Raw genomic sequence first — 57,671 nt, 5'->3', positions numbered from 1 at the left:
CCAGGCGGCGAGCAGGCCGACAATCGCTCCAGCCAGCGCGCCGACGATCGCCAACGCCGCCGCCTCCAGCAGAAACAGGCGGCCAATATCTTTTGGGCGGGCGCCCAGCGCCATACGCACACCGATTTCGCGTCGCCGTCCGGCAACGTTCATCACCATAACGTTCATCACGCCCACGCCTCCCATCAGCAGCGACACGCCACCCAATCCGGCGAGCAGCCAGGTAAAGGTGCGCGACTGCCGCGCCATACCTTCCAGCAGTTGCTGCGAGAGTTGCACCGACACCTCGCGTCCCGGCGCCAATGCCATCATGTAATCACGCAGTGCCGCAGCCTCTTGCGGCAACGTTTCACTACGGCGGCTGCGCGCCACCACGCTGCTGATTTCAGGAGAGGAGAGAAGACGGTGCATGCCTTCGATAGGCAGGATGATAGCCTCGTCCACCGGCACCGGAAGCAGCGGGTTTTGCCCCTGCTCTTGTAAAATCCCTACTACCTCAAACAGATAACCGCCAAGCTGTATTCGGCTGCCAAGCGTCGCCGGCGTACCGGCTTCGCCCAGTTCGACCGCCGTTTTCGCGCCAAGCACGGCGTAGGTGCTCTGGCGATCGTAACGGGTCAGGAAGCGGCCATGTGCGACCCGCAACGCCAGCACCTGCGCCAGTTCGGCGCCGGCGCCGGCCACGATGGCATTAAATTGACGTCGGTGCAGGCGGGCAGTGGTCGAGGTGAGAATAAGCGGCGCGGCGTACCGGATTCCAGGCAAGGCGCGGGTTAGCGCGTCGATATCCAGCGTGGCGGGCACGCGGCGCTGGCTGGTCTGCGCCGCGTCGGCAAAGCCGGCGACCAGCATATCGCTGCCCATATCGCGAAAGGCGCGGAGGGCATCCGCCGCCGCGTTGTGGCCGATGTTCAGCAACGCTACCACCGCAGCGCACCCCACCGTGATGCCCAGCAACGCCAGCACCGCCCGTCGCCCTAACTGGCGCAGGCTATCCAACGGTTCGGTCAGCATGTAATGCAGAGAAGCGCCGTAGGGAGAACGGGCGACATCAGGCAAGGCCGCGTGCCGTTCTTCCGGCTGTTTCGCGGAATGTATCCCTTTGGCGTAGTCCTCGTCGCGCTTTAACACAAATACCGAGCCTTTATCGCATCAGGAAACGGTCTTTTCCGTCACCACGCGAGAGGCAGCAACCAGACGAGGAAACCGCCCGGCCCATTGTCTCTGCGCCGTCACGGATAAAATTTGAATGTTCACGCTATCCTCCCTGATTCGTGCTGTTAACTGACCCACACCTTTGTGGCAGAAACGGCGTGGGTCATTTCCCTGTCAATTAGTTATTGAGAGGGGATTTATAATTTCCGGTCCAGTTAAGGGCGTTACCGCTGGTATTGCTATTGAAGACAACCAGTTTGTAAGTACCGCCGGTGCTGCCCATCTGATAGGAGACATTGCGGCCTTCACTGACGCTACGCCAGCTTCCACCCACCTGCTGATACAGCTTGAGCGTCAACGACAGAGAAACGGAAGAGGAACCAAAATTCGGCGTTAAAGACGCCATCAGGTATGCCGAGCAGTTGTACGTTTTGGAATAGATCTGCACTTCGGTTTGAGGATTAACCGAGCCCGATACCGGAACGGTCACACGGGTCGGGCCGCAACTTGCCGCGTTCGCCTGAGAGGCGGCGCCCAGAGCCAGCGCACTAACAACTAACAATTTTTTTAATGATTTAAGGTGCATGGAAACCTCCCTTGGTTTCGTTTTACGCTGTCATAAAAAAGACAGCATCCTTTATAAAATAAGGCAATAAGTCAGAAACTTTGCCGCTAGTCAATATCGACTCATCCGACCAAACCTTTACAAATAAATTAGTAACCATATAAAAATATTTAACTATTGATGTATTCCTGAACGCGGCCATCGCTCACCTGAATACGACGCTGCATCTGCCGGGCGATGGATTCGTCATGCGTGACCATCACCAGCGTCACCCCTTGTTCCCGGTTCAGCGCCAGCAATAACGACAGAATATCGCCGGCGGTCTGGCTATCGAGATTGCCGGTGGGTTCATCGGCCAGCAACAGTGACGGCTCGCCGGTGAGGGCGCGGGCGATGGCGACGCGCTGTCGCTGGCCGCCGGACAGATCCGCCGGGCGGTAATGGAGGCGCTCGGCCAGCCCAACCCGTTCCAGTTGACGCCTGGCCGCCTGATGGGCATCACGGCGGGAATAACCGCGATAGAGCAGCGGCAGCGCCGCGTTATCCAGCACGCTAAGACGCGGCAGCAGATTAAAGCTCTGAAAAACGAACCCGATAGTCTGGTTGCGTATTCTGGCGCGTTCATCGGCCGAAGCCTGCGCCATGTCACAGCCGTTCAGCCACAGTCGCCCCGATGAAGGTTTATCGAGCAGCCCGATAATGTTCAACAGCGTGCTTTTTCCTGAGCCGGAAGCGCCAACGATGGCGCAACTCTGCCCTGCGTCAACCGACAGGGAAACATTATGCAGAACCGGGTGCGACGCTAACGCGGAGGGATAAGCGTGGCTAACCTGTTCCAGCTGTATCAGACCGGGGGCCGATGTTCCCGGTGGCGTGTCGAACCGGCCTTCCTGCATGACTCCATCCTTTGGTGATGCCCGTTATTACCGCCTGCCCGGCGCCGCCGGATACCGGGCAAGGCAACATCGCTTGCTCATTCGGGGCCAGATCATTCGCAATATTCAGACAGCGAATCATACACGAAACATAAAAAATGCATGACTAAACCATCATAATTGCCGGTAAAAAATGACGACACGGCACACGCCTCACTGACCGTCACATCGCTGGAGAATATGCCGCATGATTCCTGAATACGTTGTCTGTTATTCCCGCGACGGGGCGTGATGTCATCGCGGTAAGGCCATCAACCGGTATGCCGAGCAGGCAACAGCGATGGCATCAAGCCACCGGAAGCGCTCGATAGGGTCGTTCAAAGTGGGAGGGTTCCAGCTGCGGCGCGCAAGTGCGTACCACGCCGTCAGCTATTTCCAGACGCATACCGGAACGGGAAAACCTGAGGGTATCGCGGTTTGATCGCCGCCGACGCTGGAGCCGGAGCATATTACGTCCGGCTTTATGGCATCCTTGCCATCAGCGAAGACGCGCAATCTTCATTGTTGGTCGTCGTCATTCGGGTCGACCGACTGCCAGATTTCAATTTCCCAGTTTCCATTGCTGCCATCGCATAAATACCGTTCAAAGCATACGCCTCTGGCCGGCCTATACCCATTCTGGGCAATCAGGTCATATAGCTCGCCCCAGGCTTTGGCGAATTCACCGTTGCTGACAATGGTATGCAAGACCGCGAACAATCCCTCTGGAATCGTTTCCTCGCGGACACCCAGCGTATTCTCGCCTATCGCCGTTTCAGCCGGCAGCACCAGCGCCACATCCGCCCGCAGCTGATCTTGTTCCGTTTCTGATGGATCGTCCCAGTAAAACGCCAGCGTTTCCGTCCAGGGCAATTGCTGCTCCTGCGCCCACGCAATCAGTTTCTGAAATCCATCGGGCACCGATTGATGATAAGGCCCGATAACGCGCAGGCAATGCACCTTTTTAGGCTGTGCCACGTCAAAACGCAGTGTCATATTTCCCCCTCATTGCTCGATTAACATTACTGTATATAAACACAGCATCATTAATCACACAACAAAAGCAGGGCTATTTGATAAACGTTTTTGACATTACCGAACCGCGCCGAAAGATGATTTCTTCATAAATAGCGCGACGTGCGGTCATTACGGGGACGATAGCCCGGCGCGAACGCGGCTCACACTTTGCTCACCCGATACGTCTCAATCAGGTCGGCGTAATACGCCTGCTCCTGTTGAATTCGCTGCCGGATTTTATCGGGATTGTCGTACACCGGCTTCAGGTAATATTTTCGCAGCATTTCCAGATAGTCGTAGCTCACGATGGTGCGTTGCATCGCGTCCGCCAGCGGACGATAAACACTGTCCGGCATGCCGGCGGGTGCGAACCAGCCGTACCAGCCATTAATATTCATCGACGGAATCCCTTGCTCGCGGCAGGTCGGCACGTCATCCACCCCCGGCTGACGCAAACGGCTGGTAGAGGCGATCGCCCGCAGCTTGCCATTCTTATACAGATCGAGCGAGTTACCGGAAATCAGAAACGCCGCCGCCAGATGCCCGTTCAGCAGATCATCCACAATCATGGAAGTGCCATAGTAGGATTGCGGTTGCAGCGCCACGTTCTTTTCGCGCCCGAGCACCAGCTGCGCCATGTGGCCGGGAGAGCCAAACTGGGCAAAGCCGATATTGCTGAACTCCGGGTTGCTTTCCACCCAGCGCACATAATCGTCCAGGCTTTTTACCCTGGCGTCCACTATCGGCCCCAGCGTCAGCAGCAAGGTATACTCGCCGGTTATCGCCAGCGGCTTGAAATCGGTCAGAGGATTGTAGGGCAAGTGGTTGTAGATAGACGGGAAAATAATCAGCTGCGGCGATTGCGCCATCAACAGCACGCTGCCATCGCCGGGCGATTTTTTCGTCGACATCACCGCCCTGATGCTGTTTTCACCGGGTTCGTTATACAGCCGATAACGTCGTGCACGATATTGAGATTCCAGCAATACCGACACTTCGTTCGCCACCTTGCTGCCCAACCCGGTCTGAGCATAACCAAACATCACCACGCCCTCCTGCGGCGCGGCGGCCTGAGGTCCACGCGAATACAGCGCGGGGAATAGCAGCGAAGAGCAGCCCGCCAGGAATGTTCGCCGGGTCATAGCCATATGTTCGTCTCCCAATCGATTTGCGGATGTTCCATCAAGGCAGCCTCACCTCAGATCCGGCTGATGTGATAGCTGTCAACCAACTCGCGGTAGTACTCCTGCTCATCGCGAATACGCTCCCGAATCCTATCGGGCGACGACGACGCTACCGGCTTCAGAGAATAACGTTCCAGTACAGAGGCATAATGTTCATGCTGAATGCGCTGTTGTAACGCCTCGGCCAGCGGCGCGTAGACGCGGTCGGGCATTGAGGCCGGCGCAAACCAGCCGTACCAGCCGCTAATCGCCATTTCCGGCACGCCCTGTTCCTTGCAGGTCGGAATGTTTTCCCAGCCGGGATGACGTTCAGTGCTGGTAATGGCAACCGCGCGCAGGCGACCGCTTCGAAACGCGCTGGAGGCATTCCCCGAAATCACCAGCCCGGCGGAGAGGTAGCCATTCAGTAAATCCTCGATCATCATCGAAGAACCAAAGTAGGCCACCGGCTGGATCGCCACTTCTTTCTGGCGCGACAGAATCGCCTGCGCGATATGGCCGGTCGAGCCGAACTGGGTGAAACCGACATTACGGTATTCCGGGTTCCTCTCTACCCAACGCAGGTAGTCATCCAACGTTTTGACCCGAGGATCCACCAGCTTGCCGACGGTCAGGAACAAGGTGTATTCCCCCATGATCGCCAGCGGCTCGAAATCCGTGAGCGGGTCATACGGCAAACTGCGATAGATCACCGGCAGCAGATTCATCTGCGGCGACTGGGCCTGCAACAGCGTGCGGCCATCGGGGGCAGCGCGTTTAACCGTCGAAACGGCGCGCAGGCTGTTTCCGCTGGGGATATTGACCAGCTTGTAAAAGTTCTGCTGATAAGATTGCGCCAGCGACGCCGCAGTATCGACCGCCAGTGAGCTGCCGATCCCGGTTTTGCCGTACCCGAAGATCAATTCGCCGGATGGCGCGGTTTCCGCGGCTCCCGCTCCCAACCAGGGCGCGACCATACAGGCGGAGGCGCCTGCCAGAAATGCACGTCGAGTCAATGTCATGTCACCCTCCCGCGTTACTGGTTAACTTCGGTTACTGGTTAAGCTCTGAAATAATCAAACGCCACAAACGTTTTCCCGACTGACTGGCCAGGCTCTCCGGCGCCAGCCGCAACACCACTACGCCCTGCGACGCCTGCTGATTGCGCAGGCTGGCGTCGCTAAACAGAAACTGGATTCGGTGCATCGCCACCACCGGCACCGCATCCCCTTTATCATTTTTCAGCGACGCGATCGGCCCGCCATACAGGACGCTCAGGGATTTCGGCGTGATAAATTCGGAGCTGTTCGGATCCAACTGTTCAACCTTGACCGGCAGGGACGGCATCGACAGGTTATTCGGGATAAATTTGCCCGTCAGGTCGGGCGACAGGCGGGAAACAAAGGTTTCATCCACATAGCCGATGATGTCCTGCTTGTCGCCTTCCAGAATCCGACCGATGACCTGATCCGGCGAGAACCACTGCCCCGGCTGCAGATTGGCGATCAAATCCACCACCACGCCATCGACAGGCGAACGCCAGACCAGCTGCGCCAGTTGATTATCCAACCCGGCCAACGTTTCTTCCGCTTCCTGCAACTTCTGCCGCAGCGTCACGGTTTCCAGTTTTTCCGCCTCGGAACTGCTGATGCGGTTGAGCCGGAATTGCATCAGGTCATGCTCCATCATCGCCTGCTCGCGCTGAAAGGTGAGCTCCGGCGAGGAAAAACGCAGCAGCACCTGCCCCTGCCGCACCCGGTCGCCATTACCGATAGCGACCGTCTCCAGCCGCGCTTTATCCGGCGCGTGAATCAGGGTTTGCCCCTGGATATTCACCATGGCGGGGATATTGACGGTGCGGGGAAGAGGGCAAAAAAAGGCGATAATCGCCACGAACGGCAGCAATGTCAGCACCAGTTTACGTCTCCAGGTTATTTTCTCCCGGTGTCGAACCATATCTCTCCCCATCAGCAAAAGCGGCTGCAGCACATAGTGATAAAGGATGTAAGCGAATATCAGTATCCCGATGAGCGGAATGAAAAACCGATAAGCCAGGTAACCGATGCCCAGAATCAGAAACATTTGATACGCCAGCACCATCAGGCCATACAGCGCCATCAGCTTGGGGCGCAGGCCGCCGACCGGCTCCGGCTTGTCCAGCACCGGTCCCAGTACCCATCGGTGCCAGTAATAATTGAGCAGCGAGCGTGAGCGCGGCTGCAGGTTTTCCACCCCGGTCAGGTCGTTTAAAAAGTAGTAACCGTCAAAACGGGAAAACGGATTAAGGTTGATAGCCAGCGTCGTCACCCAACTGGTGGTCGCCAGCACAAAGCAGATGGAACGCAGCGTGCCCGGCGGCAGCAACGCCCATCCCGCGGTAGCCAGACCGGCGATCAGCGTTTCGGCCCCCACGCCGCCCAGCGCAATCCACATACGGCGACGAGGCTGGACAACCCGCGCCGCGTCGGTCAGATCGGTGTAAAACATCGGAAAGATAACAAACAGGGAAATGCCCATTTTCCCTACCCGACATCCCTGACGATACGCCACAAAGGCATGCCCCATTTCGTGAAACCACTTCAAAAACAGGATCGCCACACCAAACCCCAGCACGCCCTGCAGCGAATAGAAATCCCGAAAAGTGGCGAGGTAGCTGTCCCACTGTCTGGCCGTCAGATACAACCCGGCCAGCGTGACTACCAGCCAGAGCGTCAACAGCGCTCGGGTAAGCCAGCGAAGATGATGTCCGGCCACCAGGTTCAGCAGCGGCATCGGATCCCATAGCGGCAGTTGCCGGACGCTGGGTTTGCGCAGCAATAGCGCCTTGGGCTTTTCCTCCACCGATTCCGCGTAGTCCTGCGCCATCAGCAGATGCTGCTGGCGCAGAAACAGCGTCAGCGAACCGAACTGTTCAATATTGAAACGCAGCCCGCGTGAATCCAGCAGCGGTTTCAGTTGACCGATGGTGCGGCAGCCGGGCCGGGAAATCAGCATCACATCACTTTCCGGCAACTGGAAGAAACGATGCTGCCAGGGATCGTAAATGCGCCAGCTCATCTCTCCGTCGCTGCCGGGGCTGGATTCCAGTTGCAGTTCCTGACGTAAACGGGGCAGCGCCGTGCTGTCGTCAACCATATTCAGATCCCCAGAAACTGTCTGGCCGACGCAATCGGACGGCGCAACAGCTGAAACCACAGCGGCACGTCTTCCGTGTAGATGCGCGCGGTTCCCCGGGCGCCGATACGCGGGTAGACGTCGTCGCTATCCGCTTCGGCCAGCAGCGTATAACTGCTGACGCCCTCCGGCGTGATCTGCGGGGTATAACTGAACGTGGTCAGCGTGGCGTTATAGGATTTCAACGGCGAACTGTCGAGAAAGATGCGGATCCGGTCGCCGACTTTAAGGTGGATGCTGTCATTGACCGGCAGCGCAATCTGATACTGGATCTTTTGCGGATCCGCCACCTGCATGATCTCCTCGCCCACCCGCACGGTTTTGCCTTCCCAGTCGCGCTTATTGGTATAGATGGCGATGCCGGATTGCGGCGCGACGGCTTTGGTGCGCTGGTAAATGTCCGTCATGTACTGATAGCGCCCCCTCGCCAGCAGGTATTCGGTACTGGCGACCGCCATCTCCTGACGGAATTTTTCATCCTCAAACGCCGAGGCGTTGACCTGGCCGCTGTGCGCTTCCGCGACCGCCAGTTCCTGCCCGGCCAGCACCATTTCGTTGTAGGGTTTCAGATCTTCGAACTGCACCAGCGACGTTCCGGACGCCACCTGACTGTTGGGCGCGACCAGAATCTGGCGCACTACGCCGTCAATGGGCGCGGTCAGGCGGTAGGGATCGCGGGCGATCACCTCCACCGGTGCCACCACGCTGAGCGGCACCGGAATAAACCCGCCCGCCGCCAGAATAGTCGGAACCAGCCACAGGCAGTGACGCAGCAGCCGCGTTCCCTGCGACAGCCGCGGCTCGCGCCGCAACGCCAGCCACGCATGGGTGTAAGTTTCGGAAAGACGCAGCGCCAGCGACTGCTCGGCTTCATTAAAGTCCTGCTCGCTACGCAGATAGAGCACGCCGGCCTCCGGCTGCTCCCGATAGCCAAGCGGCAACCAAAGCCCATGTTGCAACGGATAGTTTTTCAGTTCGGCTGCCGCCGCCTGCTGCAGATTCATTACCCGGCACGCATCCAGCGCCTGACCTTTTTTATTGAGAAACCGCTCCAGCGCCAGCAGCAACGGCGCTTTGCGTTCCACGCCCTTTACGTCCGATACCTGCACCACGCGCAATTTGCCGGAGAACTGATTGCGCTGCCAGACAATCGCCTGCTCATAGGGCAACAGCTGCCGCACCGCATTGGCGATATGCGCTTTCATGAGCCGTTCGTCCGCCAGCTTTCTGATCGCGGCTTCAAACTGCAGCAGTTTCAGGGCGGGCAACGCCAGTTGCCCCAGCGGCGCAGCGTTGTTATTGCTTTGTGCGGGGATCGTATTATTCATGGCCGTCCCCCTGTGGTTTTAAGACATTCGATTGTTTTAAGACATCAGACTGCTTTAAGACATCAGACTGCTTTAAGACGGCCGACTGTTTGAAGATGACCGAGCCGCTCATACCGGGCCCAAACACCTGGTGGTTCAATGCGTCGGCATCGAGCTGGCCGATAATTTTTACCGTCTTGCTCACCGCATCGATTTGCGGCAACACCTGAGTGACATGGCCCTGATAAGCCGACTGGGTTTCATCCACCATAAACTGGAGCGGAATGTCGGCCTTCAACCAGTTCAGCCACGAAGACGGCACAATCACGTTCAGCTCCAGCGCGCTCGGGTCCACAATGGTAATCAACGGTTGGCTAACCGACACCGCTTCATACGGCGAGACTTTCAGCTCCTGCACCACGCCGGCAAAAGGCGCGCGAATTTCGCAATAACTGATTTGAATCGCCAGCCCGCGCGCTTTGGCGACCGCCTGATTGTATTCCGCCTGCGAGGTGAGCAAATCATAGCGCCCCACCGACTGGAATTTATCCAGCTCGATATTGGTGTCCCAGGCGTTCTTTTTTACCTTCACTTCTTCATTGGCCGCGTCCGCCTCGGCACGGGGACGCGCGCAATTAAACCCGACCAGCAGGTCGCCCTTGTTAAACGCCATCCCTTCGCGAAACGGAATTTGTAATACCTGGGCGCCCAGTTCCGAAGAGAGCGTGGCCCGATTTATCGCCCGCAAAATACCATGCGCCTGATAAACGCCATTCTCTTCAGCAAAAGCCCGGTTACCCGATAATACCGCGCGGGAGTTCCCTTTCATTACCGTCCCATTATTTTCCGGCCCGACGCCGTGGGCGGAAAACGACAGGGCGGCAATCACCAAAATAATAACGAGTCGACAGTTTTTCATGGATTTTCCCGCCTTGATACTTCCGGTAAGGTGGTAATTTCTTCCGTCCAATAAAACTGGAGTTTTTTCGCGATACTGGAGACGGAATCCTTTTCAGTAATTTCAGAATCAAAATTATCGATACCCATTGAGGCATACAGATTGGCGTAGGCATTCTGTAAATCGGCGTAGGCGGTGTCGTAACGCACCTCGTCCAGAATGGTTTTCATTTCAACCTGTACCAGATCCATCTGGCTGATGATTTTTCCCTGAAAACCGGCACGGGTCAGTTCTAATATATTGTCCTGAACCTCATGACTCTGACGCACCGTATTTAACTCCTGAGAAAGACGGATAAAACGCGCCCTGGCGACATAGATTTGCGTAAGAATAGCCATTATCAACGCATCCTCACGCGCCTGAATCACTTTTGCTTCGGCCTGCACCACCTTATGCTGCATCGGATAACTGAACACATTCATCAGATTCCAGCTGACCGTGCCGGAGAGATTCGTCCATTCATTGTTATAGAGATATTTATTGGTGTCGTAATTCATGCCCAATAACGTTTTAAATGAAGGCAAATTGCGAACCCACTGTTTCGTCAATTCATTATCATTGATCCGTTTTCGATAACTGGATTCACGCAATTCAGAGCGGTATTTCAACCCAATCAATATCATCTGCTCCGCCGAACCGGGTAATTCCGGCACGACGGCGGTCCGGTCCGGCAGAACCAATTTGAACGGTGTTTCGGGTTTCAGGTTAATCAGCGCCGCCAGCTGCTTTTTGGCAAAAAACAATTCACGCTGCATGCGCTGCACATTAGCCTGAATCTCCAGCAGATCATGCTGATAGTTCAGCACCTTTAGCGGCGACACGTTGCGCCGTTTCGCCAGTTGTTCGGACTGGTACAAGGTTTTCTGCGCCAGCGCTTCCAGCTTGATCAGTTTTTCATGGGTACGGTCGGCGCTGACCGCCCGCCAGTAAGCCGTACGCACATCCTCCAGAATACGGCTGATGACCTTACGTCGCCGCTCCTGGGATATATATTGCTCGTCCACATTCTGTTTGTTCTGAATATAGGACAGGCCGAAATCCAGAATATCCCAACTGGCCGCTAACTGAGCGGTATAGGTACGCCGTTCCGAAGATGTCGAAGATTGCAACGACTGGCTGCCGTCGATCAATGAGCGGCTGCTGGAGCCGGAGTCATTGTTGCGCTGACTGCCGCCCACCGACGCCACCACCGACGGAAACATGCCAAGCCTTCCCAGCTCGCTGAGTTTGCTTTTGTATTCCTCATCCATCAGTTCGATTTTCTGGTCGAGGTTGTATTTCAGCGCTCGCGCCATCGCTTCATACAACGAAATCGGCCCCGAAACCGCCTCATCACGGGACACGATCTCATTGATACGGTCATACGCACCCCAGGTTTGTTTATCGGTATCAATCGGTGGCGACGTCACCGCACACCCGGTAATCGTCACCACTCCCCAGACAGCAAAAGACGCCAAAACAGACTGTTTAATAAAATCAGGCATTGTGACATTCCATTAACTCAACGCACGGATAAGATCCCTCAATGCTTGCTGATCACGCATCGCAATGGTCTGCAATTGCTGCTCTACCGTGACAGCGGGTTCATCCTGCGCCGGTATTATCGTGTTATTGTTCTGTGCGGTTTCAGGCCCCATGGGTATGCCTTCACCGAGTGTTGCCGGATTGGTTACGGGCTGATTCTGTGCATCATTCAAAAACTCAAATGTCGTGGTCGGCTCAAAATCGCGGACAACCTGGTTAATACTCCCTTGCGACAAATCAAGTCCGCTGCTGGTGCCAAGCGACTTCACGCCAGCGATAGCCTGGTCGCCCGGCTGATTCCCGAGCAATGGCGCGCTGCCGCCCAATCCTTTGATCGCATTCACGGCGTCCAGCAATATGGGGTCATACTCTCTGGCTTCCATTTCCGCGCTCAGTCGTCCTGGCGTGAACGTGGGCGGCAAGCCGGCACTATCCGGCGGTGGCACATAGTTCATCTGCCCGGTCCCACCGCCTGCCGTATTGCCGTCCGTTCCCGGCAACGCGCTGACCACCACCGTCAGCGAGCCACGCACCGTACTACCCTGCGGGTCGCTGAGGGTGTAACTGACCACATCCGTCCCGCTGAAGCCGGGGTTGGGTATGTAGGTCATCATGCCGTCGGCGCTAACCAGCACCCTGCCGTTGGTAACCGATATCGAGGTGACCGTCAGCGGGTCGCCGTCCACATCACGGCTGTTATCCAGCACATTTACCGAGACCGGGGTATTCGCCGACGTGGTAAGCGTTGTCTCGCCGATCACTTCCGGCGCATCGTTCACCGCCGTCACCGTGATGGTCAGCGTGCCGGTGACCACCCCACCCACGCCGTCGCTGACGGTATAGGTCACCGTGTCGGTGCCGTTAAAGTTGGCGTTCGGGGTATAGGTCAGCGTGCCGTCAGTGTTGATGACGACAGATCCATTGCCCGCCGTCGCGGCGGTCACCGTCAGCGGATTGCCGTCCACATCGCTGTCGTTCGCCAGCACATCGACGGTCACCGGGGTGTCTTCCGCGGTGGTGGCACTGTCGTTACCGGTGACCGGCGCGTCATTCACTGCCGTCACTGTAATGGTCAGGGTACCGGTGACCACGCCACCGGCGCCGTCGCTGACGGTATAGGTCACGGTGTCGGTGCCGTTAAAGTTGGCATTGGGCGTATAGGTCAGGGTGCCGTCGGCGTTGATCACCACCGTGCCGTTACCCGCCGTCGCCGCGGTCACCGTCAGCGGATTGCCATCAACATCGCTGTCATTCGCCAGCACATCCACCGTCACCGGGGTGTCTTCCGTGGTGGTGGCACTGTCGTTACCGGTGACCGGCGCGTCGTTCACTGCGGTCACCGTGATGGTCAGCATGCCGGTCACCACGCCACCGGCGCCGTCGCTGACGGTATAGGTCACGGTATCGGTGCCGTTAAAATTGGCATTGGGCGTATAGGTCAGCGTACCGTCGGCGTTGATCACCACCGTACCGTTGCCGGCGGTCGCCGCGGTGACGGTCAGCGGATTACCATCGACATCGCTGTCATTCGCCAGCACATCGACGGTCACCGGGGTGTCTTCCGCCGTGGTGGCGCTGTCGTTACCGGTCACCGGCGCATCGTTCACTGCGGTCACCGTGATGGTCAGCGTGCCCGTCACCACCCCGCCGGCGCCGTCGCTGACGGTATAGGTCACCGTGTCGGTGCCGTTAAAGTTGGCATTGGGGGTATAGGTCAGGGTGCCGTCGGCATTGATGACGACAGATCCATTGCCCGCCGTCGCGGCGGTGACCGTCAGCGGATTGCCATCGACATCGCTGTCGTTCGCCAGCACATCGACGGTCACCGGCGTGTCTTCGGCGGTGGTCGCCGTATCAGCCCCAGCCACCGGCGCGGTATTGGTGCCCGTAACCGTCACAATCAATGTCCCGGTAGCGATCCCACCCTGCCCGTCGCTGACGGTGTAGGTCACGGTATCGGTGCCGTTGAAGTTGGCGTCAGGCGTATAGGTCAGGGTGCCGTCGGCGTTGATGACGACAGATCCATTGCCCGCCGTCGCCGCGGTGACGGTCAGCGGATTGCCATCGACATCGCTGTCGTTTGCCAGCACATCGACGGTCACCGGGGTGTCTTCCGCCGTGGTGGCGCTGTCGTTACCGGTGACCGGCGCATCATTCACCGCGGTCACCGTAATGGTCAGCGTCCCGGTCACCACACCACCGGCGCCGTCGCTGACGGTGTAGGTTACGGTGTCGGTGCCGTTAAAGTTGGCAGCCGGCGTATAGGTCAGGGTGCCGTCGGCGTTGATCACCACCGTACCGTTACCCGCCGTCGCGGCGGTCACCGTCAGCGGATTACCGTCCACATCGCTGTCGTTCGCCAGTACATCCACCGTCACCGGCGTGTCCTCGGCAGTGGTCGCCGTATCGGCCCCAGCCACCGGCGCGGTATTGGTGCCCGTAACCGTCACAATCAATGTCCCGGTAGCGATCCCACCCTGCCCATCGCTGACGGTATAGGTCACGGTATCGGTGCCGTTGAAGTTGGTGTCAGGCGTATAGGTCAGGGTGCCGTCGGCATTGATGACGACAGATCCATTGCCGGCCGTCGCCGCGGTGACGGTCAGCGGATTGCCATCGACATCGCTGTCGTTTGCCAGCACATCGACGGTCACCGGCGTATCTTCCGCGGTGGTGGCGCTGTCGTTACCGGTGACCGGCGCATCATTCACCGCGGTCACGGTGATGGTCAGCGTGCCGGTGACCACCCCGCCGGCGCCGTCGCTGACGGTATAGGTCACCGTATCCGTGCCGTTAAAGTTGGCAGCCGGCGTATAGGTCAGGGTGCCGTCGGCGTTAATCACCACCGTACCGTTGCCGGCGGTCGCCGCGGTGACGGTCAGCGGATTACCATCCACATCGCTGTCGTTCGCCAGCACATCGACGGTCACCGGGGTGTCTTCCGCCGTGGTGGCGCTGTCGTTACCGGTCACCGGCGCATCGTTCACTGCGGTCACCGTGATGGTCAGCGTGCCCGTCACCACCCCGCCGGCGCCGTCGCTGACGGTATAGGTCACCGTGTCGGTGCCGTTAAAGTTGGCATTGGGGGTATAGGTCAGGGTGCCGTCGGCATTGATCACCACCGTGCCGTTACCGGCGGTCGCGGCGGTCACCGTCAGCGGATTGCCATCAACATCGCTGTCATTCGCCAGCACATCCACCGTCACCGGGGTGTCTTCCGTGGTGGTGGCACTGTCGTTACCGGTGACCGGCGCGTCGTTCACTGCCGTCACGGTGATGGTCAGCGTGCCGGTCGTCACCCCGCCCGCGCCGTCGCTGACGGTGTAGGTCACGGTATCGGTGCCGTTAAAGTTGGCGGCCGGGGTGTAGGTCAGGGTGCCGTCGGCGTTGATCACCACCGTGCCGTTGCCCGCCGTCGCCGCGGTGACGGTCAGCGGATTGCCGTCCACATCGCTGTCGTTCGCCAGCACATCCACCGTCACCGGGGTGTCTTCCGCGGTGGTGGCGCTGTCGTTACCGGTGACCGGCGCATCGTTCACTGCCGTCACGGTGATGGTCAGGGTGCCGGTCGTCACCCCGCCCGCGCCGTCGCTGACGGTGTAGGTCACGGTATCGGTGCCGTTAAAGTTGGCATTGGGGGTGTAGGTCAGGGTGCCGTCGGCGTTGATCACCACCGTACCGTTACCCGCCGTCGCCGCGGTCACCGTCAGCGGATTGCCATCGACATCGCTGTCATTCGCCAGCACATCGACGGTCACCGGCGTATCTTCCGCGGTGGTGGCGCTGTCGTTACCGGTGACCGGCGCATCATTCACCGCGGTCACGGTAATGGTCAGGGTGCCGGTGACCACCCCGCCCGCGCCGTCGCTGACGGTGTAGGTCACGGTATCGGTGCCGTTAAAGTTGGTGTCAGGCGTATAGGTCAGGGTACCGTCGGCATTGATGACGACAGATCCATTGCCCGCCGTCGCCGCGGTGACCGTCAGCGGGTTGCCATCGACATCGCTGTCGTTCGCCAGCACATCCACCGTCACCGGCGTGTCCTCGGCGGTGGTCGCCGTATCCGCCCCGGCCACCGGCGCATCGTTCACCGCCGTCACCGTGATGGTCAGCGTGCCGGTCGCCACGCCGCCGGCGCCGTCGCTGACGGTATAGGTCACGGTGTCGGTGCCGTTAAAGTTGGTATTGGGGGTGTAGGTCAGCGTGCCGTCGGCGTTGATCACCACCGTACCGTTACCGGCGGTCGCCGCGGTCACCGTCAGCGGGTTGCCATCCACATCAGTATCGTTTGCCAGCACATCGACGGTGACCGGGGTGTCCTCGGCGGTGGTCGCCGTATCCGCACCGGCCACCGGCGCATCGTTCACTGCGGTCACGGTGATGGTCAGCGTGCCGGTCGCCACGCCACCGGCGCCGTCGCTGACGGTATAGGTCACCGTATCGGTGCCGTTAAAGTTGGCATTGGGGGTGTAGGTCAGGGTGCCGTCGGCGTTGATCACCACCGTACCGTTACCGGCGGTCGCGGCAGTCACCGTCAGCGGATTACCATCGACATCGCTGTCATTCGCCAGCACATCCACCGTCACCGGGGTGTCTTCCGCGGTGGTGGCACTGTCGTTACCGGTGACCGGCGCATCGTTCACCGCCGTCACGGTGATGGTCAGGGTGCCGGTCGTCACCCCGCCCGCGCCGTCGCTGACGGTATAGGTCACGGTGTCGGTGCCGTTAAAGTTGGCTGCCGGGGTGTAGGTCAGGGTGCCGTCGGCGTTGATCACCACCGTGCCGTTACCGGCGGTGGCGGCGGTGACGGTCAGCGGATTGCCGTCCACATCAGCATCGTTTGCCAGCACATCGACGGTCACCGGGGTGTCTTCCGCCGTGGTGGCGCTGTCGTTACCGGTGACCGGCGCATCGTTCACCGCCGTCACGGTGATGGTCAGCGTGCCGGTGACCACGCCACCGGCCCCGTCGCTGACGGTATAGGTCACGGTGTCGGTGCCGTTAAAGTTGGCGTTGGGCGTATAGGTCAGGGTGCCATCGGCATTGATGACGACAGATCCATTGCCCGCCGTCGCCGCGGTCACCGTCAGCGGATTACCATCGACATCGCTGTCGTTCGCCAGCACATTCACCGTCACCGGGGTGTCCTCGGCGGTGGTCGCCGTATCCGCGCCCGCCACCGGCGCATCGTTCACCGCCGTCACGGTGATGGTCAGCGTGCCGGTGACCACGCCACCGGCGCCGTCGCTGACGGTGTAGGTCACGGTGTCGGTGCCGTTAAAGTTGGCGGCCGGGGTGTAGGTCAGGGTGCCGTCGGCGTTGATCACCACCGTACCGTTACCCGCCGTCGCCGCGGTCACCGTCAGCGGATTACCGTCCACATCGCTGTCGTTCGCCAGCACATCCACCGTCACCGGCGTGCCCTCGGCAGTGGTCGCCGTATCCGCGCCCGCCACCGGCGCATCGTTCACCGCGGTCACGGTAATGGTCAGCGTGCCGGTGACCACGCCGCCCACGCCGTCGCTGACGGTATAGGTCACCGTATCCGTGCCGTTAAAGTTGGCGGCCGGCGTATAGGTCAGCGTGCCGTCGGCGTTGATCACCACCGTACCGTTACCCGCCGTCGCCGCGGTGACCGTCAGCGGATTGCCGTCCACATCAGCATCGTTTGCCAGCACATCGACGGTCACCGGGGTGTCTTCTGCCGTGGTGGCACTGTCGTTACCGGTGACCGGCGCATCGTTCACTGCGGTCACGGTAATGGTCAGCGTCCCGGTCACCACCCCGCCCGCGCCGTCGCTGACGGTGTAGGTCACCGTATCGGTGCCGTTAAAGTTGGCATTGGGCGTATAGGTCAGCGTGCCGTCGGCGTTGATCACCACCGTGCCGTTGCCGGCGGTCGCGGCGGTCACCGTCAGCGGGTTGCCGTCCACATCAGCATCGTTCGCCAGCACATCCACCGTCACCGGGGTGTCTTCCGCCGTGGTGGCGCTGTCGTTACCGGTCACCGGCGCATCGTTCACTGCGGTGACGGTAATGGTCAGCGTCCCGGTGACCACGCCACCGGCGCCGTCGCTGACGGTATAGGTCACGGTGTCGGTGCCGTTAAAGTTGGCGTTGGGCGTATAGGTCAGCGTGCCGTCGGCATTGATCACCACCGTGCCGTTACCGGCGGTGGCGGCGGTGACGGTCAGCGGGTTGCCATCGACATCGCTGTCGTTCGCCAGCACATCGACGGTCACCGGCGTGTCCTCGGCAGTGGTTGCCGTATCCGAACCGGCCACCGGCGCGTCATTCACCGCCGTCACCGTAATGGTCAGGGTGCCGGTGACCACGCCACCGGCGCCGTCGCTGACGGTATAGGTCACGGTGTCGGTGCCGTTAAAGTTGGCATTCGGGGTGTAGGTCAGCGTGCCGTCGGCGTTGATCACCACCGTGCCGTTACCGGCGGTCGCGGCGGTGACGGTCAGCGGATTACCGTCCACATCAGCATCGTTCGCCAGTACATCCACCGTCACCGGCGTATCTTCCGCGGTGGTGGCGCTGTCGTTACCGGTGACCGGCGCGTCATTCACTGCCGTCACCGTAATGGTCAGCGTCCCGGTGACCACGCCACCGGCGCCGTCGCTGACGGTGTAGGTCACGGTGTCGGTGCCGTTAAAGTTGGCGTTGGGCGTATAGGTCAGCGTGCCGTCGGCATTGATCACCACCGTGCCGTTACCGGCGGTGGCGGCGGTGACGGTCAGCGGGTTGCCATCGACATCGCTGTCGTTCGCCAGCACATCGACGGTCACCGGCGTGTCCTCGGCAGTGGTTGCCGTATCCGAACCGGCCACCGGCGCGTCATTCACCGCCGTCACCGTAATGGTCAGGGTGCCGGTGACCACGCCACCGGCGCCGTCGCTGACGGTATAGGTCACGGTGTCGGTGCCGTTAAAGTTGGCGTTGGGGGTATAGGTCAGGGTGCCGTCGGCGTTGATCACCACCGTACCGTTACCGGCGGTCGCGGCGGTGACGGTCAGTGGGTTGCCATCGACATCGCTGTCGTTCGCCAGCACATCGACGGTCACCGGCGTGTCTTCCGCGGTGGTGGCGCTGTCGTTACCGGTCACCGGCGCGTCATTCACTGCGGTGACGGTAATGGTCAGCGTCCCGGTGACCACGCCACCGGCGCCGTCGCTGACGGTGTAGGTCACGGTGTCGGTGCCGTTAAAGTTGGCGTTGGGCGTATAGGTCAGGGTGCCGTCGGCGTTGATGACGACAGATCCATTACCCGCCGTCGCGGCGGTCACCGTCAGCGGATTGCCGTCCACATCAGCATCGTTCGCCAGCACATCGACGGTCACCGGCGTGTCTTCCGCGGTGGTCGCCGTATCCGCACCGGCCACCGGCGCATCGTTCACTGCGGTCACGGTAATGGTCAGCGTGCCGGTGACCACGCCACCGGCCCCGTCGCTGACGGTGTAGGTCACGGTGTCGGTGCCGTTAAAGTTGGTATTGGGGGTGTAGGTCAGCGTGCCGTCGGCGTTGATCACCACCGTGCCGTTGCCGGCGGTCGCCGCGGTGACCGTCAGCGGATTACCATCGACATCGCTGTCGTTCGCCAGTACATCGACGGTCACCGGCGTGTCTTCCGCGGTGGTCGCCGTATCCACCCCGGCCACCGGCGCATCGTTCACTGCGGTGACGGTAATGGTCAGGGTACCCGTAGCCAATCCGCCCTGGCTATTGCTGACGGTATAAGTCACGGTGTCGGTGCCGTTAAAGTTGGCGTTGGGCGTATAGGTCAGCGTACCGTCCGCGTTGATGACGACAACCCCATGACCCGCCACAGCCCCTTGAATTGTCAAAGGAGGGCCGTTTGCATTGGTATCATTCGCCAGTACATCCACCGTCACCGGCGTATCTTCCAATGTACTTGCGCTATCTGGATTTGCCGAAGGAGCACTATTCACCGGCGCGATAGTCACCGTTAACGTCCCCAGGGCAGTGCCGCCGGCGCCATCGCTGACGGTATAGGTCACCGTATCAGTACCGCTGTAATTCGTATTTGGCGTATAGGTCAGCGTACCATCAGCATTGATCACCACCGTGCCGTGCCCGGCGCTGGCGGCGGTCACCGTCAGCGTGTCGCCGTCCACATCGCTGTCGTTCGCCAGCACATTCACCGTCACCGATGTATTTTGACTGGTGGCAGCCGTATCGGCCCCAGTCACCGGCGCATCATTCACTGCGGTGACGGTAATGGTCAGCGTGCCAGTCGCCACGCCGCCTGCCCCGTCACTGACGGTATAGGTCACAGTATCAGCACCGTTAAAGTTGGCGTTGGGCGTATAGGTCAGGGTGCCATCGGCATTAATTGTGACGGAGCCATGCCCAGCCGATGCTGAGGTGATCGCAAGCGTATTACCGTCCACGTCGGTATCATTCGCCAGCACATTGACGGTGACCGGGGTATCTTCAGCGGTGGTCGCTGTGTCATTGACCGCCACCGGCGCATCATTGACCGGCGTGATGGTCACCGCCACGGTGGCCGTGGCGGTGCCGCCCTGCCCGTCGCTGACGGTATAGCTGATGGTGTCGCTGCCGTTGTAGTTGGCCGCCGGGGTATAGGTCAGCGTGCCGTTGGCGTTGATCACCACCGTACCGTGGCCGGCCGTCGCTGTCGTCACCGTCAGCGTGTCGCCGTCCACATCGGCATCATTCGCCAGCACGTTAACGGTGACCGGGGTGTCTTCGGCGGTAGTCGCCGTGTCGTTCGCCGCCACCGGCGCGTCATTGACCGGGGTGATGGTCACCGCCACGGTGGCGGTGGCGGTGCCGCCGTGGCCGTCGCTGACTGTGTAACTGATGGTGTCGCTGCCGTTGTAGTTGGCCGCCGGGGTGTAGGTCAGCGTGCCGTTGGCATTGATCACCACCGTACCGTGGCCGGCCGTCGCTGTCGTGACCGTCAGCGTGTCGCCGTCCACATCGCTGTCGTTCGCCAGCACGGTGACGGTGACCGGGGTGTCTTCGGCGGTAGTCGCCGTGTCGTTCGCCGCCACCGGCGCATCATTGACCGGGGTGATGGTCACCGTCACGGTGGCGGTGGCGGTGCCGCCGTGGCCGTCGCTGACGGTATAGCTGATGGTGTCACTGCCGTTGTAGTTGGCGGCCGGGGTGTAGGTCAGCGTGCCGTTGGCATTGATCACCACCGTACCGTGCCCGGCGCTGGCGGCGGTCACCGTCAGCGTGTCGCCGTCCACATCGGCATCATTCGCCAGCACATTCACCGTCACCGGCGTATCTTCGGCAGTGGTCGCCGTGTCGTTCGCCGCCACCGGCGCGTCATTGACCGGGGTGATGGTCACTGCCACGGTCGCGGTGGCGGTGCCGCCCTGCCCGTCGCTGACGGTATAGCTGATGGTGTCACTGCCGTTGTAGTTGGCGGCCGGGGTGTAGGTCAGCGTGCCGTTGGCGTTGATCACCACCGTGCCGTGCCCGGCCGTCGCCGTCGTGACCGTCAGCGTGTCGCCGTCCACATCAGCATCATTCGCCAGCACATTCACCGTCACCGGCGTGTCTTCCAGCGTGGTGGCCGTATCATTGACCGCCACCGGCGCGTCATTGACCGGGGTAATGGTCACCGCCACCGTGGCCGTGGCGGTGCCGCCGTGGCCGTCGCTGACGGTATAGCTGATGGTGTCGCTGCCGTTATAGTTGGCGGCCGGGGTGTAGGTCAGCGTGCCGTTGGCATTGATCACCACCGTACCGTGGCCGGCGCTGGCCGCCGTCACCGTCAGCGTGTCGCCGTCCACATCGCTGTCGTTCGCCAGCACGTTGACGGTGACCGGGGTGTCTTCCAGCGTGGTCGCCGTATCATTGACCGCCACCGGCGCATCATTGACCGGCGTGATGGTCACCGCCACGGTGGCCGTGGCGGTGCCGCCCTGCCCGTCGCTGACGGTATAGCTGATGGTGTCGCTGCCGTTGTAGTTGGCCGCCGGGGTATAGGTCAGCGTGCCGTTGGCGTTGATCACCACCGTACCGTGGCCGGCGCTGGCCGCCGTGACCGTCAGCGTGTCGCCGTCCACATCGGCATCATTCGCCAGCACATTCACCGTCACCGGCGTATCTTCGGCAGTGGTGGCCGTGTCGTTCGCCGCCACCGGCGCATCATTGACCGGGGTGATGGTCACCGTCACGGTGGCGGTGGCGGTGCCGCCCTGCCCGTCGCTGACGGTGTAGCTGATGGTGTCGCTGCCGTTGTAGTTGGCGGCCGGGGTGTAGGTCAGCGTGCCGTTGGCGTTGATCACCACCGTACCGTGGCCGGCGCTGGCCGCCGTCACCGTCAGCGTGTCGCCGTCCACATCGCTGTCATTCGCCAGCACATTCACCGTCACCGGGGTGTCTTCGGCGGTGGTGGCCGTGTCGTTCGCCGCCACCGGTGCATCGTTGACCGGCGTGATGGTCACCGCCACCGTGGCGGTGGCGGTGCCGCCGTGGCCGTCGCTGACGGTGTAGCTGATGGTGTCGCTGCCGTTGTAGTTGGCGGCCGGGGTGTAGGTCAGCGTGCCGTTGGCATTGATCACCACCGTACCGTGGCCCGCCGTCGCCGTCGTCACCGTCAGCGTGTCGCCGTCCACATCGCTGTCGTTCGCCAGCACATTCACCGTCACCGGCGTATCTTCGGCGGTGGTGGCCGTGTCGTTCGCCGCCACCGGCGCGTCATTGACCGGGGTGATGGTCACCGCCACGGTCGCGGTGGCGGTGCCGCCGTGGCCGTCGCTGACGGTGTAGCTGATGGTGTCACTGCCGTTATAGTTGGCGGCCGGCGTGTAGGTCAGCGTGCCGTTGGCGTTGATCACCACCGTACCGTGGCCGGCGCTGGCGGCGGTCACCGTCAGCGTATCACCGTCCACATCGCTGTCGTTCGCCAGCACATTGACGGTGACCGGGGTGTCTTCGGCGGTAGTCGCCGTGTCGTTCGCCGCCACCGGCGCGTCATTGACCGGGGTGATGGTCACCGCCACGGTCGCGGTGGCGGTGCCGCCGTGGCCGTCGCTGACGGTGTAGCTGATGGTGTCGCTGCCGTTGTAGTTGGCGGCCGGGGTGTAGGTCAGCGTGCCGTTGGCGTTGATCACCACCGTACCGTGGCCGGCGCTGGCCGCCGTCACCGTCAGCGTGTCGCCGTCCACATCAGCATCATTCGCCAGCACATTCACCGTCACCGGCGTATCTTCAGCGGTGGTCGCTGTGTCATTGACCGCCACCGGCGCATCATTGACCGGCGTGATGGTCACCGCCACCGTGGCCGTGGCGGTGCCGCCGTGGCCGTCGCTGACGGTATAGCTGATGGTGTCGCTGCCGTTGTAGTTGGCGGCCGGGGTGTAGGTCAGCGTGCCGTTGGCGTTGATCACCACCGTACCGTGCCCGGCCGTCGCCGCCGTCACCGTCAGCGAATCACCGTCCACATCGCTGTCGTTCGCCAGCACGTTGACGGTGACCGGGGTGTCTTCCAGCGTGGTCGCCGTATCATTGACCGCCACCGGCGCATCATTGACCGGCGTGATGGTCACCGCCACGGTGGCGGTGGCGGTGCCGCCGTGGCCGTCGCTGACGGTATAGCTGATGGTGTCACTGCCGTTATAGTTGGCCGCCGGGGTGTAGGTCAGCGTGCCATTGGCGTTGATCACCACCGTACCGTGCCCCGCCGTCGCTGTCGTCACCGTCAGCGTGTCGCCGTCCACATCGCTGTCGTTCGCCAGCACGTTGACGGTCACCGGGGTGTCTTCCAGCGTGGTCGCCGTGTCGTTCACCGCTACCGGCGCGTCATTGACCGGCGTGATACTGACCGTCACGGTCGCGGTGGCGGTGCCGCCGTGGCCGTCGCTGACGGTATAGCTGATGGTGTCACTGCCGTTATAGTTGGCGGCCGGAGTATAGGTCAGGGTACCGTTGGCATTGATCACCACCGTGCCGTGGCCGGCCGTCGCTGTCGTCACCGTCAGCGTGTCGCCGTCCACATCGCTGTCGTTCGCCAGCACGTTGACGGTGACCGGGGTGTCTTCCAGCGTGGTCGCCATATCATTGACCGCTACCGGCGCGTCATTGACCGGCGTGATGGTCACCGTCACCGTACCCGTCGCGCTGGCTCCCAGTCCGTCACTGATCTTATAGGTAATGGTGTCGGTGCCATTGTAGTTGGCCGCCGGGGTGTAGGTCAGCGTGCCATTGGCGTTGATCACCACCGTGCCGTGCCCGGCGCTGGCCGACGTCACGGTCAGGGTATTGCCGTCCGCGTCGGTATCGTTCGCCAGCACGTTGACGGTAACCGACGTATCCTCCGGCGTGGTGGCGGTATCCGGATTGGCGACCGGCGGCGTATTAATATGGATGGTGACAGTGGTGGTTTCCGTGGTGCCATTACTGGTAACGGTATAAGTAAACGAGTCATTACCCAGATAACCGCTATTGGGGGTGTAGACCGCATTGCCGGTGCTATCAATCACTACCGTACCGTGTGATGGCGTGCTGTAAGACGTCACTCTGGCGTTGATGTTTTCAAAGGTATCGTTCGCCATCACGTTGAAGCTGACCGGCGAGCTGACGTTGGTGATGACGGAATCGCTGACAATATCCGCCACCGGCGCAATGCCGATTGGCAACGAAGTGGTAATCGGTATCGCCAACAAGGTGTCGGTTAACCCGATTGTGATGGTCACCGGGCCGTTATAGTCCGCATCCGGGGTATAGATCAGGCCATTCAGCGCGGCATTGATATCAACAATGCTACCCTGCATGGTGATGTTGCTGTCGTTGATGCCGTCGCCCTGGCTAAACGACAGATTGGCAGTCTGGGATAGCGTCAGCGACCCCATCGGTACCGACAACGATATTTTGGCGATGCTGCCGTCAAGGTCGCCGATACTGATTTTGGTGCCCAGAACATCGGCGAAGACTATCGGCGTATCTTCATTGAACAGGTTGACGAGCACCGGCAACGACAATGTCGGCAAGCTATTGACCGTTACGGCTACCGTACCCGGCAGCAACGCCGACAGCCCTTTACTGTCAGCAATGGTATAAGTAATGGTATCAACGCCAAAGTAGCCAGTATTGGGTTTATAAGTCAGCGTGTTGTCAGCATTGATCGTAACCTTGCCAAATAGTGCGCTGGCCCCGGTTACCTTGATGGCATCGCCTTCCAGATCGATATCGTTCGCGGTCACATTAATGATGGTCGAGCCATTTTGGCTCACCAGCGCCACATCGGCCACGGCGGTAGGCGCGGTGTTTATTCCCAGCAATAGGTTGGCATGCCAGCCTGCCGGATTGATGGATTCGGTTTCGATACTGCCGACATGGCTTTCCAGCACCCAGTTGCCGTCAATACCGGTAATATCGGATGACGCCGCCACGTCCGAGTCCAGCGACGACGACAGCGCGCTCAATAACTGTTGTCCGGCGGCGTCCCCAACATTACAGCCATAAATTAAAACATCGGCAGAACTGTTTAGAGATAGATTTATTTGCTCCAATATAGTTTGGTAGCTATCGATATTTTCCGCCGAGATTAAGGCATTACCTAATTCAATTTGTCCACTATCACCGTGGGAAATAATATGAATCGCATCGACGTTTTTATAATTAGAAAGAATATCAGCGATTTGATTAAGCCCATCCTGATTACTATCCAGAATATAAACCGAAGCATCGGCCGGTAATTGCGAGACCAGCGCGTCTTTATTTGGCAATGTGCCGTCAATAAAGAAAACCTCAACGCGGGCGGGCGGCGTCTCAATCTGGCTAATTGCCTGAATTAAATCGGTATTGGTATGCTCCTGCACGGCCGAATCACCACTGCCGTCATGGCTGGCATGGCTGGCGCCGTCTGGCTGGTCATTAGCGACCTGATCCGCCGTGGCGACAGCCGCGGCATCAAACATTAAACGGCGCTCAAGCACCATGCGGGTCGCGTTATACAGAGTTCGTTGCTGAGCCATAAGCATCACCGATATCGACAGGTTTGAAAAACAGGCGGCCGCCCCTGCGCCAACCGGCAGGATATCCATGGCAAGAATCTGTTATTAATTTAAAAAATCAAACCTGGTGTAAAATCGATAACGCTAAAATAGAAAAAATGCGAAAGCATTAACTTAAAATTAAACACAGCTTTCTGGTTTTATCAACAATAAAACCGGTAGAAATCATTAGGCTGTGATCATTCACTAACGTGTGAAAAGCGCTAACCGCAGGCGGGAATCCGGCATGGTTCCCGCCGCATTTCAGGCAGAGGTTTTCCGCGATCGCGTCGTCCCCGACTCGCGCCAGTGATCAGCGATGCGCGGCATGCTGTCCTCAATCCAGTCAACCAACACCCGCACCTTCTCCGCGGCTTCTTTCCCCAGCGGGGTCAGGCTATATTCCACGTGCGGCGGCACCACGTCATAGGCCACCCGGTTGATCAGGCCGTCGCCTTCCAGACACTGTAAGGTCTGGGCCAGCATACGTTCGCTGACGCCATTGATCAGGCGGCGCAGTTCGCTGAAGCGGAGCGTTTTCGATTCCAGCACAATCAGAATCAGGATGCCCCAACGGCTGGTAATGTGCTGTAGCACTTCGCGTGATGGGCAAGCTGCCGCCAGCAAGTCGCCGCGCTGAAATTTTTCGATTGTCCGCATACCTTACCCTTTGCCGTTCACTTATTGCCGCTCACTGAATCGCATTGCGCCTGAACTTTCAGGGTAAGGAGGCTCCCCTAAATAAGCAATCGCTTTATAAGCACTCGCTTTCGCACACCAGTCTCTTCGGCCGTATCAGGCATCGACAGGCCATATCAGCATAAAAGAATCTGATGGAATAACGGTTGATTGAATGACGCCGAATACCGTCGAGGAAAAAACATTGAAAGAATCCGGATCGCCGCAAAATGAATATTCGCGTTATCTGATGAGGGCTATGGTTTAAAAATAGACATAACCCCCTCAGCAATTCAAGAAATTCATTCACTCAAATAAGCCAAATTAAACCCCTTTATTCACTCAATCAATAAATGCAATAAATTCAATCCGCTAGAAAATCATTATGCCTGTGCATGCCTGAAACCGGGTGAAGGGCTATCGCCGTCAGAAATGAAAATGCTAGGCTGTGCCACTATTGTCGCAAGACACGCCGAAACGCAGTCTCAGTTTGACGTGAGATATTCATTCCTTTCAACCAAGGTATGTTTTTGCTCAGCCTGCATAAGGGTGTCCTTGGGTTTTATTTATTTTAGTTACCGCGTTTGTACCCTAAATAATTCGAATTGCAGGAAGGCGGCAACGCAGCGAATCCCCAGGAGCTTACTCAAGTAAGTGACTGGGATGAGCGAGGAAAGCCAACGCACCTGCAATTTTGAAGTATGACGGGTAAATATTTATAAAAAACTACGAGCACACAGCAAAAAGGAATTTTTTCCTCAATACCTTCGTTGATAAAGGAATGCTCGTATGCATAAAAAATCACTTGTCCGCGCCATGACGGTAGCGGGTCTGTTTTCTCCTGCCGTGACTCTTGCCGCCGGAACCTGGTCTGATGCCAGGAACGACGCTATGGGCGGAACCGGGGTCGCTTCATCGCACTACGGCTCCGCCGCGCTGACCAACCCGGCGCTGCTGACCAAAGCGCAGGCCAGCGACAACGTTAGCCTGATTCTGCCTTCGGTAGGCGCTGTGGTATCCGACCCCAACAAAGTGGAAGATAAGTTCGACCGCATCAAAAGCAGTTGGGATAGCATCAAAGACCTGCTGAACTCCAGCAGCGGCATCACTAACCCGCTGTTGCGGCGGCTGGCGCTGCAACAAGGCATCTCCTCCTTCCAGTCGCTGAGAAGCGATTTGCACAGCATCAATGGCGACCGCGCTTACGGCGATGCCGCTGCCGCTACCGTGGTGGCGGTTCCTAACGAAACGCTGCCTTTCGCCGTCGTCGTCAAAGGCTGGGGCGTGGCGAATGCCAAAGCCGTGGTGACCGACCGCGATCTGACCTATCTGGATAGCGTGGCGGCGGGCACCACCATTCCCACCTCGGCCGACCTGAACAGTTTCACCTCCCGGGCCGAAGGCGCGGGCGCGCTGGTGACCGAATACGGCGTCGCGATGGCGAAATCGTTCAGCATCGCCGGTCAGCCGGTTTCCGTGGGTATCACCCCCAAGCTGCAACGGATCGACACCTATAACTATATTGCGTCGATCAATAACTACAGCACGTCTGATTTCCGCAATTCGGAATTCAAGAAATCCAGCTCCGGCGCCAACCTGGATCTCGGTTTCAGTACCGACCTGACATCGCGCTGGAGCGCCGGGCTGGTGGCGCAGAACCTGATTGGCCGCCGCATCGACACCAAAGAGGTGCAAGGTATACAGAGAACCTTTAACCTTCGGCCGCAGGTCACCGCCGGAACGGCCTGGAACACCGACAAGCTGACGCTGGCGACCGATATCGACCTGACGCCTGCCAGCGGTTTTGACTCGGAGAAGAAAAACCAGTACGCCGGCGTCGGCGCGGAATATCGCGTACTGTCCTGGGCGCAGCTGCGCGTCGGTTACCGCGCCAATATGCGCGACAGCGATAAGAATCTGGTCACCGCCGGTCTTGGCCTGTCGCCGTTCGGCGTGCATCTTGATCTGACCGGCATGGTCGGCACCGAAAGCAAGCACACCTACGGCGCCGCCGCCAAACTGAGCTTTACCTTCTGATCCCGCGCCCCCGGCATCGTGACGGATGTCGGGGCACCGTTCGGCGATTCATCCCCTCACCCACTTTACCCCTGCGCTTTGGCGCGCGTTTCCCATTGCATCACCAGACTGATCGCCGCCGGCAGCACCGTCAGCGTCAGCAGCGTGGCGACGATCAACCCGCCGATGATGGCGTAGGCCATCGGCCCCCAAAACACCTGGGTGGCGATCGGGATCATCCCCAAAATCGCCGCCAGCGCGGTCAACAGAATCGGCCGGGAACGGTGACGGGCAGCATGGATAATCGCCTCGTCGGCAGGCATGCCCGCCGCCGTGTTGGTGTCCACTTCGCTGATCAGGATCACCGCGTTACGGATGATCATTCCCGCCAGCGCGATCACTCCCAGCAAGGCGACGAAGCCCATCGGCGTACCGGTCGGCAACATCGCCGCCACCACGCCAATCAGCCCGAACGGCGCCATCAGCAGCGCCAGCATCATGCGCGAGAAGCGCTGCAACTGCACCATCAGCAAAATCAGCATCACCAGCAGCGTCACCGGCAACACCTGATACACCGAGTTGTTGCCCTTGTTGGACTCCGCCACCGAGCCGCCTTCCTCAATGTGATAACCGGCCGGCAACGCCGCCTGATAGGCCGCCACCTGCGGCGCCAGCGTTGTCGATAAGGTCTGGGCGCGCACGCCCGGCGCCAGGTCGGTCTGCACGGTGATAAACGGCAAACGCTGGCGACGCCAGATGATCGGCTCATCCACGCCGTACCCGACGGACGCTATCTGCCCCAGCGGCACCCGCTGACCGTTAGCGGCGCGCAGTTGCAGGCTGGCGACGGTATCCAGATTCTGGCGCTCCTCATCCCGGGCGCGCACCACCACCCCCACCATTCGATTGCGATCGCGCACGCTGGTTACGACCGAACCGGAGAAAATGGTCGCCAGCGCACTGGCCACATCCTGCGAGCTGATGCCTACCGCCCGCGCCTCGGTCTGGTTGACGTCGATGCGGATGGCGCGCTCCGGCTCACCGGCGGTCAGGTTAACTTCGCGCGCATCGGGGTTGCTGCCGATCAACGTCGCCAGCCCGGTGGCGTACTCGCGCACCTTGTCGATATCCGGCCCGGTTACCCGGTACTTAAGCGGCCAGCCGACCGGCGGCCCCAGTTCCAGCGGCGACACGCGGGTCACCAGGTGGCTGAAATCCTGCTGCAAACGTTTTTCCAGCCGGGCGCGCAGCGCATCGCGTTCTTTTAATCCTTTCGCCACCACCACCAGTTGCGCGATGTTTTCATTCTGCAACAGCACATCCATCGGCAAATAAAAACGCACCGCGCCGGACCCGACATAGGTGGAGAAATGATCCAGATCCGGATCGTTTTTCAGCGACTGCTCCAGCCGCGCCACTTCCCGCTCGGTGGCCTCCTGCGAGGCATTGCGCGGCAGCGTCAGGCTGACCAGCAGTTCCGGTCGGTCCGACGCCGGAAAAAACTCGCCCTCCAGCCGACCGGCGGCCACGACCGCCAGCGCCAGCAACGCCACCGATAGCAACAGCGTGCGGCCGCGATAGCGTAGCGCCGCCGACAGCAGGCGGGCATACGCCCGCGACAGACGGCCGGCGTTGTGATCATGAGCTTTCATCGTCTTCGGCAGCAGCCAGACGCCGATCAACGGCGAGAACAGCACCGCCACCACCCAGGAGCTGAGCAGCGAAATCAGCACCACAATAAACAGCGAGTAGCAGTACTCGCCGGCGCTGGAAGCGGCAAACCCGACCGGAATAAAACCCGCCACCATCACCAGCGTACCGGTCAGCATCGGAAACGCAGTGGTTTCGTAAGCGCGGGTGGCGGCCTGTTCGCGGGCTTCGCCCTTCTCCAGGCTGGACACCATCGCCTCTACCGTGATCATGGCGTCGTCCACCAACAGCCCGAGCGCGATAATCAACGCGCCCAGCGAAATGCGCTGCAAACCGATACCGGCTATCTCCATGCCGGTGAACGTCATCGCCAGCACAATCGGAATCGACGCGGCCACCACCAGCCCGGCGCGGCTGCCCAGCGACACGAACGACACCGCCAGCACGATCACCACCGCTTCCAGCAGCACCTTGACGAAGCCGTTAACCGAGGATTTCACCACCGATGACTGGTCCGCCACGTTGACGACCTCGATACCGTGCGGCAGCGATGCGCTAATCGCCGCCATTTTACTGCGCAATGCCTGACCGAAATCCAGCATGTTGCCGGTCGGCGCCATCGAGATCGCCAGCCCGATGGCGGGTTGGCCGTTGACGCGAAACGTCGGCGCCGGGGGTTCCGCCGCCTGACGATGAACCGTCGCGATATCGGTCAGCGGGATAAAGCGCCCGCCGATGCGCAGCGTTACCTGACGCAGGCTCTGTTCGGAAACAAACGCGCCGCTGACGCGCAACGCCACCTTGTCGTTATCGGTCCGAATGGTGCCGGTCGGGCTGACGGCATTCTGCGCCTGCAGCGCCGCCGTTACCTGTTGCAAGTCCAGCCCCATGCCGGCCAGTTGCCGCGGGGAAAACGCCACCACAATCTGCTCTTCCTGCACGCCCAGCACATCGATTTTGCCGACATCCGGCGTGGCGAGCAGTTCGGTACGGATATCATCCACCTTGTCGCGCAGCTCGCGCGGCGAGTAGCCTTCGGCGGTAAAGCCATAAATGGTGCCGAAGGTATCGTCGAACTCGTCGTTGACCGCCGGCTCGCTCACCCCGTCAGGCAAGGTGGGGGTAATATCCTTCATTTTTTTGCGCAGGGTGTACCAAATGCCCTTTACCTCGGACGGCGGCGTACTGTCGCGCAGGTTGACGAAAATCACCGCTTCGCCGGGGCGGCTGTAACTCTCGATAAAATCAAGGTAAGGGGTTTCCTGCAGTTTCTTTTCCAGCACATCGGTCACGAAACTGACGGTGTCCTGCACCGTGGCGCCCGGCCAACTGGCGGACACCACCGCGGTTTTGATGGTAAAGGCCGGGTCTTCGTTGCGCGGCAGACGTTCGTAGCTCATGACGCCCGCCGCCACAATCACCAGCATAAAAAAGGCCACCAGTTGCTGATGAGCCAGCGCCCAGGCGGAGAGGTTCCACTTCTGTTTGAATGCGGATGACATTACTTCGCCTCCGTCAACATAACCTTCTCGCCCGCCCGCAGCTTGCTGACGCCGGCGGTGACCACCTTGTCGCCGGCGACCAGACCGTCGTCGACAACGATCTGCGAGTCGCTGTAATTACGCAGGGTGATCGGTTGCAGCCGCAGCGTCTGCGTTTGCGGGTCGACGACAAACACCGCCGGGCGATCGCCCTGACGGGTCAGCGCCGACGCCGGCAGCTCGATGGCATTGCCGCCCGGCAGCGTGACCTCGCCCTGTACGGTCGCGCCCAGCACCATTTCTTGCGGCGGTTCGACGAGTGAAACCCGCACCCGCCAGGTGCGGGTTTCGCTATCAGCCAGCGGACTGACGTCACGCACATGCCCTTGCGTTTTGACAGCCGGGTTGGATAACAGCGAAACCGTCACCAGCGGATCCTTCAGGCCGCTGGTGATAAGACGCTCGGAGATATTGAACACCGCGTCGCGGCCGGCGAAGGTCGCCAGCCGCACCACTTCCTGACCCGCGTTCACCACCTGACCGGGGTTGGCGCTGACCGCGGTGATCACCCCGGCGACCGGCGCAGACAAGCGGGTATAGCTCAGACGATCCTGCGCGCTTTTGACGCTGGCCTGCGCGCTTTCACGCACGGAAACCGCCGAGGCCCAGTTCGACTGCGCCTCATCCAATTGCGAACGGGAAATGGCGCCGTTGGGCGCCAGCTGTTTCATCCGGTTAAGGTTCTGCTCCGCCAGCCGTTCCGAGGCCACCGCGCGGGTCAGGTCCGCTTTGGCGCTCTGCAGCTGGTTTTCGCTGTCGCGGGCATCCAGCGTGGCGATCACATCGCCTTGCTTCACGATGGCGCCCACATCCACCACACGCGAAACCACCCGCCCATCCAGACGGAAACCCAGTGCGGTCTCTTCGGCCGGGCGGATCTCCCCAATCTGCGACAACACCTCACCGGTGGCGGACGGCGCGACGGTGACGGTGCGAACCGGACGCGGCGGCGCGGGAGCCGGCTCGCTGCCGGCGTCGTTACAGCCGGACAACAGGCTCGCGGCCAGCAGCAAGGCTCCCAGCCCACCGGCGCGAAAAAGAGTGTTGCCTCCGCGACAGGCTACGTGATGAAGGGCGCAAAAGGTGGACTCTGTATTCGTCATGATGGGCTTCCTGTTACCGATTAGTAACTATTACACCGTACACATTTCCAGATTGTTTCCACACTTCATCAAGAAACCATCAAGAGCGCTGAAAAATCGGTTTTATCCCAACCGCCACGCCCTGAACGAGGTCATACCGCCGGCAGTTCAAGAGTAAAACACATGCCGCCCTCCAGGTGATTTTCCGCCGTCAGGCTGCCGCCGAGCGCTTCGCAAATCGCCAGCGCGATCGACAGCCCCAGCCCGCTGCCGCCTGAATGGCGCGCCCGCGAAGTATCGGCGCGGGAAAAGCGCTCGAAAATATACGGCAGAAATGCCTCGCTCACGCCGGGGCCGTAGTCACGAAAACGGATCAACCAGCGATTATCGCGCCGCGCCACATCAATACGCTGCGCCTTACCTTCCACCGCGTAGCGCAGCGCGTTATCCATCAGGATGGTGAATACCTGCCCCAGCCGGAGCGGATCCGCCAGGCAATATCCCTCCTCGTCGGCATGCAGCGTGATGGTAAAACCGGCCGCTTCGGCATTCGGCTTCATCCAGACGATACGGTCGCGCAACAGCTCCACCGGGTTCAGCCGGGTCTTATCGATAGCTAACTGACCAGCGCTAACCATCGACAACAAATGCAGATCCTCAATCAGGCGGTTGAGGTTGAGCATCTGGTTCATCACCATCTGCAACTGCCGATCGTCAGGAGAAAAAACGCCGTCCAGCATGCCCTGCAATCGCCCCATCGCGGCGGTCAACGGCGAACGCAGCTCGTGCGCCATCGCCACATGCGAAGCGTGCAGTTCGCGCTCATAACGCTCCAGCTGGGAGGTCATGGCATTGAAATCGCGGGTAAGCAGCGTCAGCTCCGCCGGCGCGCCCGGCACCATACGTGCGCGGGTGGTGAACTGCCCGCGCGCCACCGCGCGCGCCGACATCGCCAGTTGGCTAAACTGTACCGACAGCGGTCGCGCAGCCCATAACCCCAACATCACAATCAGCGGAATGGCGACCAGCACCAGCACCCAAAGGATCAGCCAGTCTTCAGAGGCGATGGACAGGTCGAAAGACTTAGGGCCGTACCAGGTATCCAGAATCTCGTAGTAACGGGCGCGGTTCAGATTGGGGTTGCTCTGTAATGTGGTGAACTCATGACGCACCGCTTCCGGCATTCGATGGATAACCCACAGATTCCAGATGGCAAACCGCAGCCACATACAGGTGGCGATTAACACTATCGAGCCAATCGCCAGCGACAAAATGCGGATACAAAGCCAGCGCCACAGCGAAAGATGAGGCATGTTATTCATGGCTAACGGAACCTGTAACCAAACGCGCGCACCGTCAGCAGCACCCCGCCAATGCCGACCGCTTCCAGCTTTTTGCGCAGATTATAAATATGGGTATCCACCACCCGCTCCAGCGCGTCGCTGTCCGGCAGACACGCCTCCAGCAACTCCTGGCGGGAAAACGCGCGGGTCTGGGCGCGCAGCAGGGTCGCCAGCAGGCTGAACTCCGTCGGCGTCAAGTCCAGCGGCTGGCGCTCGCCCTGCGCATCGGTCACGGAGGCGACCATCGCATCCTGATCCACCTCCAGCGTGCCGAAGGTCAACAAACGCCCGGACGTCATCGCGCCGCAGGTGCGCCGCAATACCGCCTGCACGCGGGCTACTACTTCGCCGGGATGGTAGGGTTTGGTCACGTAATCGTCCGCGCCGTACCGCAGCGCGCCGATCTTATCGGTGTCGTCCCCCATAGCGGTGACCATAATCACCGGCACATCGCTTTTGCGACGCAGGGCGGCCAGCACTTCAGTGCCGTTCATTCCCGGCAGCATCACATCCAGCAAGATCAAATCCGGTTTCAGGCGCTGTGCCATATCCAGCCCGCTCAACCCATCTCCCGCCAGCAAAACCTGAAAATTGTCACGTTTCAGATAGGCTTCCAGCACGCTGGCAGCATCCGTGTCATCTTCGATTATCAGAATGCGTTTCGGACTCATCGTGGTTCTCTTGATAATTTCTTCATGATTTGCTGACAGTACATTGACGCTGATGCGTATACTAACCAGCTCTCGTACAGGGATGCACGAAAACGCCTGTTGCAGGCAACACATTTACCCGTCTAAGGAGTCAGTCAGGATGATAGTGCGACATATTCCCTTTTATATAGCTACTCTTTTCTTCGCCGGCAGCAACATCAGTTGGGCCGACGATGCCGCCCCCGGTCAACAGGATGGCGTCACCCTCGGCCTTGCCGCCCACAATGCGCCGCGCTACAGCGGCTCGGATGAACGCCGTTGGGATATGCTGCCGGTGATTCAGGCTCGTCAGGGCGCCTTCTTTTTCGACACCGCCAAAGGCGCGGGTTATGACCTGCAGTTCGGCCAGTTCTATCTTGAACACACGCTGGGTTATTCCATCGGTCGCACCGACAAGAAATCCTCTTTCCGCTCCGGCTCCGACAAACTGCGCGGCATGGGCGACATTGACGGCGTGTTGAACACCGCCGTGGCGCTGGGCTGGCAATTTACCGACCAGTTGTCGGTGGAAGCGAAGGCGATTCTGCCGCTGACCGACAGCCAGGGCGTGCAATACCAGACATCGCTGACCAGCATTCTGTTCCAGGACAAATCGGACACGCTGGGCGCTCAGGGCACGTTGCTGTTCGGCGACGCCCGCTATAACAACCTGTTTTACGGCGTCAACCAGCAGCAGAGCCAGAACTCCGGCTACCGCGTCTATCAAGCCGGAAGCGGTCTGTACGGTCAGTCCGTCTCGCTGTTCTGGACCCATCAGTTTGATCCGCACTGGGCCGCCACGCTCAGCGGCAGCTATACCCGCCTGAACGATAAAGCCTCGAACAGCCCCATCGTGTTTCGCGCCGATCAGGGCGAGGGGACGTTTGCCGTTACCTATACGTTCTAATCCAGTTCCTGTCGTCGCCGGTATCCGTGCGTGCAACGCTCCGGCGGCGATAGGCTATTGCGTTCTCTTCTTCTCACCGCCTTCGCACCTCCGCTTACCCGAAATGGCCGCCGCCGATGACCGGCGCGCAGAAACCGACGACACTCTTCCCCAGACATTGACACTCACGCCAGGTTTAATAATTTATCGATTGATTTCTTAATGCATATATAAATAATTGTAACAATGGTCAGGGACATTAATTAAAAAATAATGAAAAAGCTAAAAAAGCTAAACGGAACGACAACAAGATAAGAAAAGCCGGCCGGAAAATTGAAAACCGAAAACCCACTGAAATAGAATGTCGCCGCTGTATCTGAGCGCGATTCAGACGGCACCTCCCTATTACATAAAAATGGTATTAACATCATGAAAACAATACTCATCACCGGAGCAACAGGCTTCCTGGGCGGTGCTGTGATGGAAAAAGCGCTACAGGACGAGCGAATTGAAAATTTGTTTATGTTGGTCAGAGCCGAAAATAAACAGGACGGACTTAAACGAATCCTAAATAACTTGCGTAAATTTGATATTTCGGAATCATCATTATCTCGTTTGACGGAAGACAATATTATTGTCGGCGACTTGGCTGAACCTGAATCTTTTCTTCAACATCCGGCGCTGGACAGCGTCACCCATGTTATCAACAGCGCGGCAATCGCCTCATTTGGCAACAATCCGCTGATCTGGAAAGTGAACGTAGAAGGCACGCTGGCCTTTGCCAGACGCATGAGCCAGGTTAAATCGCTGCAAAAATTCATTCAGATCGGCACCGCGATGTCCTGCGTACCGGATCAGGACGAAGTGGTGGAGGAATCCGACCTGCTGGATACGGAAAAATCGCACATCGTCGAATACACCCTGTCCAAAGCCACCATCGAAAACCTGATGCGTGAGCACTGCCCGGCCATGCCGCTGCTGATTGTGCGCCCGTCGATCATCGTCGGCCATTCCCGTCTGGGCTGTAAGCCGTCCAGCAGCATCTACTGGGTGTTTGAGATGGCGATGAAGCTGCAGAGATTCATGTGCTCGCTTGACGACAAAATCGATGTTATCCCGGTGGACTTCTGCGCCGAAGCTATCCTGATGCTGCTGCACGCCGAGCAGGCGGTCGACGATATCTACCATATTTCCGCCGGCGAAGCCTCCAGCGTGAGTTTCAGCGAAGTGGACCTAGCGATGGCGCAGGCGGCGTCGCGCCCGCCGATGGGTGAGGCCTACCGTCAGGTGAGTTACCACGACCTGATTAAACTGCGCAGCAGCTTCAGCGAGCTGTACGGCCCCTGCAACGAACGCCTGATGCTGCGCGCCATGCGTCTGTACGGCTCGTTCGCCCAGTTGAATGTCAAGTTCAGCAACCGCAAGCTGTTGCAACTGGGCATGAAAACTCCGCCGCGCTTTACCGAATATGTAGGCAAGTGCGTTGAAACCACTCGTCAATTCAGCGTACCTGAACTGATGACGGTGGATTTTAAATAACATCGTTCACCATTTGCCCCGTTATCACTACCGTAGATAGCACCACCGAAGATAGCGGGGCAAACAAACATGATGTCGAACCCTATCCTTACGTTTTACTGCCCATCACCGGTTTTATTGTCGGTTAATAAAGAAATGCCCTCCCGATAATAATTGGCACTGCGCCGATTCATCATATAAAAACATCGTTAATATAAAAAACAAATCAGCGTAACGAACGATGTTAACCAAAAAAGTTTCAATTATTTAATTTTAAAATAGATAACACGCTGCTTATAAAGCAGTTATTAAAAAAATCCGCAAAACAGAAATAACGTTTCAATGCATTCTCTTTTTAGAAAAAAATAAAAAAACGCCCCGCAATTTGCAGGGCGTCAATCGATATTATCAGGCGGCGTTATTTCATGCATCGCCGATAGGCTGGCGTGAGCCGGGGCAAACCAGCTGCCGGCTCTTGATATGGTACATCTCCAGATTGGGCCGCAGGAAAAACGCCATTTCCCACGGGTTCTTATTGATGAACGCGTGGCGGACATCTTCAAACAGCGGCGTTGCCGGGTCGATCAGGTAAGCATCGCCTTCAATCAGGGTGTAGTTCCATTCGATGGAACGTTCAAAGGTGTAGTGCGAACGCTCATCCATGGCGAAAAAGCAGTGCGGGTTACGTTTGAGCAGTTTGGATTTAAACGTTTCCGGGAAGGTAATCAGGAAAATATCGTCTTCCACCGAGGAGAGGAACGCCAGCACCGTGGTGTGCGGCTGCTCTTCCGCCATCGTCACTAATACGCCGACCTTATTGGTAAAGTCTTTGCGTTCGGTATCCGGCAGCGCGGCCATCGGGGTAAACGGCACCGGTCGTTCCGGCCGGAGATCGGTCGGGAACACATAGCCCGGCTCGCGGACATCCACCACCGGCGTAAAACCATGCAATAGCTGGCACTCGCGCGGCGCCAGAATCACCCAGTCGTCATCCACGCCGACCACCCGCCCCTTGTATGAGGCGCGGTACACCGAAATATTGGCGTCAAACTCATCGACGCCGGTGCGATTGTCGAGATGCACCGTCGCCAGATCCCCCACCGCCAGATCATGCCCCTTGGGGAAAAACACCCGCAGGCTGTTGTCGGCGCGTGGATAAACACCACAGATATGAATTACCACATTTCCTTGTTGGTAACAGGCCAGCACCCCCAGCACCTGTTTGCCAAGATACGTCGTCAGACTCATGTTGCAGCACCTTGTTTATTATTCTCGTTACCGGATACGTCAGGCTGTGTGTAAAACCGCCACTGGCGTCGGCCGGCCGGATTTCGCCCGTCCGCCGCGCCTGCCGTTTCCACCCTATGCGAGTGGAAGATTGACTGTCAAGGCGTTTGCGGCCGTTGTCTCCGCATCGATAGATATGTGAATTTAACTCACATATTCGTGATTTTTTCGTCAGAGATATTCACCCATCACACAGGTATGCTCGCCTCAGAAAAACCAATCCACACAGCGAGGTCACCAGTGAGTTATATCCTGATTCTTCTTCTCGGCCTGTTCGCCGGCAGCGTCAGCGGCATCGTCGGCACCGGCGGCTCCATCATTCTGCTGCCCGCGCTGGCGTGGGCGTTCGGCCCGCAGGCGGCGGTACCGATCATGGCGATCGCCGCCACCATGAGCAACATTTCCAAAGTTATCCTGTGGCGCAATGCCATCAACCTGCGGGCGCTGGGCTGCTACTGTCTGCCCGGCATCCCGGCGTCGATAATCGGCGCCAGCCTGCTGTGGGCAATGCCGGTGCGCCTGTCCAGCCTGTGCATCGGTCTGTTTTTCCTGCTGCTGATCCCACTGCGCCATCTGGCCCGGCAACGCGCCTTCAGCCTGAACGATAGCCAGCTGGCGGTGGCGGGCGGCGTGGTAGGCTTCCTCACCGGCGTGGTGTTTTCCACCGGTCCGCTGACGTTGCCGCTGTTTGCCGGTTACGGCCTGCTGAAAGGCGCGTTGCTGGCGACCGAATCAGCCGCGTCGCTGGTGATATACCTGACCAAAGCCTCCACCTTCGGCGTGGTCGGCGCGCTGCCGCTGACGGTGTTGTGGGCCGGGCTGATGGTCGGGCTGACGCAGGTGGCCGGAGTGTACATCGGCAAGCGTTTCGTACTGCGCCTGTCCGACACCCTGTTCAACCGACTGGTGGACGGCATGATGCTGATCGCCGGTCTGTCGCTGCTGTGGGAAACGCTGCCTGCGCACTAACGCGGCAATGATGGCAATAACGGCAAAGACAGAAAATAATCAAGGTATTCGCGGTACTCATCGCCCAGCGGCGGCAATGCCTGAAGATCAAAGAAACGCACATCCCGCGATTCGGTTTTATCCACCACGATATCGCCCTGCCAGCTATGAGAAACATACAGGGCGGTAATCACGTAGATCTGATCCTGATTAGGCAAAGTAAAAAAGTGATCGGGACCGGAGAACACCTTCAGAAAATCAAGCGCGTGCAGTTGCAGCCCGGTTTCTTCACGCACTTCCCGAATCGCCGCCTCTTCCAGCGACTCGCCCAGTTCCAGCAGACCGCCGGGCAATCCCCAGACGCCCTCCAGCCGATGCTGCAGCAACACCTGTCGGCGCGCATTAAGCATAATCACGTTAGACCCGGCCAGCAGCAGCGGGCGATGCCCGATCAACTGACGCATTTCCTGCACATAATTCATAGTTACCGCCTCCTTAATTCAGTCATTTCGCCCCACGGTAACGCTGATGCATGACAGTTATGTGAGCCAGACATCAGCGTGGTCAGGCATCAGTGCCAGTCAGACACCGTCCGGTTTCGCCGCTTCTTCCAGCAGCCAGTGCTCAAAACGGTAATGCAGCCGGGTTTTCGCCAGCCCGGCCGGCGTCAGCAAATAGTAGGTACGCTCGGCGATGCGCAGATCCGGCAAGGGCGCCGCCAGCCGGCCTAGCGCCACATCGCGCGCCAGTAGCGGCAGCGGCCCCGGCCCGACGCCCAACCCGTCAATCAACGCGGCATACGTGACGTAGAAGTGATCAAAACGCAGCCAGTTGAGCGTGCCGGGATCGACCATCCCGCCCAAATCGAACAACTGCGGCCAGAAGCCAGGCCGGGTTTCAGTGTCGAGCAGCGTGTGGTTCGCCACCGCCGCCAGAGTGGCGATCGGCTGATGGGCCAGCAGCGACGGCGCGGCCAGCAAGGTGTAATGCTCCTGCATGAACGGCAGCGCACTAAAACGATCGCTGTTGAACACGCCAAGACGAATCACCAGATCAAAGCCACTGGTCATCGCCAGTTGCTGGGTGGTCGCGGTGTGAATCTGAATCAGCGTGCCGGGATTAGCCTGATAAAACGCCGGCAGTCGCGGCGCCAGCCAGCGCATGGTGAAGGTGGCGGGCGCGCTGATGCGCAGCACCTGAGTGGCTTCGCCGCGCCCGTAACGGCGGGCAGCTTCGTCCATCACCGCCAGCACGTCGTTCATCTCCTTGGCGAACGCCTGCGCATGCAGCGTCGGCACCATGCACTGACCGGCGCGCACAAACAGCGTCTGTCCCAGCCAGCTTTCCAGAATACGAATCTGGCGGCTGATGGCGCCGTGGGTGACATTCAGTTCTTCGGCGGCGGCGGTATAACTGCCCGCCCGGCAGGCGGCCAGAAAAGCCCGCAACGCCGGCAGAGGAGGAAGTCGGTGCATGGTTCATCGTCTCCGTGGGTCGCTCACAGCACGACTGTATCACAGGGCGGCAGCGCCGCAGTTGCCCGATATAACACATATCCGATTGGCATAAGGGCCAACTGGTCTGTCCCGAAGCGGACTTGTATGATGACAAATAAATAACAGGCTATCTATCTGGAATGCTATGACAATCAGGCGCTATCCACACCTGGCCCACTGGGGCGCATTCACCGCGGTCGTCGAAGACGGCCGGCTTATCCGCTGCGAGCCGTTTGCGGGCGATCCGGATCCGTCGCCGATGCTCGACTCCATCGTGCCGCTGGTTTATTCCGACAAGCGTATCCGCAAACCGGCGGTGCGCCGTTCCTGGCTGGAGAAACGCGAAAACAGCGACCGCACGCTGCGCGGCAAGGAACCGTTCGTCGAGGTGGAGTGGGATCACGCGCTGGATCTGGTGGCGGAAGAAAACCGCCGCGTGCGCGACCGCTACGGCGCCGACGGCCTGTTCGCCGGCTCGTACGGCTGGTCGTCCGCCGGGCGTTTTCATCATGCCCGCTCTCAGGTGCGGCGTTTCTATTTCTCCGGCGGCGGCGCGGTGGACCAGACCGGCAACTACAGCTGGGGCGCGGCGCAATTCTTCCTGCCGTATGTGATCGGCACCTTCCATCCGCTGACCGGCAAAGTCACCGAGTGGCGCAGCGTGGCGGATCACTGCGAACTGTTCCTCGCTTTCGGCGGGCTGGCGCTGAAAAATGCGCAAGTGGCCTCCGGCGGCGCCGGGCATCACACGCTGAAACCGGCGCTGGAAAAACTGGTGGCGCGCGGCATCCCGGTGATCAACATCAGCCCGATGCGCGACGACTGCCCGGCGTTCGTCAACGCCGAGTGGATCCCGATTCGCCCCAATACCGACGTGGCGCTGATGTTGGCGCTGGGCTACCAGATCCAGCGGCTGGGCGCGGAGGATCACGATTTTCTCGATCGCCACTGCGTCGGTTACCCGCAGTTGCGCGACTACCTAAACGGCCGTACCGACGACATCGCCAAGACCCCGGCCTGGGCCAGCGCCATCACCGGCATCCCGGCGGCGCGCATCGAAAAGCTGGCTCAGCAACTGATCGGCGTGCGCAGCTTTATTACCTGTTCCTATTCGGTGCAACGCGCACATCGCGGCGAGCAACCCTACTGGATGATGATCGCCCTTGCGTCGATGCTCGGCCAGGTCGGGCTGCCGGGCGGTGGTTTTTCCTTCGGCCACGGATCGATGAACAGCGTCGGCAATGAACGCATGACGTCCCCTGCCCCCGCTTCGCCGTCGGTCCCCAATCCCGGTCAGTCGATACCGGTGGCGCGCATCGCCGACATGCTGCTGCACCCCGGCGAACCGTACACCTTCTGCGGCGAAAACCGCACCTATCCCGATATCCACCTGATTCACTGGGCGGGCGGCAACCCGTTCCACCATCACCAGCAGCTCAACCGGCTGGTGGAGGGCTGGCGGCGGCCGGATACCGTCATCGTGCAGGACATCGTCTGGACCGCGGCGGCGCAGATGGCGGATATCGTGCTGCCCGCCACTACATCGCTGGAAAGAAACGATGTAGGCGGCTCTTCACGTGACCGGTTTGTGTTCGCCATGCATCAGGCGGTCGCGCCGCAGCATCAGGCTCGTAACGACTACGATATCTTCAGTGAACTGGCCCAGCGCCTGGGTTACGGCGACGCATTCACCCACGGCGGCCGTACCGAGCGGCAGTGGCTGGAGTCGATGTACCTCGCCTGCCGGGAGCGTCAGGGGGCGGCGGGCGAGTCGTGGCCCGATTTTGACCGTTTCTGGCAACAGGGATATGTCGACGTTCCGATGGACGACCAGCCGTTCGTGTTTTTCGAAGAATTCCGCCGCGACCCGGCGCGTCATCCGCTGAACACGCCCAGCGGCAGGATCGAGCTATTCAGCAGCACTATCGCCGACTACCGCTACCCGGATTTCGCTCCCCATCCGCAATGGCAACCGCCGGTGGAATGGCTGGGCGCGACGGAGACGCAGCGCTGGCCGCTGCATTTTATCTCCATCCAGCCGGCCGATCGGCTGCACAGCCAACTCGGCTGCACGCCGCAGGTGGCCGCCAACAAAACCGCCGGTCACGAAACGCTGTACATGCATTCGCAAGACGCGACCGCGCGCGGCATCCGCCACGGCGACCGGGTGGAAGTACGCAACGAGCGCGGGCGCATTTACGCCGGGGTGGACGTGACTGACGGCGTCACGCCGGGCGTGGTGGTCATGGCGACCGGCGCCTGGTTTGATCCGGGCTTCGGGCAGGCGCAATGGCACCCGGTGGAGCAATCCGGCAACGCCAACGTGCTGACCCGCGACATGGGCACCTCGCCGCTGACGCAGGGCCCCAACGCCATGAGCTGTCTGGTGGACGTGCTCGCCCTCTGACTTCTCCGCGCCTGACGGGCGAAAAAAAACGCCCCCGGCGGTCGGCCGGGGGCGTCGTTCACATCAGCAACGTAGGCTGTTATCAATGCTTATGGTTATCAATGCTTATGGTGAGATTTAATGCTTATCATGAGCCTTGTCGGCGCCGTGATGAGTATGATGTTCGTGGCGGGACAGCCAGTCCAGATAGCCCATCACAAAAGCGGACAGCACGAAAGTCAGGTGGATGATCACATACCACATCAGTTTGTTGTCCGGTACGTTCTTGGCATCCATAAACACCCGCAGCAGGTGGATGGATGAAATCGCCACGATCGATGCCGCCACTTTATTTTTCAGCGAGCTGGCGTCCATTTTGCCCAGCCAGTTCAGCTTCTCCTTGTGCTCGGCGATATCCAGCGCCGACACAAAGTTTTCATAGCCGGAAAACATCACCATCACCAGCAACCCACCCACCAGCGTCATGTCCACCAGCGACAGCAAGGTCAAAATCAGGTCAGATTCGGCAATAGTAAAAATGTTCGGCAATACATGCCAGATCTCTTCAAAGAACTTGATGGCCAACGCCAGTAATCCCAGCGACAGCCCCAGATAAACCGGAGCCAACAGCCACCGTGCAGCGTACATCGTATTTTCCAGAAAACGTTCCATAGCGCCCATCAGGTACAGGTTTGAGAGAAATGCATAATAGCGAAAAACCGCATCGGGGTGTTATTCAATTGTTTATCAATATAGTGTGTTGATTTTTAAAAAAATTAACTCAGTTTCACCGAATTATGCCGTCAATAGCCCGAGTGCGACCCCGCCGCATCAGAAATCGACAAATATGATCCCGATCGCGCCGATCTTCACGCCGCTGCCACCTTCGGCCCGGAGATGACCATCCGACAAAGGAGCGGCGTTCACCGCCGCGCTAGGCTGTGTCCAGCAGGACACCCTATCAACACGACGATGACAACGGACGGCACACATGAATAAACCTCTGCAGATATGGCGTACCCCGCTACTGGCGCTGGCACTCGTGCTGCCGCTGACGGCGACGGGCGCGGTGAAACTGACGCTCGACGGCATGAACAGCACGCTGGATAACGGGCTGCTGAAAGTCCGCTTTGGCGCGGACGGCAGCGCCAAAGAAGTGTGGAAAGGCGGCACCAACCTGATTTCCCGTCTCTCCGGCGCGGCGCGCGATCCGGATAAAAACCGCAGCTTTTACCTCGACTACTACTCCGGCGGCGTCAACGAATTCGTGCCGGAACGGCTGGAGGTCATCAAACAGACGCCGGATCAGGTGCACCTGGCCTACATCGACGACCAGAACGGCAAACTGCGGCTGGAATATCACCTGATCATGACCAGCGACGTCAGCGGCCTTTACAGCTATGTGGTGGCCGCCAACACCGGCTCAGCGCCGGTGACGGTCAGCGAGCTGCGTAACGTTTACCGTTTTGACGCCACCCGGCTGAACGCGCTGTTCAACAGCATCCAGCGCGGTACGCCGTTGCTGTACGATGAACTGGAACAGTTGCCGAAGGTGCAGGATGAAACCTGGCGACTGCCGGACGGCAGCGTCTACTCTAAATACGATTTCGCCGGTTATCAGCGTGAAAGCCGCTACTGGGGCGTGATGGGCAACGGTTACGGCGCCTGGATGGTGCCCGCCAGCGGCGAATATTACTCGGGCGACGCGCTGAAGCAGGAACTGCTGGTGCATCAGGACGCGATTATCCTGAACTATCTTACCGGCTCGCATTTCGGCACCCCGGATATGGTGGCGCAGCCGGGTTTTGAAAAACTCTACGGTCCGTGGTTGCTGTACATCAATCAGGGTAGCGATCGGGAACTGGTGGCGGACGCCAGCCGCCGGGCCGAACATGAACGCGCCAGTTGGCCTTACCGCTGGCTGGACGATGCCCGCTATCCGCGCCAGCGCACTACCGTCAGCGGTCGCCTGCGCACCGATGCGCCCCACGCCACGGTGGTGCTGAGCAGCAGCACGGAAAACTTCGACATTCAGACCACCGGTTACCTGTTCACCGCCCGTACCAATCGGGACGGCCGTTTCAGCCTGCGCAATGTGCCGCCGGGCGAATACCGGCTGTCGGCCTACGCCGATGGCGGCACGCAAATCGGCCTGCTGGCGCAGCAGACCGTGAAGGTGGAAGGCAAGAAAACCCGGCTCGGTCAAATTGACGCCGCGCGTCCCGCGCCGCTGGCGTGGGCTATCGGTCAGGCCGACCGCCGGGCCGACGAGTTCCGCTTCGGCGATCGCCCGCGCCTTTATCGCTGGCAAACCGAGGTGCCGGCCAACCTGACCTTCGAGATCGGCAAAAGCCGTGAACGCAAGGACTGGTACTACGCCCAGACCCAGCCCGGCAGTTGGCACATTCTGTTCAACACCCGCGCGCCCGAGCAGCCTTACACCCTGAATATCGCCATCGCCGCCGCCAGCAACAGCGGGATGACCACGCCGGCCAGTTCGCCGCAGCTGGCGGTGAAACTCAACGGTCAGTTGCTGACGACGCTGAAGTACGACAACGACAAGGCCATTTATAGGGGCGCGATGCAAAGCGGCCGCTACCATGAAGCGCACATACCGCTGCCCGCGGGCGCGCTGCAGCCGGGCGGCAACCGCATCACGCTGGAGCTGCTGGGCGGCATGGTGATGTACGACGCCATCACGCTGACGGAAACGCCACAATAACCGCCCAACGATAATCACGCCTCGTTCCGCGCCGGCATCAGGTCGGCGCGGAATTTCCCGTTGTTCTTTATGCCGATATACCGAATGCCGCTATTCATACCAAGAGCGGAGTGCCGAATCGGGCTGGTCGGGTTATGCGGTGGTCATCAAGGGGGAGAAATAGCCAGCGCCATTGCCGGGCGGCAGTTGGATAAAGCCGGTTACAACCCACTACAGCCAGCGAGGTGACCGGAAGTACGATTGATTTGGCTGGAAGCTAACGGCCTCAGAAACGCCAACGCTGCGTCAAAGCGCAGCGTCGTCGGCGTGTGTCATCGATAATGACGCTCCCTTATTTTCTCACCTCTCTGCTAAGCGTCCGTTCTGGGTTCCCTGGTGTCGGATAGATGGCAGTCTGCGTCAGCGACGTCAGAAACAACCAATTAGTTTGTTAACTATATCTTATGTTTATAGTAAATTATCTGTATCACTCAGATTAATTAATTTTTCTAAACGTTATAGCAATAAAAACAGTCAAGTCAACAGATTAATGGACATTTTATGATCTTTAGTGTCTATTTTTAATGGCGCTATTACAACAACCACCAATTAATTGAATAAGTTCACACTATCCTGCCCGTTTTTTCCGTCGTAAATGCCCGCTACGCGCCGTGGTTGCCGATTTTTTTCTTTTCGGCGGGATAGGTGAACGTAAGGCTTTATCGTAAGATGAACCTGTCTGAGAACTGACCTGAGAAGGGATGACCATGAAAACAACGAATGCTCAGCGCAAAACTAATATCATTAAAAATATTGAATATCTGATGCGTACCCGAGGCGAAACCAAAGCCTCTTTTTCTAACCGTACCGGGGTAACGCGTACCACTATCTACAAAATTCTTGAAGGTAGGGTAAACAAGGTTCAGCAATCCACCATCAATCGCATTTCCGATTTCTTCGGCGTGTCCTGTGAGGAAATCGAAGATTACGATCTGGAAAAGGTCGAGCGCCTGAACAATACCGTTTCTTTTGAAGGCAACAAAAACCCGGCGGCGATTCCCATCATTCCGCAGTCGCAACTGTTGTTGGCACGGCAGCACAAGATTGGTCAGTTATCGGTTCAGTATCCGTTGACCTATTTCTTCGGAGAAGAAGCCAACATGGTGGCGGTACAGATCGAGTCGCCGATTGGCGACGCCTTCTCCCCCGGCGCGCTGCTCATCATCCGACGGCCGCCTGCGCTGGTGCCGAATACGCCGATACTCTGTCACTCTCCTGCTACGGGATTTTTGTCGACATCCCGGATTCGCCGGACATGGCGGACAGAAAACGCCCCGAGGACTCAGTCCTGCTGGGATATATCATAGAGGAAAGGATATAAATGGATGCAAACAGGAAATTCAAGCTGCTGGGGTTCAACCACAGCGGCGAATTATCAGCTAATATCATGGTGTTATCGACCGGCAAGATGATCCACATGGATCTCAAGGAACTGGTCGACAGTGAAATCTCCGATGATCTGAGCCGGCACGAACTCAACGCTCTGTACAAAAAACTCTATTCCGGCAAAGACATCACCACCGCCTACGACATCAGCGACAGAAACGAACGATCCTGGCTGGCGTACCTCATCATTACCGCCGCGCTTTGCGTCATCTATATTTTTTCCACCGTCAGCGGCGTCAAACCGATCTTCATTCCGGCGCTGAATCTGGTGGTACCGCCTGCCGTTTTCGTCTACCCGCTGACCTTTATTCTGGTGGATATCCTGAATGAATTTTATGGGCTGCGGCTGGCGCGCCGCACCATCCTCATCGCATTTTTCTTCCATCTGGCGTTTGTGCTCGGGCTGTGGGTCACCAGCCTGATCCCCGGCCTGCCGGAATGGGAATACGGCAAGACCTACAGCGGCATTGTGGAAAGCATGATGGCGGTGCTGGTGGCCTCATCGCTGGCCTACCTGATCTCCGAAAACATCAACGCCTGGGTGCTGCACAAAATCAAGATCCTGACCAAGTCCCGCTACCTGTTTATCCGCGTGATCACCAGCACGGTCACCGCCTCCGCCGTCGACAGTGTGATTTTCTGCACCATCGCGTTTTATAATGTGCTGAGTTTTGACGTGATCCGCACCATGATCCTGTCGCAATTTCTGATCAAAGTGGTCTATGCGGTGTTGGGCGTCGGCCCTATTTACGGTACCCGCAGGCTGTTCAGAAAATACATTCATGCCGTACCCGTACCAGCAAGGAACTGAGCGATATGCATATTACAGAAAACGATAGCATTACCCATCTGGGGGTGCGCTCCAGCTACCCGGACAAATACGACCCGGCGCTGCTGGAAGCGCTGCCGCGCGCTCGTGGGCGCGATCTGGTCGGTCTGACCGGGCCGGACCTGCCGTTTGACGGCTACGATCTGTGGACCGCCTTCGAGCTGTCGTGGCTCAATCACAAGGGAAAGCCGCTGGTGGGCATCGCCGAATTCATCATCCCGGCCAGTTCGGAAAACCTGATCGAGTCCAAATCGTTAAAGCTGTACCTTAACAGCTTCAACCAGACCCGCTTTCGCGATATCGGCGAAGTGCACGCCACCTTGATCAAGGATCTGTCCGCCGCCGCCAACGGCGACGTCAAGGTCACCCTGTATCCGGGCCTGACCGGTTATCCGGCGCAGATCGATACCCTGCCCGGCATCAACATTGACGAGCTGGACATCGAAGTGAACGATTACGGCTTCAACCCGGATTATCTGCAGCACGCGGTACGCGACAACGCGCCTCTGGTTGCGGAAACCCTGTGCTCCAACCTGTTGAAATCCAACTGTCTGGTCACCTACCAGCCGGACTGGGGCAGCGTGGTGATCAAGTACGAAGGCCGGCAAATCGACCGGGAAGCGCTGCTGCGTTACCTGATCTCGTTCCGCCAGCACAACGAATTCCACGAACAGTGCGTCGAGCGTATCTTCAATGACCTCAAACGCTACTGCCGGCCGGAAAAACTGACCGTGTTCGCCCGCTATACCCGCCGCGGCGGCCTGGACATCAACCCGTTCCGCAGCGATTTCGAAACCGAAGCCGCTACCGGCCGCCTGGTGCGCCAATAGTCCCTTTCGCCTCCCCGTCGGGGAGGCGCTAGCGGTTTTCCGCTTCCCCTTGCAGCAGTTGCTGTTTCAGCCAGGCGATAAACGCCGAAATGCGCGCCGGCACATGCCGACGCTGCTGGTAGACCGCGTAAATGTCCGCTTCCGGCATGATGTAGTCCGGCAACAGCGCCACTAATTCACCACTGGCCAGCCAGGGGCGCACATCCCACAGCGAACGCAGGATAATGCCGTGCCCGTCCAGCGCGTAGCGCATGATCACCTCGCCGTCGTTGGCGGAAAGATTGCCGAAAGCGCGATGGGTAAACTCGCGGCCATCGCGGTAGAAACGCCATAGGCCGTAATCACTCTCATACTGACGCAACACCAGACAGTTGTGCCCGGCCAGATCCGCCACCGTCTGCGGCGTACCGTAGCGCGTCAAATACGCCGGCGCTGCGCACAGCATGCGCGGATTTTCCATCAACCGATGCGCCACCAGCCGCGAGTCCGGCGGCGCGCCGAAGCGAATATCGATATCCACGCCGGCGTCCAGCATGTTGAGCGGTTGACTGGTGAGCTGTAGCTGCACTTCCAGCTCGCCGTGCTGGCGGGCGAAAGCGGAAATCAGCGGCGCGATATGGCGACGGCCGAAACCGAACGACGCGTTGACGGTCAACCGCCCGCGCAGCGTGAGCTGGTTGCGGCGTACCTGACTTTCCAGTTCCTCGATTTCATGCAGAATCGGCAACGCGCCGTCGGCGTACAACTGCCCCTCCGGCGTCAAATCCAGCCGCCGGGTGGTACGCCTGATCAACTGAACTCCCAGCCGTTGCTCCAACTGCGTCAAGCGTTTGCTGACGGCCGGCAGCGACAGCCCGCTCTCGCGCGCCACCGCCGTCAGGCTGCCGAGCGCGGCGATGCGGCTGAAGAACAGCAAATCGTCGATTGCACTCATTCATTCTTCTCTTTTATTCAACAATGCCTTTACCGGAAGCGAAATTGTTTACATCGAACAGAGTAAATACACTCTCTGTTACCCAAGTGCAATCGATCAGAAAAACCGTTCAGGAGTTGCCATGTCTCAACCGCGTTACCGCATTGCCGTCATCCCCGGCGACGGCATCGGCAAAGAAGTGATGCCGGAAGGGGTACGGGTGATCGCCCGCGCCGCCGAACTGTTTGATATCCAGCTGGAGTGGGAATGGTTTGATTTCGCCAGCGCCGATTACTACCGCCAGCACGGCAAGATGATGCCGGATAACTGGTTCTCACTGCTGAAGGGCTTCGACGCGATTTACTTCGGCGCGGTCGGCTGGCCGGACGTCGTGCCGGATCACGTGTCGCTGTGGCAATCGCTGCTGCTGTTCCGCCGTGAATTCGACCAATACGTCAACCTGCGCCCCTGCCGCCTGATGCCGGGTGTGAAAGCGCCGCTGGCCGGGCGTCAACCCGGTGATATCGACTTCTACATCGTGCGCGAAAACACCGAAGGCGAGTATTCCAGCGTGGGCGGCGCCATGTTCGCCGGCACCGAGCGCGAAGTGGTGATTCAGGAAACGGTGATGACCCGCGTCGGCGTCGATCGCATCCTTAAGTTCGCCTACGAGCTGGCGATGAAACGCCCGAAAAAGCATCTGACCTCAGCCACCAAATCCAACGGCATCGCCATCACCATGCCGTACTGGGACAGCCGCGTCGCCGAAATGGGCACGCGCTATCCGGAGGTAAAGGTGGACAAATATCACATCGATATTCTTACCGCCAACTTCGTGCTGCACCCGGACTGGTTTGACGTGGTAGTCGCCAGCAACCTGTTCGGCGATATTCTGTCCGACCTCGGCCCGGCCTGTACCGGTACCATCGGCATCGCGCCGTCGGCCAACATCAATCCGGATCGCACCTTCCCCAGTCTGTTTGAACCGGTACACGGCTCAGCGCCGGATATCGCCGGCAAAGGCATCGCCAACCCGATCGGCCAAATCTGGTGCGGGGCGATGATGCTGGAGCACCTCGGCCATGACGACGCCGGCGCGGCGGTGCTCAGCGCCATTGAACGCGTGCTGGAACAGGGGCCGGAAAAGGCGCCGCTGACGCGGGATCTCGGCGGCAGCGGCAATACGACCGCGCTGGGTGAGGCGATAGCGCAGGCGCTGAGTCGTTAAGGCTATGATTTGTTAATACTATGATTCGTTCGGGCTATGATTCGCGAAAACGATGAGTCGTTACACACGTGAGTTGAAATAAAACCGACGAAGCAAAAAACGAGGACATGAAAAAGGCCGCTGTCATAGCGGCCTTGAGACTACCACAAGGTAGGCGCTGCAAGTTTTTGCGCAGGTTGAAGTTGCATCAGACTGCTGATTCATCTCGTTTGCGTTCAGCCACCAGCACTACCCCTTTCCGTGATTCATTTGGAGCAAGACTCCAGATATCACTCTCTGGGATGCTACGGCCGTCGTATCGGATCCGTTCACCGTCATACGGCCAGAAAGCACGTTGTTCTGAGTCGAATACAAACACATCAATACCAATCTCTTTACGTGCCATACGCGCCCACAGTGCTTTCCCTCCAGGGAATTGAAGGTTATCACTAACCAGCACAATGCCGTCGTTAATGAGCGCCTTATACATGGCGCTGGCGACATTAGCGTTTCGTTCACGCTTAGTGACAATCACGCCTTCAACCTGGGCAGGATGGGTATTCACCGGTTGCAGATTCTCGTAATAACCGATGACAGCCAAAATAGTTTCGGTTTCGTCGTCGCTGTTACGGGATTTCAGGTCAATCTTTGCTACCACAACATGCCGTAAATCACCATCAACGTCATCTGGTTCGCCATATATAGCCACGGCATGGTGCCGATCACTGTGAATATAAATATCCACGGCACGACCGTTCACACTCGTTTCGCCAATTTTCCGGTATTCCCGCGCCACAGTGGCAGGGCTATATGACATTGGAAGAATCGCCATATCAAAACTCCCGCTATCGTTGAGGACTGGTGACATTGTAAGCATAGCCTGTTGTACTTTGTTGGGATTGATAATATCAAGAATCATGTGTATTTATTAGCCAATTCAAACAATAGTACCCGGTTTAAAACAAATAGTACCCGGTTTAAACAATAGTACCCGGCCTATCATTGCCGTCGCTGACTCTACGCGGTTGAACTCCTCTTCCAGCCCTAACGGAGGGAATAACCCAAGAAATTACACCCCGCCAAGTATGTTCATACCTGACGAAAAACAAGAAGGCCGCTGTCATAGCGGCCTTCTTATTAATTTTGATCTGCTCAGGGCAATTAATGCATGGCACCCGGCGGGATGTCTTTGTAAGCATTGATGTAAGCGACCAGAAGTTTTTTCAGGAATTTACGCACGTTGATCACCTTGGTTAATGAATGATTTGTGAACTTTCTGGTAAAAGATTGTACGTTTTGTTGAATTCGGACGCAACACTTTTGTGACTCAAATCACAAAAAATTCAGAATAGCGTTTTGCTTTCCCAATCCAGCCGGATAACACGCCCCGTTCAACTGGCTGAATTAACATCATGTCCTTGCAACCAAAAACACCTCAATGACCGGGGTTGGATTATTCTTTGATATATAAAATTATTTCCCGGCTAAGACAAAAGCGGCCATACTAGCGATGTCGCGTAATTCAGCGTGGCACTGGCGCGGGAGCGACCCGGCCTTTCACTGACGACGTAAAAACCTGCCCTATGGAAACCTGGAAACTCAACCTTTTCTCCGCCTGGCTGGGATGTTTTTTTACCGGCATGGCCATGAGCCAGATACTGCCGTTCCTGCCGCTCTACATCGAACATCTGGGCGTGAGCGATCACACCGCGCTCAATCTCTGGTCCGGGCTGGTATTCAGCTCCTCGTTTCTGATTTCGGCGATTGTCGCGCCGCTGTGGGGCAGCCTGGCCGACCGCAAAGGCCGTAAGCTGATGCTGCTGCGCGCCGCGCTCGGCATGTCGCTGGTCATGGGGCTGCAGGGCATGGCCACCAACGTCTGGCAACTGTTTATTCTGCGCGCGCTGATGGGGCTGACCTCCGGCTACATTCCCAACGCTATGGCGCTGATTGCCTCGCAAGTGCCGCGCAGCCGCAGCGGCTGGGCGCTCGGTACGCTGTCCACCGGGCAGGTGGCGGGGGTGCTGATCGGTCCGCTGCTCGGCGGCTTCATGGCCGATACCATCGGTCTGCGCATGGTGTTTTTCGTCACCTCCGCCATGCTGTTTATCTGCTTTCTCATTACGCTGTTCGCCATCCGTGAAAACGCCATTACCGTCAGCAAAAAAGCACAGCTCAGCGGCCGGGCGGTGTTCGCCTCGCTGCCTTATCCGCTGCTGATTGTCAGCCTGTGCTTCACCACCATGATGATCCAGATGGCGAACGGTTCCATCAGCCCGATACTGACGCTGTTTATCCGCGACCTCTCTCCCGACATCGAAAACATCGCGTTTATCAGCGGCGTCATCGCCGCCGTGCCCGGCGTCTCTGCGCTGTTGTCCGCGCCGCGCCTCGGACGCCTCGGCGATCGCATCGGCTCTCAGAGAGTGCTGATCGTGGCGCTGTTTCTGTGCGCGCTGCTGTTCTTCCTGATGTCGGCGGTGCAAAGTTCGGTCCAGCTCGGCATCCTGCGCTTCGCGCTGGGTTTCGCCGACGGCGCGCTGATGCCGGCGGTGCAGGCGCTGCTGGTGAAATACAGCAGCCAGCAGGTGACCGGGCGCATTTTTGGTTATAACCAATCCTGCATGTATCTCGGCAACGTGGTCGGGCCGCTGCTCGGCTCCACCGTTTCCGCCACACTGGGTTACCGCTGGGTGTTCCTGGTCACCGCGCTGCTGGTACTGATTAACGGCATCCAGTTGATGGTGAGCTTTGCCCGCATGCCGAAGAAAGGCTGACATCATCACGGAAGCCGGTATCCGGCTTCCGGTTGTCACCCCGCATCTTGGATTGTTCATCCTGCCTTCATGTTTCTGTCATCCTCGTCGCCAAAGATAGCGCCTGTGCAAACGTATGCACTCCTGACAAAAGGCGCTCACTATGTTTGGCAAAAACACGTTTAGCCAAAAACCGTTTGGCAACACCACTCTGACAGCAAAATCGCACAGCAAGAAAACCCTTTCCCGCCTGCTGCTCGCCGCCGGTCTGGCGTGCAGCATGGCGTCGCAGGCCGCCGATCTGGTGATCGCCGGGCGCGATGACGTTTACGGCAAGGCGCTCGACAGCACGCTGGCCCGTTTTCAGCAACAACATCCCGGCAAGCAGATCGAACTGCTGAAGCTGCCTTACGCCAACCTGTATGAAAAACTGGTGATTTCCCTGCGGGAAAACGCCTCGGCCTACGACTTGATGTTGATGGACGACAGCTGGAGCCCGGAATTCGCCGGTAACGGCTGGATCCAGCCGCTGCCGGACAGCCTGCAAAGCAGCGACTTCATTCCGGCGGTGCTGAACGTTTCGCGCGTGCCGGAAAACGGCGGTCCGGTCTATAGCCTGCCGGTGGTCGGCAACGTGGCGATGTTCGCCTACCGTCAGGACCTGTTCGACAAGCACCAGCTCAAGGCGCCCGCCAGTTGGGATGCGGTGCTGAGCGATGCCAAAACCCTGCAACAGCAGGAACCAGGCGTCTCCGGCGTGGTGTTCCGCGGCATGAAGGGCAACCCGATTGTTTCCGGCTTTATGCCGATGCTGTGGGCCTACGGCGGCAACGTGATCACTAACGGCAAAGCGTCGCTGGATTCTCCGCAGGCGTTGCAGGCACTCAACACCCTCAAGGCGCTGAAGGCATTCGCCCCCACCGGGGTAGAGGTGTACAACGCCGCCGACGTGCGTCAGGCGATGGAACAGGGTAAAGCGGCAATGGCGATCGAAGTGTGGCCGGCCTGGGCGTCCACGCTGGACGACGCCGCCAAATCCAAAGTGGTCGGCAACATGACGCTGCAACCGGCGCCGGGGCAGAACGCCGGTCCGTCGCCGATGCTCGGCATCTGGCAAATGGCAGTCGCCAAAAACAGCCAGCACAGCGAACTGGCGCAGCAATTCCTGAGCTACCTGACCAGCGCCGAAAACCAGAAAGCGCTGGCGCTGGAACTGGGTCTGCCGCCGACGCGCCGCAGCGTGTATCAGGATGCGCAGGTAGTGCAGAAGTACCGCTGGTACCCGGCGCAACTGGCCGCGCTGGAAGCCGGCAAAGCGCGTCCGCGCATCCGCAACTGGCAGGAAGTGGAAAGCATTCTCGGCGACTACCTGCAACTGGCGCTGATGGATCAGATGCCGGCGCAGGTAGCGTTGCAGCAGGCCAATCAGAAGATCGCGCAGGTACTGAAGTAACCAGTATTACATTAGAACCTTCCCAATAGGCGTCATTGGCGCAGCCAGTTTGGACACGGGAAGCGCGCAGAACCCGGAGCGTACACGCAGTACGTGAGGCGTTCGAGCACTGCCCGGGTTCAAAATGGCAAGTAAAATAGCCCTATTGGGATAGGTTCTTAACCGCTGTCGGGCGGGCCACGGCCCGCTCATTCAAGGACATCCCATGCATTTTGACTCCCGCTGGCAACGCTGGCTGCTGCTGATGCCCGCCGCCGCGCTGCTGTTGCTGCTGACGCTCTACCCCATCGGCCAGATGCTGCTTTACTCCTTCAGCAAGGTGGATTACGCCGCCGCCAGCCGCAGTTGGGTCGGGCTGGAAAACTACCGTCAGTTGTTCGCCGACTGGTTCTTCACCACCAGCCTGAAAAACACCCTGCTGTTCTCGTTCGGCAGTTCGCTGTTACAGGTGCTGCTGGGGCTGGCGCTGGCGTTGTTGCTGTATCGCCATTTTCCCGGCCGCCAGTGGGTGCTGAGCCTGCTCATCTACCCGATGATGATCTCCACGCTGGTGTGCTCGGCTATCTGGCGCGTCTGGTTTCATTACGATTTCGGCCTGCTCAACAACTGCCTGACCGCGCTGGGCCTGATGCCGCAGCCGTGGCTGTCCAGCCCGCATCTGGCGTTGTGGTCGTTGATGCTGGTGGATATCTGGCAGTGGACGCCGATGGCCTGCCTAATCATCCTTGCCGGGTTGCAGGCGATTCCCAAAGACGTGCTGGAAGCCGCGCAAAGCGACGGCGCCAACGGCTGGAAACGGCTGTGGTACGTCACGCTGCCGCTGATCCGCCAGCCGGTCATGCTGGCGCTGCTGCTGCGTTCCATCGACACCTTCAAGCTGTTCGACAAAGTGTACGCCCTGACCGGCGGCGGCCCCGGTTACGCCACCGAAACCCTGTCGCTCTATATCTATCAGCAGGGCTTCAAGTTCTTCAATCTGGGACTCGCCAGCGCCGGCGCGGTGATCATGCTGCTGTTCGCCGCGGCAATGAGTCTGGTCTACGCCTGGCAACTGATGCGCGGAGGGAAAACCGCATGAGACTCCCCTACTGGCTGATGGCGCTGCGTGCGCTGGCGCTGACCGTCGCGCTGCTGTTTTTTACCCTGCCGATCCTGTGGATGGTGGCGGCAGCGTTTAAGTCCACCGCTGAATTCTCCAGCCTGAGCAGCCCGTTCTGGCCGCAACAGTGGACGTTCACTCACCTGAAAAGCCTGCTGAATAACGGCGTCGGCGAGCGGCTGTTTAATACCTTGTGGGTGGCCGCCGGCGCTACCGCGTTATCGCTGCTAACCGGGTTTCTGGCCGCCTACACGCTGGCGCGCCACCGCTTTCCGGCACGGCTAGACAGCCTGTTCCTGCTGCTGGTGCTGCTGATCAAGATGATGCCGCCGATGGTGGTGGCGATCCCGCTCTATTCGCTGCTCAAATCGCTGCACCTGCTCAATAGCCTGACCGGGCTGATGCTGGCTTATCAGGTTTACACCTTGCCGTTCTGCATCTGGATGCTGCTCAGTTTTATCCGCGACGTGCCGCTGTCGCTGGAAGAAGCCGCGGCGATGGATGGCGCCGGGTTATGGCGACGGCTGCGCTACATTGTGCTGCCGGTGTGCGCCCCCGGTCTGGTCGCCACGGCGATCTTCACCCTGATCATGGCGTGGAATGAATTTCTGTTCGCTCTGCTGTACCTGCAAACCCCGCAGCAATTCACGCTGCCGCTGTTTATCGCCAACTTCATGACCGAAAACCAGATCTACTGGGGAGAACTGATGAGCATCGGGCTGCTGTCTTCGCTGCCGGTGCTGCTGGTGGCGGGCTTTGTTCAACGTTATTTGCTGCGCGGCTTTGCCGTCAGCCAGAAATAGGACTCGCAGATGAGTGAATTACGGTTACATCAGGTCGCCAAGCATTATGGTCGTCAGCCGGTGCTGCACAGCATCGATCTGCATATCCGGCAGGGAGAACTGGTGGTGTTCGTCGGCCCGTCCGGCTGCGGTAAATCAACCCTGCTGCGTACCATCGCCGGGCTGGAACAGCAGGACAGCGGCCAGATCCTGCTGGGCGATGAGGACATTTCGCGCCAGCCGCCGGGCCAGCGGGAAATGGCGATGGTGTTTCAGTCCTACGCGCTCTACCCGCACATGACCGTGGCGGAAAACATGGGTTTCGCGCTGAAAATGGCCGGCGAACGGCGTCAGG

The 57,671-nt window shown here is 59.1% G+C and carries 37 protein-coding genes and 1 pseudogene (2 of these 38 running past the window's edge); 15 read left to right on the top strand and 23 right to left on the bottom strand.

From position 1 onward, the window contains the following. The 12 genes from CPA59_RS04470 to CPA59_RS04415 form a co-directional block, all read right to left on the bottom strand. Window positions 1-1,131 carry the 5' portion of an ABC transporter permease gene (locus CPA59_RS04470; RefSeq protein ID WP_107758770.1) on the bottom strand. Its footprint begins 156 nt before the window's first position, so the window shows 1,131 of its 1,287 coding nt (coding positions 1-1,131); its start codon is at window positions 1,129-1,131; its stop codon lies beyond the left edge, outside the window. A gap of 202 nt (window positions 1,132-1,333) precedes the next feature. Then, window positions 1,334-1,741 carry a hypothetical protein gene (locus CPA59_RS04465; protein WP_038918013.1) on the bottom strand — a complete coding sequence of 136 codons (408 nt, stop codon included), beginning with the start codon at window positions 1,739-1,741 and terminating at the stop codon, window positions 1,334-1,336. 149 nt (window positions 1,742-1,890) lie between these two features. Then, a complete protein-coding gene (locus tag CPA59_RS04460) occupies window positions 1,891-2,616 on the bottom strand; it encodes an ABC transporter ATP-binding protein (RefSeq protein WP_049842531.1) in 726 nt (241 codons plus the stop codon). A gap of 537 nt (window positions 2,617-3,153) precedes the next feature. Further along, a complete protein-coding gene (locus tag CPA59_RS04455; RefSeq protein WP_038918012.1) occupies window positions 3,154-3,630 on the bottom strand; it encodes a GyrI-like domain-containing protein in 477 nt (158 codons plus the stop codon). A 182-nt stretch (window positions 3,631-3,812) separates the two neighbouring features. Beyond that, complete coding sequence (locus CPA59_RS04450) at window positions 3,813-4,799, bottom strand: tripartite tricarboxylate transporter substrate binding protein (protein ID WP_107758769.1); 987 nt, start codon at window positions 4,797-4,799, stop codon at window positions 3,813-3,815. Window positions 4,800-4,849: 50 nt separating this feature from the next. Further along, the gene (locus CPA59_RS04445; protein WP_072093534.1) at window positions 4,850-5,836 is read right to left on the bottom strand and encodes a tripartite tricarboxylate transporter substrate binding protein; all 987 of its coding nucleotides are present in this window, start codon (window positions 5,834-5,836) and stop codon (window positions 4,850-4,852) included. A 31-nt stretch (window positions 5,837-5,867) separates the two neighbouring features. After that, the gene (locus CPA59_RS04440) at window positions 5,868-7,949 is read right to left on the bottom strand and encodes a biotin/lipoyl-binding protein (protein ID WP_049854429.1); all 2,082 of its coding nucleotides are present in this window, start codon (window positions 7,947-7,949) and stop codon (window positions 5,868-5,870) included. A gap of 2 nt (window positions 7,950-7,951) precedes the next feature. After that, a complete protein-coding gene (locus CPA59_RS04435) occupies window positions 7,952-9,316 on the bottom strand; it encodes an efflux RND transporter periplasmic adaptor subunit (RefSeq protein ID WP_107758768.1) in 1,365 nt (454 codons plus the stop codon). Then, window positions 9,309-10,214 (bottom strand): efflux RND transporter periplasmic adaptor subunit, encoded by a 906-nt coding sequence (locus CPA59_RS04430; protein ID WP_107758767.1) that lies wholly within the window; start codon window positions 10,212-10,214, stop codon window positions 9,309-9,311. The genes CPA59_RS04435 and CPA59_RS04430 overlap by 8 nt, the downstream gene beginning before the upstream one ends. Further along, window positions 10,211-11,737: a TolC family protein gene (locus CPA59_RS04425; RefSeq protein WP_071605158.1), complete on the bottom strand. Its 1,527-nt coding sequence runs from the start codon at window positions 11,735-11,737 to the stop codon at window positions 10,211-10,213. The genes CPA59_RS04430 and CPA59_RS04425 overlap by 4 nt, the downstream gene beginning before the upstream one ends. Window positions 11,738-11,749: 12 nt before the next feature. Further along, window positions 11,750-25,762: an Ig-like domain-containing protein gene (locus CPA59_RS04420; protein ID WP_159077924.1), complete on the bottom strand. Its 14,013-nt coding sequence runs from the start codon at window positions 25,760-25,762 to the stop codon at window positions 11,750-11,752. 282 nt (window positions 25,763-26,044) lie between these two features. Further along, window positions 26,045-26,440, bottom strand: coding sequence for a helix-turn-helix domain-containing protein (locus CPA59_RS04415; RefSeq protein ID WP_038918008.1), 396 nt, complete (start codon window positions 26,438-26,440; stop codon window positions 26,045-26,047). 807 nt (window positions 26,441-27,247) lie between these two features. Here CPA59_RS04415 and CPA59_RS04410 point away from each other — a divergent pair. Next, window positions 27,248-28,495: a conjugal transfer protein TraF gene (locus tag CPA59_RS04410; RefSeq protein WP_038918007.1), complete on the top strand. Its 1,248-nt coding sequence runs from the start codon at window positions 27,248-27,250 to the stop codon at window positions 28,493-28,495. Between the two features lie 65 nt (window positions 28,496-28,560). Here the strand turns inward: CPA59_RS04410 and CPA59_RS04405 are convergent, their stop codons facing one another. The 4 genes from CPA59_RS04405 to CPA59_RS04390 all read right to left on the bottom strand — a co-directional run bounded on the left by CPA59_RS04405 (window position 28,561) and on the right by CPA59_RS04390 (window position 34,761). Next, complete coding sequence (locus tag CPA59_RS04405; RefSeq protein ID WP_107758765.1) at window positions 28,561-31,626, bottom strand: efflux RND transporter permease subunit; 3,066 nt, start codon at window positions 31,624-31,626, stop codon at window positions 28,561-28,563. Then, window positions 31,626-32,768 carry an efflux RND transporter periplasmic adaptor subunit gene (locus CPA59_RS04400; protein WP_082170918.1) on the bottom strand — a complete coding sequence of 381 codons (1,143 nt, stop codon included), beginning with the start codon at window positions 32,766-32,768 and terminating at the stop codon, window positions 31,626-31,628. Before CPA59_RS04400 ends, CPA59_RS04405 begins: the two co-directional genes overlap by 1 nt. Before the next feature lie 131 nt (window positions 32,769-32,899). Then, complete coding sequence (locus tag CPA59_RS04395) at window positions 32,900-34,069, bottom strand: cell wall metabolism sensor histidine kinase WalK (RefSeq protein ID WP_038918005.1); 1,170 nt, start codon at window positions 34,067-34,069, stop codon at window positions 32,900-32,902. Between the two features lie 2 nt (window positions 34,070-34,071). Beyond that, complete coding sequence (locus CPA59_RS04390) at window positions 34,072-34,761, bottom strand: response regulator (RefSeq protein ID WP_107758764.1); 690 nt, start codon at window positions 34,759-34,761, stop codon at window positions 34,072-34,074. A 139-nt stretch (window positions 34,762-34,900) separates the two neighbouring features. On the opposite strand from CPA59_RS04390, the gene CPA59_RS04385 reads away from it, so the two are divergent. Next, on the top strand, window positions 34,901-35,686 hold the full coding sequence (locus tag CPA59_RS04385; protein WP_038918003.1) for a MipA/OmpV family protein: 786 nt from the start codon (window positions 34,901-34,903) through the stop codon (window positions 35,684-35,686). A gap of 408 nt (window positions 35,687-36,094) precedes the next feature. Then, the gene (locus CPA59_RS04380) at window positions 36,095-37,204 is read left to right on the top strand and encodes an SDR family oxidoreductase (RefSeq protein ID WP_038918001.1); all 1,110 of its coding nucleotides are present in this window, start codon (window positions 36,095-36,097) and stop codon (window positions 37,202-37,204) included. A 402-nt stretch (window positions 37,205-37,606) separates the two neighbouring features. On the opposite strand, the gene CPA59_RS04375 is transcribed toward CPA59_RS04380, so the two are convergent. After that, window positions 37,607-38,431 (bottom strand): hypothetical protein, encoded by an 825-nt coding sequence (locus tag CPA59_RS04375; protein ID WP_038918000.1) that lies wholly within the window; start codon window positions 38,429-38,431, stop codon window positions 37,607-37,609. 279 nt (window positions 38,432-38,710) lie between these two features. Between CPA59_RS04375 and CPA59_RS04370 the strand changes: the two genes are divergently transcribed. Next, complete coding sequence (locus CPA59_RS04370) at window positions 38,711-39,439, top strand: sulfite exporter TauE/SafE family protein (RefSeq protein ID WP_038917998.1); 729 nt, start codon at window positions 38,711-38,713, stop codon at window positions 39,437-39,439. Here CPA59_RS04370 and CPA59_RS04365 read toward each other — a convergent pair. Then, window positions 39,436-39,900 carry an NUDIX domain-containing protein gene (locus tag CPA59_RS04365; RefSeq protein ID WP_049853645.1) on the bottom strand — a complete coding sequence of 155 codons (465 nt, stop codon included), beginning with the start codon at window positions 39,898-39,900 and terminating at the stop codon, window positions 39,436-39,438. The two genes, CPA59_RS04370 and CPA59_RS04365, sit on opposite strands and share 4 nt — an antisense overlap. Before the next feature lie 99 nt (window positions 39,901-39,999). Next, a complete protein-coding gene (locus tag CPA59_RS04360) occupies window positions 40,000-40,893 on the bottom strand; it encodes a LysR substrate-binding domain-containing protein (RefSeq protein ID WP_049842631.1) in 894 nt (297 codons plus the stop codon). Between the two features lie 166 nt (window positions 40,894-41,059). Between CPA59_RS04360 and CPA59_RS04355 the strand changes: the two genes are divergently transcribed. Beyond that, window positions 41,060-43,321 (top strand): molybdopterin-dependent oxidoreductase, encoded by a 2,262-nt coding sequence (locus CPA59_RS04355; RefSeq protein ID WP_107758763.1) that lies wholly within the window; start codon window positions 41,060-41,062, stop codon window positions 43,319-43,321. Between the two features lie 117 nt (window positions 43,322-43,438). Here the strand turns inward: CPA59_RS04355 and CPA59_RS04350 are convergent, their stop codons facing one another. Then, entirely contained in the window at window positions 43,439-43,972 is a 534-nt protein-coding gene (locus CPA59_RS04350; protein ID WP_100849008.1) for a TIGR00645 family protein, read from the bottom strand. A 319-nt stretch (window positions 43,973-44,291) separates the two neighbouring features. Between CPA59_RS04350 and CPA59_RS04345 the strand changes: the two genes are divergently transcribed. The 4 genes and pseudogenes from CPA59_RS04345 (at window position 44,292) to queF (ending at window position 49,106) form a co-directional block, all read left to right on the top strand. Further along, window positions 44,292-46,022, top strand: a complete 1,731-nt coding sequence (locus CPA59_RS04345; protein ID WP_107758762.1) for a polysaccharide lyase family protein — start codon at window positions 44,292-44,294, stop codon at window positions 46,020-46,022. Window positions 46,023-46,768: 746 nt separating this feature from the next. Beyond that, a pseudogene (locus CPA59_RS04340) lies at window positions 46,769-47,382 on the top strand (helix-turn-helix domain-containing protein). Further along, complete coding sequence (locus CPA59_RS04335) at window positions 47,383-48,258, top strand: queuosine precursor transporter (protein WP_038917993.1); 876 nt, start codon at window positions 47,383-47,385, stop codon at window positions 48,256-48,258. Window positions 48,259-48,263: 5 nt separating this feature from the next. After that, window positions 48,264-49,106, top strand: a complete 843-nt coding sequence (queF, locus tag CPA59_RS04330) for an NADPH-dependent 7-cyano-7-deazaguanine reductase QueF (RefSeq protein ID WP_107758761.1) — start codon at window positions 48,264-48,266, stop codon at window positions 49,104-49,106. Window positions 49,107-49,134: 28 nt separating this feature from the next. Here the strand turns inward: queF and CPA59_RS04325 are convergent, their stop codons facing one another. Beyond that, the gene (locus CPA59_RS04325) at window positions 49,135-50,040 is read right to left on the bottom strand and encodes a LysR family transcriptional regulator (RefSeq protein WP_100849006.1); all 906 of its coding nucleotides are present in this window, start codon (window positions 50,038-50,040) and stop codon (window positions 49,135-49,137) included. 121 nt (window positions 50,041-50,161) lie between these two features. Here CPA59_RS04325 and CPA59_RS04320 point away from each other — a divergent pair, with 121 nt between their 5' ends. After that, window positions 50,162-51,247, top strand: coding sequence for a tartrate dehydrogenase (locus CPA59_RS04320; RefSeq protein WP_049853642.1), 1,086 nt, complete (start codon window positions 50,162-50,164; stop codon window positions 51,245-51,247). A gap of 187 nt (window positions 51,248-51,434) precedes the next feature. Here CPA59_RS04320 and CPA59_RS04315 read toward each other — a convergent pair whose 3' ends face one another. Both CPA59_RS04315 and azuC read right to left on the bottom strand, forming a co-directional pair. Next, window positions 51,435-52,145: a hypothetical protein gene (locus tag CPA59_RS04315; RefSeq protein WP_231348842.1), complete on the bottom strand. Its 711-nt coding sequence runs from the start codon at window positions 52,143-52,145 to the stop codon at window positions 51,435-51,437. 242 nt (window positions 52,146-52,387) lie between these two features. Continuing rightward, entirely contained in the window at window positions 52,388-52,465 is a 78-nt protein-coding gene (azuC, locus tag CPA59_RS23270) for a stress response protein AzuC (protein ID WP_224063015.1), read from the bottom strand. Window positions 52,466-52,809: 344 nt separating this feature from the next. Between azuC and CPA59_RS04310 the strand changes: the two genes are divergently transcribed. From CPA59_RS04310 to CPA59_RS04285, 5 genes are all read left to right on the top strand, one after another. After that, on the top strand, window positions 52,810-54,003 hold the full coding sequence (locus CPA59_RS04310; protein WP_038917987.1) for a multidrug efflux MFS transporter: 1,194 nt from the start codon (window positions 52,810-52,812) through the stop codon (window positions 54,001-54,003). Between the two features lie 142 nt (window positions 54,004-54,145). After that, window positions 54,146-55,435, top strand: coding sequence for an ABC transporter substrate-binding protein (locus CPA59_RS04305; protein ID WP_049853641.1), 1,290 nt, complete (start codon window positions 54,146-54,148; stop codon window positions 55,433-55,435). Between the two features lie 205 nt (window positions 55,436-55,640). After that, window positions 55,641-56,513, top strand: a complete 873-nt coding sequence (locus tag CPA59_RS04295) for a carbohydrate ABC transporter permease (RefSeq protein WP_038917986.1) — start codon at window positions 55,641-55,643, stop codon at window positions 56,511-56,513. Beyond that, window positions 56,510-57,337, top strand: coding sequence for a carbohydrate ABC transporter permease (locus tag CPA59_RS04290; protein WP_107758760.1), 828 nt, complete (start codon window positions 56,510-56,512; stop codon window positions 57,335-57,337). Before CPA59_RS04295 ends, CPA59_RS04290 begins: the two co-directional genes overlap by 4 nt. 9 nt (window positions 57,338-57,346) lie before the next feature. After that, window positions 57,347-57,671, top strand: partial view of an ABC transporter ATP-binding protein gene (locus CPA59_RS04285; RefSeq protein WP_107758759.1) — the 5' portion only. The gene runs 782 nt beyond the window's last position; only the first 325 of its 1,107 coding nucleotides appear in the window; the start codon lies at window positions 57,347-57,349; its stop codon lies off the right edge, out of view.

Origin of the sequence: Dickeya sp. Secpp 1600, assembly GCF_003049805.1 — a bacterium.
Classification (GTDB): Bacteria; Pseudomonadota; Gammaproteobacteria; order Enterobacterales; family Enterobacteriaceae; genus Dickeya; species Dickeya fangzhongdai.
The sequence above is the reverse complement of the archived record's forward strand: the minus strand, read 5'-3'. Positions and strand labels throughout refer to the sequence as shown.

Coding starts and splice junctions, on each gene's coding strand:
- CPA59_RS04465 (WP_038918013.1), bottom strand. CDS start 1,741: ATGCACCTTAAATCATTAAAAAAATTGTTAGTTGTTAGTGCGCTGGCT.
- CPA59_RS04460 (WP_049842531.1), bottom strand. CDS start 2,616: ATGCAGGAAGGCCGGTTCGACACGCCACCGGGAACATCGGCCCCCGGT.
- CPA59_RS04455 (WP_038918012.1), bottom strand. CDS start 3,630: ATGACACTGCGTTTTGACGTGGCACAGCCTAAAAAGGTGCATTGCCTG.
- CPA59_RS04450 (WP_107758769.1), bottom strand. CDS start 4,799: ATGGCTATGACCCGGCGAACATTCCTGGCGGGCTGCTCTTCGCTGCTA.
- CPA59_RS04445 (WP_072093534.1), bottom strand. CDS start 5,836: ATGACATTGACTCGACGTGCATTTCTGGCAGGCGCCTCCGCCTGTATG.
- CPA59_RS04440 (WP_049854429.1), bottom strand. CDS start 7,949: ATGGTTGACGACAGCACGGCGCTGCCCCGTTTACGTCAGGAACTGCAA.
- CPA59_RS04435 (WP_107758768.1), bottom strand. CDS start 9,316: ATGAATAATACGATCCCCGCACAAAGCAATAACAACGCTGCGCCGCTG.
- CPA59_RS04430 (WP_107758767.1), bottom strand. CDS start 10,214: ATGAAAAACTGTCGACTCGTTATTATTTTGGTGATTGCCGCCCTGTCG.
- CPA59_RS04425 (WP_071605158.1), bottom strand. CDS start 11,737: ATGCCTGATTTTATTAAACAGTCTGTTTTGGCGTCTTTTGCTGTCTGG.
- CPA59_RS04420 (WP_159077924.1), bottom strand. CDS start 25,762: ATGGCTCAGCAACGAACTCTGTATAACGCGACCCGCATGGTGCTTGAG.
- CPA59_RS04415 (WP_038918008.1), bottom strand. CDS start 26,440: ATGCGGACAATCGAAAAATTTCAGCGCGGCGACTTGCTGGCGGCAGCT.
- CPA59_RS04410 (WP_038918007.1), top strand. CDS start 27,248: ATGCATAAAAAATCACTTGTCCGCGCCATGACGGTAGCGGGTCTGTTT.
- CPA59_RS04405 (WP_107758765.1), bottom strand. CDS start 31,626: ATGTCATCCGCATTCAAACAGAAGTGGAACCTCTCCGCCTGGGCGCTG.
- CPA59_RS04400 (WP_082170918.1), bottom strand. CDS start 32,768: ATGACGAATACAGAGTCCACCTTTTGCGCCCTTCATCACGTAGCCTGT.
- CPA59_RS04395 (WP_038918005.1), bottom strand. CDS start 34,069: ATGAATAACATGCCTCATCTTTCGCTGTGGCGCTGGCTTTGTATCCGC.
- CPA59_RS04390 (WP_107758764.1), bottom strand. CDS start 34,761: ATGAGTCCGAAACGCATTCTGATAATCGAAGATGACACGGATGCTGCC.
- CPA59_RS04385 (WP_038918003.1), top strand. CDS start 34,901: ATGATAGTGCGACATATTCCCTTTTATATAGCTACTCTTTTCTTCGCC.
- CPA59_RS04380 (WP_038918001.1), top strand. CDS start 36,095: ATGAAAACAATACTCATCACCGGAGCAACAGGCTTCCTGGGCGGTGCT.
- CPA59_RS04375 (WP_038918000.1), bottom strand. CDS start 38,431: ATGAGTCTGACGACGTATCTTGGCAAACAGGTGCTGGGGGTGCTGGCC.
- CPA59_RS04365 (WP_049853645.1), bottom strand. CDS start 39,900: ATGAATTATGTGCAGGAAATGCGTCAGTTGATCGGGCATCGCCCGCTG.
- CPA59_RS04360 (WP_049842631.1), bottom strand. CDS start 40,893: ATGCACCGACTTCCTCCTCTGCCGGCGTTGCGGGCTTTTCTGGCCGCC.
- CPA59_RS04355 (WP_107758763.1), top strand. CDS start 41,060: ATGACAATCAGGCGCTATCCACACCTGGCCCACTGGGGCGCATTCACC.
- CPA59_RS04350 (WP_100849008.1), bottom strand. CDS start 43,972: ATGGAACGTTTTCTGGAAAATACGATGTACGCTGCACGGTGGCTGTTG.
- CPA59_RS04345 (WP_107758762.1), top strand. CDS start 44,292: ATGAATAAACCTCTGCAGATATGGCGTACCCCGCTACTGGCGCTGGCA.
- CPA59_RS04335 (WP_038917993.1), top strand. CDS start 47,383: ATGGATGCAAACAGGAAATTCAAGCTGCTGGGGTTCAACCACAGCGGC.
- queF (WP_107758761.1), top strand. CDS start 48,264: ATGCATATTACAGAAAACGATAGCATTACCCATCTGGGGGTGCGCTCC.
- CPA59_RS04325 (WP_100849006.1), bottom strand. CDS start 50,040: ATGAGTGCAATCGACGATTTGCTGTTCTTCAGCCGCATCGCCGCGCTC.
- CPA59_RS04320 (WP_049853642.1), top strand. CDS start 50,162: ATGTCTCAACCGCGTTACCGCATTGCCGTCATCCCCGGCGACGGCATC.
- CPA59_RS04315 (WP_231348842.1), bottom strand. CDS start 52,145: ATGATTCTTGATATTATCAATCCCAACAAAGTACAACAGGCTATGCTT.
- CPA59_RS04310 (WP_038917987.1), top strand. CDS start 52,810: ATGGAAACCTGGAAACTCAACCTTTTCTCCGCCTGGCTGGGATGTTTT.
- CPA59_RS04305 (WP_049853641.1), top strand. CDS start 54,146: ATGTTTGGCAAAAACACGTTTAGCCAAAAACCGTTTGGCAACACCACT.
- CPA59_RS04295 (WP_038917986.1), top strand. CDS start 55,641: ATGCATTTTGACTCCCGCTGGCAACGCTGGCTGCTGCTGATGCCCGCC.
- CPA59_RS04290 (WP_107758760.1), top strand. CDS start 56,510: ATGAGACTCCCCTACTGGCTGATGGCGCTGCGTGCGCTGGCGCTGACC.